Source organism: Actinoplanes sp. NPDC051475, from assembly GCF_040689425.1.
Taxonomy (GTDB): domain Bacteria; phylum Actinomycetota; class Actinomycetes; order Mycobacteriales; family Micromonosporaceae; genus Actinoplanes.
In genome coordinates this window covers 1-57,671 of sequence record NZ_JBFAZZ010000029.1, presented here as the reverse complement: position 1 = coordinate 57,671, position 57,671 = coordinate 1, and the positions used below count along the sequence as shown (strand labels likewise).

Annotated in this window: 48 protein-coding genes and 1 pseudogene (1 of these 49 running past the window's edge); 19 read left to right on the top strand and 30 right to left on the bottom strand. The window is 68.2% G+C overall.

Annotation, left to right across the window (positions count from 1 at the left end; all coding sequences use genetic code 11):
• From xylA to AB0368_RS36695, 7 genes are all read right to left on the bottom strand, one after another.
• Positions 1-418: the 5' portion of a xylose isomerase gene (gene xylA, locus AB0368_RS36725; RefSeq protein WP_366158661.1), read on the bottom strand. 776 nt of this gene lie to the left of the window's left edge; 418 of the gene's 1,194 nt are visible here — the first part of the coding sequence; the start codon lies at positions 416-418; the stop codon falls past the left edge of the window.
• 86 nt (positions 419-504) lie between these two features.
• Positions 505-2,472, bottom strand: coding sequence for a right-handed parallel beta-helix repeat-containing protein (locus AB0368_RS36720; RefSeq protein ID WP_366158660.1), 1,968 nt, complete (start codon positions 2,470-2,472; stop codon positions 505-507).
• Positions 2,473-2,492: 20 nt separating this feature from the next.
• A complete protein-coding gene (locus AB0368_RS36715; protein ID WP_366158659.1) occupies positions 2,493-3,365 on the bottom strand; it encodes a carbohydrate ABC transporter permease in 873 nt (290 codons plus the stop codon).
• Position 3,366: 1 nt separating this feature from the next.
• The gene (locus tag AB0368_RS36710; protein ID WP_366158658.1) at positions 3,367-4,290 is read right to left on the bottom strand and encodes a sugar ABC transporter permease; all 924 of its coding nucleotides are present in this window, start codon (positions 4,288-4,290) and stop codon (positions 3,367-3,369) included.
• Positions 4,287-5,618: an extracellular solute-binding protein gene (locus AB0368_RS36705; RefSeq protein WP_366158657.1), complete on the bottom strand. Its 1,332-nt coding sequence runs from the start codon at positions 5,616-5,618 to the stop codon at positions 4,287-4,289. The genes AB0368_RS36710 and AB0368_RS36705 overlap by 4 nt, the downstream gene beginning before the upstream one ends.
• Before the next feature lie 164 nt (positions 5,619-5,782).
• A complete protein-coding gene (locus AB0368_RS36700; RefSeq protein WP_366158656.1) occupies positions 5,783-6,802 on the bottom strand; it encodes a substrate-binding domain-containing protein in 1,020 nt (339 codons plus the stop codon).
• Between the two features lie 228 nt (positions 6,803-7,030).
• Positions 7,031-7,261, bottom strand: a complete 231-nt coding sequence (locus AB0368_RS36695) for a hypothetical protein (RefSeq protein ID WP_366158655.1) — start codon at positions 7,259-7,261, stop codon at positions 7,031-7,033.
• 184 nt (positions 7,262-7,445) lie between these two features.
• Between AB0368_RS36695 and AB0368_RS36690 the strand changes: the two genes are divergently transcribed.
• A complete protein-coding gene (locus tag AB0368_RS36690) occupies positions 7,446-8,639 on the top strand; it encodes a PQQ-binding-like beta-propeller repeat protein (RefSeq protein ID WP_366158654.1) in 1,194 nt (397 codons plus the stop codon).
• Between the two features lie 160 nt (positions 8,640-8,799).
• Here the strand turns inward: AB0368_RS36690 and AB0368_RS36685 are convergent, their stop codons facing one another.
• The 4 genes from AB0368_RS36685 to AB0368_RS36670 all read right to left on the bottom strand — a co-directional run bounded on the left by AB0368_RS36685 (position 8,800) and on the right by AB0368_RS36670 (position 13,603).
• The gene (locus AB0368_RS36685; protein ID WP_366158653.1) at positions 8,800-9,798 is read right to left on the bottom strand and encodes a LuxR C-terminal-related transcriptional regulator; all 999 of its coding nucleotides are present in this window, start codon (positions 9,796-9,798) and stop codon (positions 8,800-8,802) included.
• 442 nt (positions 9,799-10,240) lie between these two features.
• Positions 10,241-10,789, bottom strand: a complete 549-nt coding sequence (locus AB0368_RS36680) for a hypothetical protein (RefSeq protein WP_366158652.1) — start codon at positions 10,787-10,789, stop codon at positions 10,241-10,243.
• Positions 10,790-10,977: 188 nt separating this feature from the next.
• Complete coding sequence (locus tag AB0368_RS36675; protein WP_366158651.1) at positions 10,978-12,594, bottom strand: methyl-accepting chemotaxis protein; 1,617 nt, start codon at positions 12,592-12,594, stop codon at positions 10,978-10,980.
• 244 nt (positions 12,595-12,838) lie between these two features.
• Positions 12,839-13,603 carry a type 1 glutamine amidotransferase domain-containing protein gene (locus AB0368_RS36670; protein WP_366158650.1) on the bottom strand — a complete coding sequence of 255 codons (765 nt, stop codon included), beginning with the start codon at positions 13,601-13,603 and terminating at the stop codon, positions 12,839-12,841.
• Positions 13,604-13,632: 29 nt separating this feature from the next.
• On the opposite strand from AB0368_RS36670, the gene AB0368_RS36665 reads away from it, so the two are divergent.
• The gene (locus AB0368_RS36665; protein ID WP_366158649.1) at positions 13,633-14,391 is read left to right on the top strand and encodes a hypothetical protein; all 759 of its coding nucleotides are present in this window, start codon (positions 13,633-13,635) and stop codon (positions 14,389-14,391) included.
• A gap of 111 nt (positions 14,392-14,502) precedes the next feature.
• On the opposite strand, the pseudogene AB0368_RS36660 reads toward AB0368_RS36665, so the two are convergent.
• Positions 14,503-14,646, bottom strand: a pseudogene (locus tag AB0368_RS36660) (histidine kinase dimerization/phospho-acceptor domain-containing protein); the annotation flags it as partial.
• Positions 14,647-14,780: 134 nt separating this feature from the next.
• Here AB0368_RS36660 and AB0368_RS36655 point away from each other — a divergent pair.
• The 3 genes from AB0368_RS36655 to AB0368_RS36645 are packed head-to-tail and all read left to right on the top strand — an operon-like array spanning position 14,781 to position 17,852.
• A complete protein-coding gene (locus AB0368_RS36655; RefSeq protein ID WP_366158648.1) occupies positions 14,781-15,629 on the top strand; it encodes an alkaline phosphatase family protein in 849 nt (282 codons plus the stop codon).
• A gap of 7 nt (positions 15,630-15,636) precedes the next feature.
• Positions 15,637-16,869, top strand: a complete 1,233-nt coding sequence (locus AB0368_RS36650) for an MFS transporter (RefSeq protein WP_366158647.1) — start codon at positions 15,637-15,639, stop codon at positions 16,867-16,869.
• Positions 16,866-17,852, top strand: a complete 987-nt coding sequence (locus AB0368_RS36645) for a hypothetical protein (RefSeq protein WP_366158646.1) — start codon at positions 16,866-16,868, stop codon at positions 17,850-17,852. Before AB0368_RS36650 ends, AB0368_RS36645 begins: the two co-directional genes overlap by 4 nt.
• A gap of 438 nt (positions 17,853-18,290) precedes the next feature.
• Here AB0368_RS36645 and AB0368_RS36640 read toward each other — a convergent pair whose 3' ends face one another.
• Both AB0368_RS36640 and AB0368_RS36635 read right to left on the bottom strand, forming a co-directional pair.
• Entirely contained in the window at positions 18,291-18,566 is a 276-nt protein-coding gene (locus AB0368_RS36640) for a hypothetical protein (RefSeq protein WP_366158645.1), read from the bottom strand.
• Positions 18,567-18,798: 232 nt separating this feature from the next.
• Positions 18,799-22,053, bottom strand: a complete 3,255-nt coding sequence (locus AB0368_RS36635; protein WP_366158644.1) for a TIR domain-containing protein — start codon at positions 22,051-22,053, stop codon at positions 18,799-18,801.
• A 626-nt stretch (positions 22,054-22,679) separates the two neighbouring features.
• On the opposite strand from AB0368_RS36635, the gene AB0368_RS36630 reads away from it, so the two are divergent.
• From AB0368_RS36630 to AB0368_RS36615, 4 genes are all read left to right on the top strand, one after another.
• Positions 22,680-23,006 (top strand): hypothetical protein, encoded by a 327-nt coding sequence (locus AB0368_RS36630; protein ID WP_366158643.1) that lies wholly within the window; start codon positions 22,680-22,682, stop codon positions 23,004-23,006.
• Positions 23,006-24,148: a putative T7SS-secreted protein gene (locus AB0368_RS36625; protein WP_366158642.1), complete on the top strand. Its 1,143-nt coding sequence runs from the start codon at positions 23,006-23,008 to the stop codon at positions 24,146-24,148. Before AB0368_RS36630 ends, AB0368_RS36625 begins: the two co-directional genes overlap by 1 nt.
• Positions 24,139-24,354 carry a hypothetical protein gene (locus AB0368_RS36620; RefSeq protein WP_366158641.1) on the top strand — a complete coding sequence of 72 codons (216 nt, stop codon included), beginning with the start codon at positions 24,139-24,141 and terminating at the stop codon, positions 24,352-24,354. The genes AB0368_RS36625 and AB0368_RS36620 overlap by 10 nt, the downstream gene beginning before the upstream one ends.
• Positions 24,355-24,689: 335 nt before the next feature.
• Entirely contained in the window at positions 24,690-25,064 is a 375-nt protein-coding gene (locus AB0368_RS36615) for a hypothetical protein (protein ID WP_366158640.1), read from the top strand.
• A gap of 32 nt (positions 25,065-25,096) precedes the next feature.
• On the opposite strand, the gene AB0368_RS36610 is transcribed toward AB0368_RS36615, so the two are convergent.
• Positions 25,097-25,420, bottom strand: coding sequence for a hypothetical protein (locus tag AB0368_RS36610; protein ID WP_366158639.1), 324 nt, complete (start codon positions 25,418-25,420; stop codon positions 25,097-25,099).
• A 231-nt stretch (positions 25,421-25,651) separates the two neighbouring features.
• On the opposite strand from AB0368_RS36610, the gene AB0368_RS36605 reads away from it, so the two are divergent.
• Positions 25,652-26,338, top strand: coding sequence for a glycerophosphodiester phosphodiesterase (locus AB0368_RS36605; RefSeq protein WP_366158638.1), 687 nt, complete (start codon positions 25,652-25,654; stop codon positions 26,336-26,338).
• Positions 26,339-26,787: 449 nt separating this feature from the next.
• Here AB0368_RS36605 and AB0368_RS36600 read toward each other — a convergent pair whose 3' ends face one another.
• Entirely contained in the window at positions 26,788-27,288 is a 501-nt protein-coding gene (locus AB0368_RS36600) for a pyridoxamine 5'-phosphate oxidase family protein (protein WP_366158637.1), read from the bottom strand.
• A gap of 78 nt (positions 27,289-27,366) precedes the next feature.
• On the opposite strand from AB0368_RS36600, the gene AB0368_RS36595 reads away from it, so the two are divergent.
• The gene (locus tag AB0368_RS36595; protein WP_366158636.1) at positions 27,367-28,359 is read left to right on the top strand and encodes an RHS repeat-associated core domain-containing protein; all 993 of its coding nucleotides are present in this window, start codon (positions 27,367-27,369) and stop codon (positions 28,357-28,359) included.
• 121 nt (positions 28,360-28,480) lie between these two features.
• Here AB0368_RS36595 and AB0368_RS36590 read toward each other — a convergent pair whose 3' ends face one another.
• The 3 genes from AB0368_RS36590 to AB0368_RS36580 form a co-directional block, all read right to left on the bottom strand.
• Positions 28,481-29,143 (bottom strand): redoxin domain-containing protein, encoded by a 663-nt coding sequence (locus tag AB0368_RS36590; protein ID WP_366158635.1) that lies wholly within the window; start codon positions 29,141-29,143, stop codon positions 28,481-28,483.
• Between the two features lie 37 nt (positions 29,144-29,180).
• Positions 29,181-29,495 carry a hypothetical protein gene (locus tag AB0368_RS36585; protein ID WP_366158634.1) on the bottom strand — a complete coding sequence of 105 codons (315 nt, stop codon included), beginning with the start codon at positions 29,493-29,495 and terminating at the stop codon, positions 29,181-29,183.
• Positions 29,496-29,832: 337 nt separating this feature from the next.
• On the bottom strand, positions 29,833-30,423 hold the full coding sequence (locus tag AB0368_RS36580; RefSeq protein WP_366158633.1) for a MerR family transcriptional regulator: 591 nt from the start codon (positions 30,421-30,423) through the stop codon (positions 29,833-29,835).
• A gap of 206 nt (positions 30,424-30,629) precedes the next feature.
• Here AB0368_RS36580 and AB0368_RS36575 point away from each other — a divergent pair, with 206 nt between their 5' ends.
• The 4 genes from AB0368_RS36575 to AB0368_RS36560 all read left to right on the top strand — a co-directional run bounded on the left by AB0368_RS36575 (position 30,630) and on the right by AB0368_RS36560 (position 34,463).
• Positions 30,630-30,788: a hypothetical protein gene (locus AB0368_RS36575; RefSeq protein WP_366158632.1), complete on the top strand. Its 159-nt coding sequence runs from the start codon at positions 30,630-30,632 to the stop codon at positions 30,786-30,788.
• A 187-nt stretch (positions 30,789-30,975) separates the two neighbouring features.
• Positions 30,976-31,710: a GNAT family N-acetyltransferase gene (locus tag AB0368_RS36570; protein WP_366158631.1), complete on the top strand. Its 735-nt coding sequence runs from the start codon at positions 30,976-30,978 to the stop codon at positions 31,708-31,710.
• On the top strand, positions 31,710-31,934 hold the full coding sequence (gene infA, locus AB0368_RS36565; RefSeq protein ID WP_366158630.1) for a translation initiation factor IF-1: 225 nt from the start codon (positions 31,710-31,712) through the stop codon (positions 31,932-31,934). Before AB0368_RS36570 ends, infA begins: the two co-directional genes overlap by 1 nt.
• 519 nt (positions 31,935-32,453) lie before the next feature.
• A complete protein-coding gene (locus tag AB0368_RS36560) occupies positions 32,454-34,463 on the top strand; it encodes a SpoIIE family protein phosphatase (RefSeq protein WP_366158629.1) in 2,010 nt (669 codons plus the stop codon).
• A gap of 477 nt (positions 34,464-34,940) precedes the next feature.
• Here the strand turns inward: AB0368_RS36560 and AB0368_RS36555 are convergent, their stop codons facing one another.
• The 5 genes from AB0368_RS36555 to AB0368_RS36535 all read right to left on the bottom strand — a co-directional run bounded on the left by AB0368_RS36555 (position 34,941) and on the right by AB0368_RS36535 (position 39,286).
• A complete protein-coding gene (locus AB0368_RS36555) occupies positions 34,941-35,435 on the bottom strand; it encodes a response regulator (RefSeq protein ID WP_366158666.1) in 495 nt (164 codons plus the stop codon).
• Between the two features lie 70 nt (positions 35,436-35,505).
• Positions 35,506-36,375 carry an SAM-dependent methyltransferase gene (locus AB0368_RS36550; protein ID WP_366158628.1) on the bottom strand — a complete coding sequence of 290 codons (870 nt, stop codon included), beginning with the start codon at positions 36,373-36,375 and terminating at the stop codon, positions 35,506-35,508.
• Between the two features lie 33 nt (positions 36,376-36,408).
• Entirely contained in the window at positions 36,409-36,603 is a 195-nt protein-coding gene (locus AB0368_RS36545) for a hypothetical protein (protein WP_366158627.1), read from the bottom strand.
• The gene (locus tag AB0368_RS36540) at positions 36,600-37,562 is read right to left on the bottom strand and encodes a GNAT family N-acetyltransferase (protein ID WP_366158626.1); all 963 of its coding nucleotides are present in this window, start codon (positions 37,560-37,562) and stop codon (positions 36,600-36,602) included. The genes AB0368_RS36545 and AB0368_RS36540 overlap by 4 nt, the downstream gene beginning before the upstream one ends.
• The gene (locus AB0368_RS36535) at positions 37,559-39,286 is read right to left on the bottom strand and encodes an AMP-binding protein (RefSeq protein WP_366158625.1); all 1,728 of its coding nucleotides are present in this window, start codon (positions 39,284-39,286) and stop codon (positions 37,559-37,561) included. The genes AB0368_RS36540 and AB0368_RS36535 overlap by 4 nt, the downstream gene beginning before the upstream one ends.
• A gap of 397 nt (positions 39,287-39,683) precedes the next feature.
• Between AB0368_RS36535 and AB0368_RS36530 the strand changes: the two genes are divergently transcribed.
• Positions 39,684-43,508: a hypothetical protein gene (locus AB0368_RS36530; protein WP_366158624.1), complete on the top strand. Its 3,825-nt coding sequence runs from the start codon at positions 39,684-39,686 to the stop codon at positions 43,506-43,508.
• A gap of 93 nt (positions 43,509-43,601) precedes the next feature.
• Positions 43,602-44,963, top strand: a complete 1,362-nt coding sequence (locus tag AB0368_RS36525; protein WP_366158623.1) for a hypothetical protein — start codon at positions 43,602-43,604, stop codon at positions 44,961-44,963.
• Between the two features lie 156 nt (positions 44,964-45,119).
• On the opposite strand, the gene AB0368_RS36520 is transcribed toward AB0368_RS36525, so the two are convergent.
• Together AB0368_RS36520 and AB0368_RS36515 are read right to left on the bottom strand one after the other, a co-directional pair.
• Positions 45,120-45,677 (bottom strand): peptidase inhibitor family I36 protein, encoded by a 558-nt coding sequence (locus AB0368_RS36520; protein WP_366158622.1) that lies wholly within the window; start codon positions 45,675-45,677, stop codon positions 45,120-45,122.
• A gap of 267 nt (positions 45,678-45,944) precedes the next feature.
• Positions 45,945-46,664: a hypothetical protein gene (locus AB0368_RS36515; RefSeq protein WP_366158621.1), complete on the bottom strand. Its 720-nt coding sequence runs from the start codon at positions 46,662-46,664 to the stop codon at positions 45,945-45,947.
• 342 nt (positions 46,665-47,006) lie between these two features.
• On the opposite strand from AB0368_RS36515, the gene AB0368_RS36510 reads away from it, so the two are divergent.
• Positions 47,007-49,901, top strand: a complete 2,895-nt coding sequence (locus AB0368_RS36510) for a GH92 family glycosyl hydrolase (RefSeq protein ID WP_366158620.1) — start codon at positions 47,007-47,009, stop codon at positions 49,899-49,901.
• Complete coding sequence (locus AB0368_RS36505) at positions 49,898-52,153, top strand: glycoside hydrolase family 97 catalytic domain-containing protein (protein ID WP_366158619.1); 2,256 nt, start codon at positions 49,898-49,900, stop codon at positions 52,151-52,153. Before AB0368_RS36510 ends, AB0368_RS36505 begins: the two co-directional genes overlap by 4 nt.
• 137 nt (positions 52,154-52,290) lie before the next feature.
• On the opposite strand, the gene AB0368_RS36500 is transcribed toward AB0368_RS36505, so the two are convergent.
• The 4 genes from AB0368_RS36500 to AB0368_RS36485 form a co-directional block, all read right to left on the bottom strand.
• Entirely contained in the window at positions 52,291-52,830 is a 540-nt protein-coding gene (locus tag AB0368_RS36500; protein ID WP_366158618.1) for a helix-turn-helix transcriptional regulator, read from the bottom strand.
• Positions 52,796-53,647: a hypothetical protein gene (locus AB0368_RS36495; protein ID WP_366158617.1), complete on the bottom strand. Its 852-nt coding sequence runs from the start codon at positions 53,645-53,647 to the stop codon at positions 52,796-52,798. Before AB0368_RS36495 ends, AB0368_RS36500 begins: the two co-directional genes overlap by 35 nt.
• A 32-nt stretch (positions 53,648-53,679) precedes the next feature.
• On the bottom strand, positions 53,680-55,107 hold the full coding sequence (locus AB0368_RS36490) for a hypothetical protein (RefSeq protein WP_366158616.1): 1,428 nt from the start codon (positions 55,105-55,107) through the stop codon (positions 53,680-53,682).
• A gap of 1,225 nt (positions 55,108-56,332) precedes the next feature.
• On the bottom strand, positions 56,333-56,938 hold the full coding sequence (locus AB0368_RS36485; RefSeq protein ID WP_366158615.1) for a pyridoxamine 5'-phosphate oxidase family protein: 606 nt from the start codon (positions 56,936-56,938) through the stop codon (positions 56,333-56,335).
• Positions 56,939-57,671: the final 733 nt, after the last annotated feature.

Below are 57,671 nucleotides of genomic sequence, written 5' to 3'. Positions count from 1 at the left end.
CCCAGAACACGTAGATTTGCGCACCGAGCTCGGCGGCCAGGTCCATGTTCCGCATGACCTTCCGCACGGCGTACCGCCGGACCGACCGGTCATTGCTGGTGAAGCCGCCGTCCTTGAACACGGGGTCGCCGAACAGGTTCGTGGTGACCATGGGGACCTCGAGGCCGGTCTCGGCCAGCGCGGCCTTGAACTCCTCGATGATCCGCTGACGCTCGCTGCTGCTGCTGCTGCTGCCCGGCGGGATCAGGTCGTCGTCGTGGAAGGTGATGCCGTAGGCGCCGATCTCCGCCAGCTTGTGTACCGCTTCCACGGCGGCCAGTACTGGGCGGGTGGCCTCGCCGAACAGGTCACGGGCCTGCCATCCCACCGTCCAGAGTCCGAAGCTGAATTTGTCCTCGCGTGTCGGCCGAGGCGTCATGGGTGCCTCCCAGGTAAGCGGTTCAGTTCAGTTGAGTGCATGCCACTGCGGTGGCTCCTCAAACGGGTCGGCCACCGCCAACACTGTCACCAGATGCGGGCGCGGGCGCTTCCCGCGGCGAGGCCGGCGAGCGGACCCGCCGCATACGCCCGCCCCGGCTCCTTGCGGGTGCCGGTCAGGTCGGTGTCGATGACGGCGGGGCGGCCGTCGGGCTCCTCGAACTCGGCGTCGGCGAAGCGGACCCGCTCGAGATCCCGACCGCCGACCGCCCCGGGACCGGCGCCGTCTAAGCCCTCCGGCAGGTCGGTTACCAGGTACACCGCGCCGCCCTCCTCGACGACCGAAGCGGACGCGCCCTCCAGGGCGACCGGATCCCGCTCGCCGGCGAACGGCCGGGCACCGGCGGCATAGACGTTGTGCCGGGCATAGACCGCCTGCCTGACGTTGAGGAAGCGCTGGTGGTCACCCGGCGGCTGCTCGTCGATGCGCCGCAGGTACTCCTCGAACGAGGCCGGGTAGTCGTCGTAGCCGGCGGTGCCCGCGTGCGCCGGAGCGACGCCTTCCGGCTTGGCGGCGTACGCCGTCGCCGGATCTCCTCCGACGAAGAGGTTGCCGATCCACCGGTCGTCACCGCCGACGATGAACGCGTAGCCGGCGACCTGGGTGCTGTGCGGGCGGTGGTACGGGGTGGCCCGGTCCATCACCGGCTCGACCCGCACGGTACCGAGGATCAGGTTGTTGACGAAGGCGCCGCCCTGGCTCCACAGCTCCACCGAAGCCGGCGAGGCCAGCACGTTGTGGTCCACGAGGTACGGGCCGTGGCTGACCTCGATGAACAGGTCGCGCCGGTTGTCGTGGTAGAGGTTGCGGCTGATCCGCGTGCCCTGCGTCTGCCAGTCCAGCCACGTGCCGAGCGAGCAGTCGTGGATGCGGTTGTGCCGGATCACCACGTCGATCGCCGCGTGCAACTTGATGCCGCCGATCTCGTACCCGTAGAACTCCCGTTTCAGCGCGATGTTGAAGATGTGGTTGTCCTCGATGGTGGAGAACACGCAGCCGAGGTGGCCGACGATGCCGTTTTGCCCGCAGTCGGAAATGGTGTTGCGGCGAATGATGTGCGAGCCGATGTGCTCTTTGTCCCAGCCGATCTGCCGGGCCAGGAAGACCGACTCGAGCTGGTACTGGTAGCCGGGCTTGTCGCCGCGCTCGGTGGCGTAGTTGTGCCCGGTCGACGCCTCCTTGCCGATCGAGATCGCCGAGGTCTTGGCGTCGTGGATGACGTTGTCCTCGATGATCCAGCCCTTGGCCCAGTTCGGGCCGATCAGGCCGGGCTGGTCGGCGGTCGGCGGCGTCCAGGGCGTGGCGGCCTGGGCCAGCTCGAAGCCGCGCACGGTGATGTAGTCGAGGTGCGGCACGGCGGGGTAGAACACCGACCGGCGTACGTTGATCTCGACGAGCTCGGCGTTGGGGTCGGCTCCTTGGAAGTTGGCCCAGATCGTGGTCTCCTCGACGCCCACGTCCGCATACCAGACGAGCTGCGTCTGCTCCGGGTTGCGGACGCGGTCGGTGACGCCGGTCCAGTTGTCGACGATCTCGGTCCGCTTCTCCGGGTCGGAGACCTCGGCCCGCGAACCTGCCTCATAGAAGCTCAGGCCGTTGAGGTAGACGTCGCCCAGGTGCTTGCGAGGCGCCTTCTCGGCATAGACGACCCAGTCGCCGTCGACCTCCTCGGCGTACGGGTTGAAGTCGCCGAACAGCGCGTTGGGCACGCTCGCCCGCCAGACCGTCCCGCCGTCGGAGACCCAGCCGGTGATCCGTTCGGAGCCCTTGATCGTCACGTGCTCGCCCTCGGCGGCCGCGTAGGTGATGCGCCGGGCGTCGCTCAGCCCGCCGCGTTGCGGTTTCACCCATTCCCGGTACTCGCCGGCGTGTACGACCACGGTGTCTCCGGGTCGGGCGAGCGTCGCCGCCCGGTTGATCGTCCGCACGGGCCGCTGCGCCGAGCCGTCGGCGTCGTCGGATCCGGTGGTCGCCACGTGCAGCTGCGTCGTCATGTCCTCGGGCCCTTCCGTCGTTACTTGCCGAAGCCGGCGGTGAGTCCACTGAGCAGCTGGCGACGGCCGATCGCGTACATGAGCATGATGGGGAGGGTGGTGAGCGTGACCGAGGCCGCGATAGCCGGCACGTCCACGCCGAACTGCCCCTGGAATGTCCATAGCGCCAGCGGCATGGTGCGAGTGCCGGGGCTCTGGGTGAGGATCAGCGGCAGCAGGAACCCGTTCCAGATGCCCAGCGCGTTGTAGATCGTGACGGTGACTAGCGCGGGCCGGGTGAGGGGCAAAGCCAGCCGCCACAGCGTGGTCCATTCGGTCGCCCCGTCCACCCGCATGGACTCGAAGAGCTCGTTGGGTACGTCGCGGATGAAGTTGGAAAGCACGAGCACCGAGAGCGGGATGGCGAAGGCGATCGACGGCAGGATGATCGCCAGTAGCGTGTCGTACAGCTGGAGCCGGATGATGATCAGGTAGACCGGGATGATCACCGCTTGCAGAGGGATCGCGAGACCCAGCAGGAACAGCGAGTTGGTCATGCGCAGCAGACGGATTCCGGTGCCACGGACGATCGCGTAGGCCGCCATGAACGAGATCGCGACGGCGGGGACGATCGCGCCGACGGTGACGATGACGCTGTTGACGAAGTACTGGACGAATTGGTTCTCGAGCACCGTACGGTAGCTGGCCAGCGTCGGGTCGCTCGGCGGGGCGAAGGGGTTGGTGGTGAAGTAGTTCGCCTGGGTCTTGAGGCTGGTGACGACGATCCAGTAGATCGGGAGCATCACGATCAGCAGCCAGATCCAGCCGAAGGTGCCACCGATCCAGTTGAGCCGCAGGATCCGGCCGGCCGTGCCACCGCGCCGGGCGGGCGCCGCGTGCGAGACGGTTGCCATGTCAGGCTCCTTCCAGCTGGCTCTCGTCGCCCTTGCCTCCGAGGCGGCGCAGCACCTGGGCCAGCAGCAGGCCGACCAGGACGAGGATGACGGCGATGGCGCTGGCTGGGCCCATCAGGTTGGCTTGGAAGCCGACCTGGTACATCTCGAGCGCGAGGGCGCGGGTGGCGTCGCCGGGGCCGCCGGCGGTCAGCACGTAGATCAGGTCGAAGAAGGTCAGCGAGCCGACCACCATCAGCGTCGAGGACGTGATGATCGTGTACTTGAGCTGAGGCAGCGTGATGCTCCAGAACTGCCGGGCCCGGCCGGCGCCGTCGATCTGCGCGGCCTCGTACATGCTGACCGGGATCTGGCGGACGGCGCCCTGGTAGATCAGGGAGTGGAACGGGATGTACTGCCAGGAGATCACGAAGATCAGCACACCCATGGCGAGCGTCGGGTCACCGAGCCAGTCCTTGTTGAGCCACGGGACGTGCAGGCCGGTGCCGAGCCCGAAGTTCGGGTCGAGCAGCGCCTTGTAGGTGATCGAGATGGCGGCCGAGGACAGCAGCAGCGGGACGAAGTAGAGCACCGCCAGCACGGCACGGTACCGCTTGTGCGTGGCCGTGAACACGCCGATGAGGATGGACAGTGGCGTCTGCACCGCCCAGGACAGCACCATGATCACGAAGGTGACCCGCAACGCGTGCGGGAGCCCAGGATCGGTCAGCGTGGCACGCCAGCTGGTCAAGCCGGACGGCATGATCGCGCCGATGCCGTCCCAGGTCGTGAAGCTGAGGGCGAGCACGCCGAACAGTGGGAGGACGCCGAACACCAGGAAGATCAGCAGTGCGGGCAGCGCCATCCACAGGATGGAGCGGCGGTGTGCGCTCTGCGCGGTGGTCGGCTGCTTCACGGGGACGGCGGGAGGAGCGAGCGTGGTCATTTTCCGATGACCCCGTTCATGCTGTCCACCCACTGCTGCGGGGTGATCTGCATCTGGAACAGCTTGGCAATGTTGTCCAGCAGCGTCTCCGCGGCGGTCGGGCTCAACGCCTGGTCCCAGGATTGGGCGAACACTTTCGCCTTGCTCGACACGTCGTAGATGAACTTCAAGAACTGCGCGTCGGGCGAAGTGCCCAGCTGTGCGTCGCTGCCCTCGATGATCGGCACCCCACCCGACTTGACCCAGCCCGCGACCTCCTGGTTGTCCAGCAACGTGGTCGACATGAATTTCTTCGCGACATCTTTCGCCGCGGCGGTCGCCTTGGACGAGATCGACAAGTACTGGCCCGGGTTGCCGACCTGGTCGGACGGGTCACCCTTGCCACCCTCGACCGGTGGGAAGCTCGTCCAGCCCAGCCCGCCGCTCTTGACGAAGTCGCCGCCCTGCGCCTGCTGAATGCCGTACGACCACGAGCCGTGCAGCATCATCGCGGCCTTGCCGGTGTAGAGCAGGGCCTGATCGGCGTTCGAGTCGGCGGTGATCGACGAGAACCCCTTGACGAAGCCGTTGGCCTGGATGAGCTGCTGAACCTTGGTGAGCATGTCCAGCACGGCCGGGTCGGACCAGGCGTTCTTCTCGCCGACGAAGACCCGGTCGAAGACCTGGGAGCCGCCGATGCGGTCGAGCAGGAGCTCCAGCCACATCATGTTCGTCCAGCGCGACTGGCCACCCAGCGAGATCGGCGCAATTTTCGCGGCGTTGAATGTGGGCACCAGCGCCATGAGCTCGCCCCATGAACGCGGGGGCTGGGCGCCGACCTTCTCGAAGACCTGCTTGTTGTAGAACAGGACGATCGGCTGCACGGTCTCGACGGGCATTGCATAGATCTTGTCGTTGACCGTTGCCGCGCCGAAGGACCCCGGGAAGATCTTGTTCTTCACCGCCGGGTTCTGCGCTAACCAGCCGGTCAGGTCCTCCACTTGGCCGGCGGTCACGTACGTCTTCAGGCCCCCGCCGCCCCAGCCCCAGATCATCGTCGGGCCCTGACCCGCGCCGATCGCCGTCTTGATCTTCTGCTTGTACGCGTCGTTCTGGAAGAACGTGGCACTGATCTTGGTGGTCGGGTTCGTGCTGTTGAACCGGTCGATCGCAGCCCGGCGGATCGGTTCGCCGGGCGGCCCGGACAGCGACCAGTAGGAGGCGACGCCCGGGCCGCCGCCCGACTGGCTGCTCGGCCCCGAACTGCCGCAGGCGGCCAGGGCCGCGGTCCCGACCGCTCCGGCCGTCAGGCCGAGGAACTCTCTTCGGGACAGGTTCTTGGCGTTCATGGAGGTACTCCCTCGTCGTCAACGCGCACGCCGAATCACCGCTGCGAGCGCGCTCCCCGGGGCGTCGGCAGCGTCGGCTTCCGCAGGCCGCATACCACCGAAGCGAGGGCATTAACGCGAGTTCTCGAAAAAATCAAGATGAAGTTTCGAAAAGATCTCGACCTTCACCGGTACGGGGCAGTCGACTTACGCACCACGATCTCGGTCGCCAACTCAATACGCGGCGACGCGAGCTGCTCACCGGCGATGCGGCGCAGCAGGCGGCGCATCGCGACCCGTCCCATCTCGGCGAACGGCTGCCGCACCGTTGTCAGCGGGGGCGCGGACCAGCACGCCGTCGGCATATCGTCGAAGCCGACGACACTGAGGTCCTCCGGCACTCGCAGGCCCCTGGTGCGGGCCGCCTCGAGGGCCCCGAGCGCTTGCAGATCACTTGACGCCAGCAGGGCGGTCGGCGGTTCCTGCCGGCTCAAGATCTCCATGGCGGCGGCGACACCCGCATCGAAGGTGAACGCCGCGGCGCGGATCAGCTCGGGCTCGGCGGTCAGGCCGGCCCCCGCCAGGGCGGCGTGGTATCCGTGTGAGCGCGCGATGCTGACGATCGCCTCGGGCGGCCCCTCGATCAGGCCGATCCGCCGATGACCGAGGCCGATCAGGTGGGCAGTGGCCTCCATGCCCCCCGTGAAGTTGGTGGCGCCGACGCTCGGCACGTCCCGGCTCGGCACGTTGATCGGATCGATCGCGACGACCGGGATGCCACGCTCCACGAAGTGCTGCCACTGCTGTGCGCTCATGGCCGAGGTGACCAGGATGACGCCTTGATGCCGGGCGGCCGAGACGCGTCGCGTCCAGGCGGCACCGAGAGGATCATCCGGGACGATCCCGACCACCACATCGACATCCTCGGCGGCGGCGGCCTCGATGGCGCCCCGGGCGATCTCGAGGTTGTTCGGCGGCTGCAGGGCGTCGAACAACAACTCGACCGTACGCGTGGTCGGCTGCACGCCACCGGCGCCGCGAGCGACGTAGCCATGCCGGGTCAGAAGCTCACCGACGCGCGTTCGGGTCTCCGAAGCCACGTCCGTTCGCCCGTTGACGACCTTGGACACGGTCGCCACCGAGACGCCCGCCTCCCGCGCCACCGCGGCCAGCGTGACGCGACGCGCGGGCGCTTGCCGTTCCACCAGGCCTCCCCGATCTTCGAAAGGTATCGCAAGGCTAGATCGTTTCCGACGGGCGCGACGAGCACCCATTCGGATATTTCGGGAGGGCGCCGAGCCGCCCCATCCTTGCTCGAGCAGCGCGAACAGCCAATGGGACGGCGCAGCGGGGCGATCGGAGAAATGGTGACCCCCGCCGCGGCGAGATCCGGTGCCGGCGTGGCGACGCCATGTTGCCGGCCCGCGCGATAACTACGGGAAGGCGTACTTCTCGTAGGTGTTATGCAGTCCCACCGCCGTGATGTGCGACTGCCTGGTGTCGGGGCGGGCGGCCTGAGCCGCGGCGACCAGGGCCGGCAGGGTGGCTGCTGCGGCCAGGATGACGGTGGTGGCGCGGGTGACCGTGGTGGCGCGGGCGGGAAGCCCGACGAGACGCAGCCGGTCACACCTGGGGTAGTCAAGGCCACCGATGTCCGAGAACACGTCCGGAATCGGCTCGGCCCGAACGCCGGCAGGGCCCGGCAGCCGGGCGGTCGGCCGGACCGGCGAGCCTGATCGGGTGATTGTCCCGCTCCGGCGCGGCGCGTTGTCCGGAAAGGGTCCTTGGGGCGGCCAACACGTCAATAACGTCCGGCTTGATCTTTCCTCCTTCGCTGGGACGGTAATCATGCGGACCACAAGACATGTGCTGATGGCGGTCCTGGCGCTGCTGCTCACGGCATCCGGAACGGCACTATCCGGCATCGCGGGTGCCGCCACGCCGCGGGCTGCTTCGCCGTCCTGGGCGCAGGACGGCTACGGGCCCGGCAACACCGGCTACAACCCGGACGAGCCGGATCTGAACGCCGGCACCGTCGGGTCGCTGAGGTACCGCTGGTCGCTGACCGCGTACGGCGACGGCGAGACCGACGAGTACTGCCGGCCCGACATGCTCGGCCCGATCATCGCCGGCGGCCGCGCCTTCGTCAGCGACGGCGACGGCTACGGCGCGTTCGACGCCGACACGGGCGAGCACCTCTGGGGGTACGGCTACGAGCAGCCGTACGACGAGGTGGTTCTGCAGATCGGTGTCGTCGGTGGCCTGGCGGTCTTCGCGATCGCCCCCTGCCCGGGTCAGGGCGACCTCACCAAGCTGCTGGCGTACGACACCGCGACCGGCGAGGAGGTGTGGAACTCCCCGGTGGGCGTGCGGAGCACCAGCATGGTGATCGACAAGGGCACGGTCGTCGTGGCCGGCTACGACGGGCGCGGTGTCCCGCAGGTCGAGGCTGTACGCGCCAGGGACGGCAGTTACCTGTGGGGCCGCGCGGACTACCTGCTGTCGGCCGGCGCCTCCGCGACCGGCCGCGTGCTGCTGACGCGCGCGAAGGGTAAGGGCGCGCTTGCGGTCGCCGTCGCCTCGGGCGCCGAGCTGTGGAAGACGGGCAAGGCGTGGACGGCACAGGCCGCGAACCCGGCCGGTGACCGCTTCTACGTCACCGACCCGGCCGGCACGCTGCTGGCGGTGAAGGCGTCGACCGGCGCGACCACCTGGGCCGTGGCCAAGGCCGGCGGAAAGCTCAGCGCGGACGGCCGCCGCGTGTACGTGGCCAGAGCCAGAAGCCTGAGCGCCTACGACGCCGCCAGGGGCAGGAAGGTGTGGCGCAAGGCGCAGGCCTCGACCGCCGGCCGGCCCATCCGCGCCGGCGGGCTGCTCTACTGCGTGATCGCCGCGTCGAAGCCGATGGCCGTCCTGAACGCGGCGAACGGAGTGAAGGTGGTTTCCGGCGCCGCGTACCGCACGGCTGTCGGGCACCCGGTCGTCGCCGGCGGCAAGCTCTACATCAACTACGGCGGCAAGATCGTGGCGTACGGCCTCTGAGCCACCGTCACGCCGGCCCGGTCAGGTTAGTTGGCCACTCTGTGTACTGGCAGCGCCACGCTGGGCTACAGACACCGGATGCCGGGTCATCCCTGAGCTGGTCAACGACGTACACGTGCGGCAGCTGTTCTTCGGACCGCAAGGAGGTGCCGTCGCATCACTACCTGAGGATGAGGGTGTCGGCTGGGATGTAGAGGCCCGCTCGAACTGCACGTATGGCCGCCATGGTGCGCGACGTGGCGTCCAGCTTAACCATGACGTGTTCTATGTGAGCGGTGATGGTTCGTATCCTGACCGTCAGGGCGGCGGCGATGCGGGCGTTGGTCCAGCCTTCGATCAGCAGGCCTAGGACCTGCAGTTCGCGGCGGGTCAGGCCGTGCAGCGGCGGGGGTGGGGACAGCAGTACCACGGCGGTCAGGTGGCCGGGGGGTTGCGGGGGACAGGCCAGCGCGGTCACCCGCAGGAGTCCTGCGTCGGGGTCGGCGCAGTGCCTGGGGCACAGGAACACGGTATGCACCGGCCCGTCGACCAGCCGGGCTTGCGCGGCGGCGAGTGTCGCGGAGCCGGTGGTCAGCTGTGCATGGCCGGGTAGTCCTGGCAGCGGAATACTGTGGCCGGCCTGGGTGACCACTACCCCGGCGATGGCGTCGGTCACGATGCTGCCCACCACCGCGATGCTGCGCAGCGGGTCGACCGCGCGGGCGATCAGGGGCGAGATCCGGTACAGAAGCGCGCAGGTTTCATCGCTTACCGGTCGGGCGTCTGCGCTGTTGAAGCCCACAACGCCGAGGTAGCGGCCGTCGGGGCTGAAAAGGCCCATTCCCAGGCACTCGCGGAAGCCGGCCGGATACAGGTGCTCAGACCACGAGGGCAGCGTGTCCGGCGGTACCGGCATGTCTGTGAGCCTTACTGGTACGCCGTTGCGTTGCATGCCCACGCGTTCCAGGTCGTCGGTGAACTGGTCACTGTCAAGAAACCGTTGCACCGCAGAGGTGTAGCCTTGCCGCGCTGCCGGCACCTGCTGGCGGCGTTCCGGGTCGAACAGCGTGATGAAGCCCGCGTCGTACGGCGTGACCCATCGAAGTGGCTCCAGCAGCGCCTGTGCGCGCTCCTCCAGGTGACCGGGCGCCGACGCGATGCCGGCGATCTCCGCCGCCACGCGTTCACCGTGGGTCGGTGTCCTCACCATCAACTTTGCGCCTTCGGAGAAGGGCTACAGGGAAGCGCTCTACCCCATCATGCCGTCGTACGGGGGCCAAGAGGAACGGTCCCGGACCGGTTTCACCGGATTGCGGCGCTCGCTACTCCTCGGCGGCGCGAAGCGCGGCGACGGCGGCACAGGTCGTCATCGACGGCGACGACGACAATCGGCGGTAGGTACTCCAAGCGCCATGACGTCCCTGATCCACTCCGACTGCCACAAGGACCGTCCCGCTCACCGTGGGGTGTCATCGGCGCCGCCGCATACGCGTGCTCACCTACCGGTATCCCCAGGTTGAGCTGCCGCCACCGGACCTGGTACCACAAGACGGCACACGAACGCTGCATCGGCGCTGGTCCGAGCTCGCCGACTCGCTGGTCTGCGCTGCCTTGCAGGAGGGTTACGGAGGCGGTGTTTGATCTGCCATTGTGGTTGTCCAGGGGTGGCCCTGTGGATCCGCCACCATGGTCGCGCAGATGTCCGCGACGGCAGTGAGAAAGAGACGCTCAGAGCCGCAATGGTGGTGGACGGCAGTCTCATGGATGATCGCGATCGCGCCTACCGGGCAGTGGCGCAGCATCAAGGGGACGACAGCTATGGCCCGTCCCCAAAGGCCCCCCGCAGACGGATAGGCTGACCTGATCTCCGGCGGCGACGACAGCCAGATCGACCTTTCCTGCACGATCGCGTCGGTCAGCGGATACCGCGATCCCACCTGTAGGATCCCCATGTCGTGCGTGGCCCCACCGGCGCCGGACAACAGCGTGACGTCGAGGACCTCTCGGCGTCGAATACCGAGCATTGCGCAGTCGGCCCCTATCGCCGCGACCGCCTGCACCAATGCCAGCTCCAGCAAGGTCGTGTCACCCGGTGACAGGACCGTCGCCTGGACCAGCATGCCGAGCCGAGACAGCAGGCCTGCGGCGCCTACATTCTCCTTGGACGACACGTGCAGGTCTCCTTCGGTCACGGTAGAGCCCCACACGACGCAATCGTGAGCTGTTCGGCGTTGGCGGACGTCCACCAATTGATGCTGGTTCGGTGGCGACCGTACCGAGGTGTGGAGTTCGTGAGCATCGGAAAAAGTACCGATACGCGGGGGCGAGCTCACCCACCCTGTTGTCAGGCACGCCCGGGTTAGAGTTGGAAGTGTGCGACCAGATCGCGGAGCTCGCCCGACAGGGCAGCCAGTTCGGTCGCGGCGGAACGGGCCTGATCGACGTCCTTGTCTGTGGTCCGCGCCGCAGCCGCGACAGCCTGCACGGCCACCGCCGCCTCCGAGGTGCCGCCGACCGTCTCGGTCACGCCGCGGCTCATCTCCCGGCTGGTGGCGCTCTGTTCCTCCACTGCCACCGCGATTGTGGACTGGTAGGAGTCGATCTCTGTCACTACGTCCCGGATGCGTCCGATCGCACGTACCGCGGCCTCGCTCGAATTCTGGATGGTCTGCACCCGGACGATGATGTTCTGGGTGGCTCTGGCAGTTTCTTGAGCGAGATCCTTGACCTCGCCGGCGACCACTGCGAAGCCTTTTCCGGCCTCGCCGGCGCGGGCGGCCTCGATGGTGGCGTTGAGCGCGAGCAGGTTGGTCTGCTCGGCGATGGCGGTGATCGCCTTGACCACGTCCCCGATCTCCGCCGATGAGACGCCGAGCTCCGCCACGGTGGCCGAGCTGGCTTCGACGGCCTTGACCGCCTCGAGCCCGACCTGAGCTGCGGTCGCCGCACTGCGGGCGATCTCGGCGATCGCGGCGTCCATCTCCACCGCCCCGCCCGCGACGCTCTGGATGTGGTGCGCGATCTGATCCACCGCACCGGAAGCCCGGGTCGCCTCCGCGGCAGCCGCCGCCGATCCGCCGGCGAGCCGGCCGCTGGCCGTCGACAGGTTCGCCGAGGCCTGGGCCATCGTGTCCGCGCTCTCCGCCAGAGCCTCAACCGTGCGGCGCAGGTCCGCGGTCATGGCATCCACCGCACGGCCCAGCTGACCGGTCTCGTCCCCGGTCGTGAGCCCGGTCCGTGCGGTCAGGTCACCGGAGCCGACCCGGCCCAGGATCCGGATGCAGTGCCGCAACGGCCGGACCACCGAGCGGGTCACGAGGCGGCTGAGCAGCAAGGCGAGGAGAACGGCCAGCAGACCCGCCGCGATCACGGTGTTGATCACCAGACGACCGACCCGATCGACCTCGGTGGTCAGGTTCGCTACCCGCTTGGCGACGGAGGCCAGGATCTTCTCTGTGGAGTCCAGCAGGTCGCTCCAGGCGGTGTCGAGCGGCTCGTTCAGGATGTCGTACGCCTTGGCCAGCGTCGCATGCGTGCCCTGCGCGATGAGGCCGACCATCTGGTCGTCGAGCTTGAAGTAGGTGTCCCACAACCCTCGCTGCCGATCGAACTCGGTGCGTTCGTCCGTGGTCAGGGCGCCCCGGTCCAGTTTCGGCAACAACGCGTAGACGGCGGCCTTCGACTCCAGCAGCCCGGCCCGGTTGTACGCGTCGGGTTTGACCGCCTCGGCGCCGCCGCTCACCAGCGCCTCGGAGTAGACATACCCCTGCCACCCGCTGATGTCGGCGTCCAGATACCGCAACTCCTGGACCTGGTCGGCCAGCGCCTGCAGTCTCTTCAGATCTGCCTGCATTGCACGCTGCCGCTGTGCCCCCCAGACGCCGGCGGTCGCGACGGCGACGAGAAAGAGGCAAACGAGCAGGAAGGCCCCACCGAGTCGGGCGCCCACGGACATGTCGAGCACACGCTTGCGCACGTAGTACCCATCGGCCAGTGCAGCCCGGCGCCTGAGTACCAGTCGATCCACGTCCGTGCGGGGACGACCGGCTCATCCCTTGCCCAGGTCTACCACCGACCTCCGTATTGGCCGCCAGGACCGCCGCCTCGCGTCCGTGGACGAAAAACCGTTTCGGGACAGCCCTCGGCGCGGACAGCGAGGGCTGGTGACAGAGTGCCGCCGCCCTCGAATCTGTCACCACCCGGCTGCCAAGGACTGCGGATCACCGGTCGGTGGACCCTTCTCGGGACGCGGCCAGCATTGCCTCGAAACGCTTGGTGAACAGGTACGCGTCGCCCGGCCAGCGCGCCGACACGTAGTTGCGGTCCTCCACCACGAACGCGGGACGGTCGTCGCTCATCGTGCCGCGCGCGAAGGTGCGGCGCCCCCCGTGAAACTGCGCCGGATCGTCCAGCGCCGCGGTGACCTCGTCCTCGACATAGCGTGGATAGGTGCGGTAGTAGCGGCCCAGCCGCCACGCCGTCAGGTAGTAGGCGCCGCGCTCCATGTACTTCGGTAGGCAGGTCGTCTGCCGGTCGGCGATCACGCTGCGTCCGGATACCAGGTCCTGGGTCCGGGCCAGCACCAATACGCCGTGACAGATGGCCCCCACCGGCCGGCGCAGGGACCAGAACTGCGCGACCTTGGTGCGCAACAGCTCACTGCCCAGGTACTGTCGCATCCCTGGCGCGTGGCCACCGGCGAGGATCATCCCGTCGTACTCGTCGGGTCGCAGATCTGCCCACCCGATCGGCGACCGGAAAGCCGCAGCCTCGGTCAGGTCCCGGTAGAACCGCAGCGGTTCGGGTTCGGCGCCGAGGCGGCCGAAGAGGACGCCCGAGATCAGCCGGGGATCGGCTGCCAGGCCGGTGCCGGCCCGCTCACCGGCGAAGACGACCTCGTGACCGGCGTCGGTGAGTAGTCGCCACGGCACCGCGACCTCGGTGACGTCGAAGTCGCGGTCAGGCAACGGCATGAGGACCCGCATCAACGCAGACTACCGGTGCCGGTGAGGACTTGATCCTTCTCGACTTCTGCGGCCGCGGCCTCGCCGTCGTCCATGAGCTGGTCGCGCGTAAGGCCGCGGACTCTGACGACGACGTCCCGGCCGAGATCCGGCCATGCCGATTCCCGACAACGCAGCGGCGACTCTCGCGGCGTTCGACGCGGGCACCTCCAGCGACCGAGCCGCCGACCGAAAATCCGAGGAATTCTCTGAGCTTCGCATCGTCGCCGTCCATCAGCCCTTACGTTGATACGGTGCCCGTCACCGTATCCACGGCCCCTCCGAACGAAGCGCAGACGCTGCACGTCTGGGTGCTAGACGACGAGACACAGCTGCCGAACTTGAAGAGGTCACTGCTCGACGTCGTGGTCCGGCAACGGCCGTCAGAGAAATTCACCCTCGGCAGCGTCGCCGACAAGATCATCCTAATCGCCACCGAGCTGGCCACCAGTGCCCTGCGAAACGGGCTGCCACCCACCATCGTGCGTCTGCTCCGGAATGGGCCTTGTCTGATCGTCGACATCGCCGACCACGACACCCAAGTCCCCGCCGAATTCGCCGACGCGCAGCCGCCCGGAGCGGGCGGGCTCGGCCTGCGCCTGGCCAAGAGCCTTGACCTCACTGTCAACTGGTATGTCACCGACTCCACCAAGAACGTCTGGGTGGAGTTTCTGCCTGAGGGCGCCGGCGACACGTCGCCTCGCCACACCGGGCTGCTCACTAAGGCGCTGGGGAAGCTTCGGCACCCGCCTAACAGCGACGCCGGCTGAAACTACCGACCCGGCCTCGTCGACGGAGCCCGGGATCCGGTGCGGGTCCTGGCGGGTGATCGCGGCGAGATCGATCGGGCGGAGACTGATGTTCAGATGCCCTGATTCGAGGCCGGCGAGCTCGAGTAGGTCGTTGACGATGGCGCGCAGTTTGTCGATGGCGCGGGCGATCGCGTCGTGCAGCTGGCGGGTGTCGTCGGTGTCGGGCTCGTCCTCGGCGAGCAGGATGTCGATGGAAGCCGAGCTGACGGTCAGCGGGTGCGCATCTCGTGCCCGACCAGCGACAGGTCCGGTTCAGGCTCAGGCCGGAGCCCGGCATATCGACGTATCCCGAATATTAACTCGCGTCTATATTGCGTGCGTACCGGCCTACGTATCACGATGCTCGCATGTTCATTCGGCGTCTCACGGTCGCTACCGCGACTCTCGCTCTGGCCGGTGCCGGGCTCACCGCCGCAGCTCACACGGCTCAGGCCGCCACGAGCGTCCCCCGCTTCGACCACATTGTCCTGGTGATGTTCGAGAACAAGGCGAACTCGCAGATCACCTCCTCCAGCGCCCCCTACTTCCAGTCCCTGGCCATGCAGGGTGCGAGCTTCTCGCAGTCCTACGCGATCACCCACCCCAGCCAGCCCAACTACATCGCCCTGTTCTCCGGCTCTACGCAGGGCGTCACCAGCGACGCCTGCCCCAAGACGTTCAGCGGCAACAATCTCGGTGCCCAGCTGATCGGCGCGGGGCTGACGTTCAAGGGCTATTCGGAGTCCATGCCGTCCGACGGCTACACCGGCTGCTCCAGCGGCAGGTACCAACGCAAGCACAACAGCTGGGTGGATTTCAGCAACGTGCCGGCCGCCAGCAACCTCACCTACGCCAGCTTCCCGGACAGCAGCAACTATGCGTCGCTGCCAACGGTGGCGTTCGTGACCCCGAACATGTGCAACGACATGCACGACTGCTCGATCAGCACCGGCAACACCTGGTTGCGCAACAACCTCGACGCGTACGCGCAGTGGGCGAAGACGAACAACAGCCTGCTCATCGTGAACTTCGACGAGGACAACTCGTTGTCGCTCAACCACATCTACACGACGTTCGTGGGTGCCCACGTCAAGACGGGCACGTACTCATCCAAGATCACGCACTACACGGTGCTGCGAACCATCGAGTCCGCGTACGGCCTGAGCGCGCTGGGTAGCGCCGCCGGCGTCTCGCCCATCACCGACGTGTGGAACTGATCGCGCCGTGTATCTCGCCTCGGTGGACCGCCCGGCCGGGACCACGCGGACGAGGGCCACGAAGGTCACCGCCAACGTCCTCGCGCTGGGCACGGTCAGCCTGGTCACCGACGTCTCCAGCGAGATGGTGACCGCTGTTCTCCCGCTGTACCTGGTGGCGGGGCTGGGACTGGGCCCGGCGGTGTACGGCCTGGTCGACGGTCTGTACACCGGGGCTACCGCGCTGCTGCGCCTGGTCGGCGGCTACGTGGCCGACCGGGTGCGGCGGCGCAAACTCGTCGCCGGTCTCGGCTACGCCATCTCCGCCGTGGCCAAGGCAGGCCTTCTGGTGGCCGGCGGCTCGCCGGCCGGGATCGGCACCGCGATCGTGGCCGACCGGGCCGGCAAGGGACTGCGCACCGCACCCCGGGACGCCCTGATCACACTGGCCACGCCACCGGAGGCGCTGGGCCGGGCGTTCGGCGTGCACCGGGCGATGGACAGCGCCGGTGCGTTCGCCGGCCCGGTCGTCGCCCTCGCCGTGCTGGCCGCCTCCGGCCAGGCGTTCGACGCGGTCTTCGTGGTCAGCGGCTGCGTCGCCGCCGTCGGCGTCCTCGTTCTCGTGTTGTTCGTCCGCGACCACCGTGAGACCGGCACCCCGTCGAAAACGGTCAGCCTGCGCCAAGCCGCCGCGCTGCTGGAGCACCGCCCCGTGCGGCTGCTGCTGGGCGGTGCGGCGCTGCTCGGGCTCAGCACGATCGGCGACGGCTTCGTCTACCTGCTGCTGCAGCGCCGGGGGAACCTGGCCACCGGGTGGTTCCCCCTGCTCGCGGTCGGCACCAGCCTCGCGTACCTGTTGCTCGCGGTGCCCCTCGGCGCCGTGGCCGACCGCCTCGGCCGCACCGGCGTCTTCCTCGGCGGCTATGCCGCCCTGCTCGTCGTCTACCTGCTTCTCACGGCCTCTTGGGGCGGCCCTGCGGCGCTGGTCACGGTCCTTGTCCTGTACGGCCTGTTTTACGCGGCCACCGACGGCGTGCTGATCGCCGTGGCCGGGCCGGTGCTCCCCGCCGCGCTGCGCACCACCGGGATCGCGCTGATCCAGACCGGCCAGTCGCTCGCCTACCTGGTGTCGTCGGTGCTGTTCGGGATCGCCTGGCAGTGGTGGGGTGCCGCGGGAGCGGTCCGTGCCGCCGCGATCACCGCCGCGCTCACCCTGGGCGGGTCGGCCGTGCTGCTGCTGCGTGGCGGGCGCGCGGCATGACGGCGCGGGGGCGACTGCTGCTAGCCGTGGGGCTGTCCTTCGCGCTGCTCGCGGTGGCGGCGGGGTACGTGATCATGGCCGGTCGCCGGGACGCCGTGCCCGCGGTGGCGGCGAGCGGCGTGGACGCAAGCCCTGGAAATCGGCTGCTGTTCCGCAGCACGGCCGCCGGCAGCTACGGCAGGGCCGCGACCGTGGCCCGCGGGAACGCCGCCGGTCCGCGTACGGTGTCCGGGCTGGACTGTGACCGGCTCTACGCCGCCGCGGCCGCCGCTCTCTGCCTGCGCCCCGACGGACCGCTGGCCACGTACCAACTCGCGGTGCTCGACGCCCGCCTGACGGTGAAGGACACCTACCCGCTGGTCGGCGTGCCGAACCGGGCCCGGGTTTCCCCCAGTGGGCAGGTGTTGACCTGGACCGTCTTCGTCACCGGCGACAGCTACAACGGCGGCAAGTTCTCCACCCGGGTGGGCATGCTCAACACCGCCACCGGCGACACGGTGGACACCCTCGAAACGTACGCGGTGACGCGCGACGGCAAACCGTACCGGGCGGCCGACCTGAACTTCTGGGGCGTGACGTTCGTCGACAATCAGCACTTCTACGCCACCATGTCGACCGCGGGGCGCCGCTACCTGGTGTTCGGGGACGTGGCTGCCCGGACCGTGCGCACCCTGGCGGCGAACGTGGAGTGCCCGTCGCTGTCGCCGAACCAGCGGCTGATCGCCTACAAGGAGGCGATCCACGGCAACCCGGCCCGGGGCTGGCGGTTGTCCGTCCTGGATCTGGCGACCATGACCCGGACCGTCCTGGCCGAGACCCGCAGCGTTGACGACCAGGCGGCCTGGTACGACAACACCACTGTCATGTACGCGCTGCGCCGCGGCCCGAAGGCAGCCGACGTGTGGTCGGTCCCCGCCGACGGCACCGGCCATGCGGCGGTGCTGATCCCGGACGCGGAATCGCCGGCGGCCCTGTGGAACTAGAGGGTCGCCGACCAGCGCGACGCTCAGCAGTCGGGTTGAGCCGGGCGCCGGCGGGGAGCTCAGCCACCTCACCGCGTTCGTCTACCGTCGACATTGCGTCGAGATCGCCAACGGCCACCGAAGTACTAGTGTCGCGCGGCGTTGGACCGTTCGGACGACAACCGGCGGTCTTGTGACACTAGTTCTCGAGAACCTGCCTGCCGTCGGCTGATACTGCCGTGTGGCCAACGCAGTCGTGGTCGTCGTAGAACTGGAAGTCCCAGGCTGCTGCTGGGGGTTGTCGCCGGAGAGCGACGGCTACCAGGAGGAACTGGGTGGCGGTTGACGAAAAATCGGTCCTTGCTCGCGTGGGAGAGGAACACTTTCATCGGTCCACCCTGTCAGCAAGGCGCATCGCCCCGCGAAGAGTCGGAGAGCCTGCATCGGTTCGCAACCACCTTAGGGCAAGCGGGCGGACCAAACTTGACCGTCATGACTTGCAGCAGCGAGGACTGCCGCCTTCGGCGACCACTCCGCAGCCATCACGGGCCAGTCGAGGTTACGGATCACCATGCCAGCAAACGGGGCAGGGGGCGCCCGGTTCTGTATGGCGCGTTTGGCACAGCCCAGGTGCTCAGTCATCTCCTCGTTCAGCGCGGTCTCCAGGACCGTCTTGGTGAACTGCTTGAGCAGCCCATCCGGGCTGGTCAGCGACAGGCCCTGCTCCTTGGCCAAGCGCACCAGCTCCGCCGCGGCCGCGGCCTCCGCCGACGGCTCAGGCTTTTCTTCCGAGGGGTCACATCACCCAGTGTCATGGTCATCACGGCGCCTTCCTCGCCGGGCTACGCCCGGCGGGTCAGGCCGGAAGCACCGAAAGATCCACAGACCCGACCGGGCCCAGTGGGACACTCAGCTGACGAGTGGGATCGCCGGGCGAAACACCTGCCCATGACTGGTCGGGATGGCTTCACTCGTTGGGTACCTGCTCCATACTGACGACTTGGCCGTGCTTCACGACGAGCCAGTAGGGCGCGGTGGACAGTCGGCCGTCGGCGGCGTACGGATGAGCGGCCAGGAAGTTGATGAGTGCGGCGACCGGGACCTGGACGGGGGGTTTCGGGTCTTGCCTCGGGTCGAGCGTCGTTATCGTGACGGGGTCCGCGATCCGGAGCGTCCGGAGCCTCCTGTTGTTGTTGACGATCACATACTTGTCGAGCAGTTCGACTGGGACGCCCGGGTTCTGGGGTGCCTGAGCCTTGATGGCGGCCTCACCGGCGAGAACCACGATGAGGTCGAAAGTCAGGGTGTGATGGGCTGGGTCGGTTCCGAGGACGTACACCGGCTCGCGGCCTTCCACGTCCGTCGCCAACGTCGGTTGCGGGCCGGCAGCGGCCTTCTTCTGCAACGCGGCCAACTGTTTCGGTGCTGCCATGATGCTCCCGGCATCGCAGACTGCGCCCGGCCGCGCCACAGTGCCCGCGTAGGTCCGCCATTCCGCGTCCGACAAGTCGCGGGCGGCGGTCTGGCAGGCTGTCGCGGCCCATGCATCAGGGGACAGATTCCACCGGATGAACAGCCCGTCCGAGCCGCCTTCGGTCACGCTGATCAGATCCTTGGCACCGGGCAGGAATGCGAACGAGGTCTTGGATATCGCCGAGCCGGCGGGCAGTTCCAACGAGCCGACCTGCTGGCCCGAGCCGATGTCAGTGATGATGATGTTGCCGTCGGAGCGGCGCTGGGCGACCATCGATCCGCCGACCGCCGGGTGGGCCTGAGTCCGGTTGCCGGCCGGCATGAAACTGGCGTCCTGAGCAATGGTCTGGTACGGACTGTCAGCGCCGATTTTCCAGAGCTCCAGTTTCGCGTCTTCACGCTGCACTACGAGGTCGCTCCCACTCAACGCCATGTCATTGACGGATGCGCCGGGAATCGCTTGCGTCCGGCCACCAGCGACCACAAACACACCTGTGCGTTCGCCGACGAGCGCCCGATAGGCGACGGTGCGCTGGTCCGAACTGATGACGCTGGCCTCGACCGACACGTCGGAGGGGATTTTGGCCAGCGTACGGGTGGCACGGGCCGAGCCGGCGTCGTACATCTGCAGTTGGTTGCCAGTCTCGGCAACGAATTGCTTGCCGTCGGGGGACACGGATAGCACGCCCGCGTCGGTACTCAGCAGAATCGTGCGCTGCACTCGGGAAGGGTCGTCCGCCGCGCGCATCTCGATCGCTTTGCGACGCTGTACATAGACGGACTGTCCGTCTGCGGACCATCCGGCCAGTCGGAAGGTGCCGGTGTCGAGGTCGGCGGGCACCGTTGTGGACTCGCCTGTCGCGGTCTTCACGACAGTCAGGGCGTACCCGTCATTGCCGGCGATCGCGACTCTGCGGCCGTCCGGTGCGACCGAGATCTTGGGCGCGGTGCAGCCGCTGCAGGCGATCGGGACGTCGGCGCGTGCACCCGTGCCCACGCGGGTCAGCTGGTTGATGTCCCACAGCACGAGCGCGTTGCCCGTGATGGAGACCAGATGGGCGTTGTCGCCGAGGAATCGCAGTCCGTCCGACGGCACGGCGCCGCCGCCACTCAACGCGACCTGGGCAGCGGAAGGCACCGTGTCGGATGCCGGGCCGGTCTGGGAGACGTAGATCGTTCCGGCGTCTGCGGAAGCCGTCCGGGTGCCGTCCGCGCTGACCGCGAGCGCCTGCTCCTCGCTGCCGTGGGACAGCGCTTCCAGGTCGGGGCGATCCTGATCGCTGACCTGACCTGTGGACCAGACCGGTAGGTCACCGCCACTGTTGGTAAACGTGAACCAGTCGCCGCCGACGGACAAGGTTGGCTCGAACCCGTGGACGCCCATGAGTGAGTCGGCCGAGTGTACGGTGCTGGTCAGCGTCGGCACGGTCATCCGGTCCCAGCGGCCGTCCTCCGACAACGCCACGAGCTCGGCGTCGCTGCGAAACTCGATGCGGGCCGGAGCGAACTCGAGGTCACGCCTTGTCTTGCGCCCGTTTCGGGTGTCCAACACCGTGATCTGCGTAGCGTGGCCGTCTTTACTAGCAGCCCGGGGACTCCCGGCCAGCATCACGAAGCGGCCCGAGGGTGAAAGTGCGACGGCACCGTTGGTCTCGGTCGAAATCCCCAGCGGTCGAGTTCCGTCGGCAGCGGTCCAGCGCACCACCGATGACCGGCCATCGGCAACGATTGTGCTGCCGTCGGCGCTGGCAGCGACGCCGAATACCGGGCCGCCGAGCTCGGCCACCGTGGTCGGTGGGCCACCGGCAACCGACCAGCGCAGCACCCGGCCGGTGCTGGTGCCGGCAACCACGACCTGGCCGTCGCTCGAGCCGGCCAGGGTGAGCACCGGCGACCCGGCCGGGAGGTAGCGCACCAGCGCCGGGCTCGCCGTAACCGCCCCGAACAGGGCGGCTCGGGTCTGCTGGTCGTCGTGCATCCGATGGGCTTCGACGGCAAACAGCTGGGCGAGGTCCATCCGGCTGGACTCGAGACCGACCGCGGTCGCGGCGAGCTGACGGGCCGTGGCGATACGCGACTGAGTGATCGCTTCGTTGCGCTGTCGGACTGCGAACACCGTCGCGACCGAAACGGCCAGGAGTAGGACGCTCAGCGCGGCGATCGTGGCGCGGACGATCCGGCGAGTCCGGCGCTGCTGCACCACGTGCTCCCCGACCATCGCGTCCTTGTCCATGCCCCGGATCGGGGCGGCGAACGCGGACACCAGGTCACCGAGTCGAGGGCGGGTCTCCGGGGTGGGACCGCTTCGAGGCAACGCACGGAGGTCGACCCAAAGCGGTTCATGGCTGAACGCGCCACTCAGGTTGCGCGGCAATGCGTTGGTCTTTGGCCAGTCGAAGTCCCGGCCGCCCCAGACGATTGATCCGCTGACCAGCGCTACCAGCATCTTTTCCGGCTTACGGTTGGCCTTCCACCAATCAATCTCCCGAGCGACCCACCGCGAGCCGGCCGACTGGGGTGACGCCATGAGGATGAACCACTCGGAGGCGGCCAGGGCACGCTCGATGCTCGGCCACAGCTCGGGAGTAGCCGCCAGGCTGGTGGTGTCGCGGAAGACCCGAAGAGCCCGCGGCCGATACCACGGCCGCGCGAAGCGTTGCAGCTCCGATTGAAGCGCCTCGGCCATCAACCGGTCCTGCGCGTGGCTATAGGAGATGAATGCGTCGAAATGCTGGGGGTTCGCGCGCATCGTCCGCAACCACCTTCGTTGCCCTCTGCTCTCCGTCATCATGTCCTGACGGACAGCATGCTCCAATCCCCCCTGCGGGTGTTTGGTCATCGTTCGCGCAACAGCCGAGATGGAAACGATCGCGAACGCCGAGTCCGCAGACGTACGCCCTCCTTCATCACGAAGGATGGCTTTTCCATCAGGTCCGCAGGCTCAACCGCCACGCAAACTCGGGCTCTGGCTGGCCCGACACGCCGCGGTGCTGCGGACGAGCAGCGGCAATATCTACTCAGCAATTAAGCACACGGCTGAGATCGTCAGTGACGAGTTCGGCCTTCAGCGTCTTTGCGCCCGGTATGTAGGTCATTCCCAGGCCGATGGGCTGTACAGCTTCGCCTTGTACGCGGGTCTGCGCCGCGTATGACGGCGACCGCTGCGAGTTGGCGAGTGTCGATGTAGTTCCGGGGCGAGGGGCGGGTCTTCGACAGACCCGGCTTGGTAACGCTGAGGTATCGTGCGGCCAGAGACCTGCGCGGCGATGCGGCTGGCGGGGCGAGAAGTGGCCCGTCTCGGGCGGGAGGCTCGTCGTCTTGCCTGGCAGGCCGCCGGCGAAGCGACCTGAGTTCCTGGGCGAAGACGGAGGCACGATGTCGGACGGTTTCCGGGTCGATCTTCCTGCGTTGGAGAAGGCCTCCGCGGGGATCAACATGACGCTCGAAGATCTCTCTCGCGCCAAGATCGACACGCTCCAGGGAGAGTCTTCCGCATACGGACATGACGGTCTCGCCTCCGCCGTCCGGGACTTTTGTGACCGCTGGGAGATTGGCGTCGAGCATCTCGCCACCGACGGCCAGGAGGTCGCCGAGCGGCTTTCGCAGAGCGTCCAGGACTATCGGAGAGCCGATACGGGCGCGGCCGATCGGCTCAACGGCATCCTGCAGCGCACCACGGGTCTCGATCCGGCCGCGCACTAATGGCCGAGCTAGGACAAACCGATGATCCCAGGCAACTCGTGCCCGGCGACGCGGGCGCTCTCCTTGGCATCGCGGCGTCGCTGCGCTCGCGCGGCGACGAACTGACGCTGGCAGGCAAGGGCCTGCAGCGCATCGACACGAGCGACGGCTGGAGCGGCGCGGCTGCGGACGCGTTCCGGCAGAAGTTCCAGGGGCAGCCGGGCAAGTGGATGGAGGCGGGCGACTGCTTCCACAGCGCGGCGTCGGCAATTGATACGTACGCCAAGACCGTGACCTGGGCTCAGTCGCAGGCATACGAGGCGATCCAGCAGTGGAGCGCCGGTCAGGCCACGACCAACGAAGCGCAGACCCGATATCAGCAATACCGGGCATCGGGCGGCACTGATCCGTTCCAGGATCCCGGTGAGGCCAGCCGCACGTCGGCTCAGCAGATGCTGAACCAGGCCCGTCAGCGACTCGAGGCAGACGGCGACTCCGCGGCGGCGACGGTGGGGCACGCCCTGGACAAAGCACCTCAGAAGCCCGGCTTCTGGAGCAAGGCGGGTGACTTTTTCTCCGATGTCGGCGCGGGCCTCGAGAACGCCGGCGCACATGCCGTCAACGGCGTGGCGTCTTTCGGTAACGCGGTGGCGCACCACCCTGGCGATGTCGCGCTGGCAGCGGCCGGCGCCGGGTTGATGTTGGTCAGCGGCACAGCGGATGCTGGCGGCGCGGTGCTCGATGCGACCGGTGTGGGCGCCATCGCCGGCGTGCCGATCAACGTGGTGTCGACGGCTGGGGTCGTGGCCGGCGGCGGCATGCTGGCCGCCGGCGTCGGCGACCTCATGATGAACGCGCAGGGTGACGATCATGTCTCTCCGGCCCGCACCGACCACACGGGCTCCGGTGGCACGAACTTCCGTGACGTTCACGGCGGCGACCGCACCGCCATGCGAGGCGTGGACGTCGACCACGTCTGGGACAACGGCGAGATGTATATCCAGGACGACGGCCAGATCGTCAAGATCCTGGACAACGGCAATGGCACGTACGATGTCGTCGTGCGCGACATGGGCAACCCGACAGGGAAGCCGACCACGGTGATCAAGGACGCCACCGACAAGTACGTGCGGAACAAGATCGATAGTGAGAAGTGGGGCTGAGTGTGGAGAGCGCCGACTGGACCGGACCGGTCAGTGAACGCCTGCGCTGCTGCATCTGCGGCGACGCGACGGACGGCGCCGAGGACTACGTCGTGCTTCAGGTGACCGCTGCGCCGAGCAGTGCAGTGCAGTACCTCGGCGCACATGCCGCCCACCTCAACAACGTCCTGGCACCAAGCTTCAGTGTCGAGGTCCACCTGATGTGAAGCGGCCCGAACTTGTCCGGCGTAGCGGGTGGCCAGGGCGTCGGTGTACCAGCCGGTCCATGTTTGGTGCTGGGCTTCGAGGTCGTGGACGCGTGCAGCGGCGACTCGTCGTCGGGTCCGGGAAGGTGGACGAACTTGTCGCCGCTGCGCCGGTACCGGCCCTTGCCAGTAGCCGACGCGGTGACGTACTCGTCAGTCGCCTTCCCGTCCGGGCCGACGAACCGGGTCAGGAAAAGCAGGTCGACCTCGCCGGGCTCGAGGAGCGGATCGTCGGCGTTGAGCTCCGTGGCGCTGCCCGTCTGCCGGACCTTGACGGTGGGTCCCGGCGAAGCACCGTGCAGCAGCTCGTCACGGTCATCGTGGTCGAGGTGAAAGCCAGATCACTGACCTGCTCGACGGTCTCCGCACCGGTCGCCTCCGCGACCACCACGAGGTCGCTGGACCTGCGCAGGTCGCTCAGCTGGGAGAAGCTCTGGACGGCCTTCGCCTGCCCGACGGAGACCGGGGCGAGTGCCGCGTCCGTGTGCCCCGACGAGGCGCACCCCGCTAATCCCCGGCGCCGAGGAGGCGTGCCGCCACTTCCTAGGGCTACGGGCATGACATTCAACTCCCCGCTGAGCCGTGCCGACCGCACCGCCGGATCCGTCAGTCCGACTATTGATTCGCCACCTCGAGCTCTTGATGGTGACGGGCTCGGCGCCCGCGCCTGAGAAGTGGCGCTCGGTCGCGGCGGGGGAGATGTTCAGGGTGCCGGGGTTGGTGCCTTCTGCTTGCGCCGCCTGGCGCGTACGACCCGAACCGGGGTGGAAGAATGCAGGTAGAGGCTGCGGCGTCGCTCGCTGTGGGCCAAGTGCACCTGGACGACGTCGCGTACGGACGCGTCAACGCTGGCGACTCGGTAGCGTTCCGCGCCGGAGATGATCAGATCGCCGGGGCGCACATGCGAAGGCGACTGCACGATGCTCTCGCGGCCTACGACGGCGCCGGTGCTGACCCGGGGAAGGGTGGCGACCCACGTCGCAAAGGTGTCTGCGCTTGCCGGACGACCGGTTCGGATGCCCCGCATGGCCGGCCCCCACGGTGTGTCGACGCTGCCCCTTCTCTGGATTCGGTATCGGCGGGCGCCAGCCCCAGTTGAGCCAAATGACTAGCTCGGCTTGGCGACCCAACTCGGCGCAGAGAAACGTTGACAGGAGGCGGCAACCGTGCCACACCTCCGTCGCCGAACTCCCGGCCGCCGGGTCGAGACCGCCCGGGGGCCGCGCGACGGGCACGTGATCACGGATAGCCTGCGAGCGTGGCTGATCACCGGATGCTCGCCGTCGCCCACCGAGCCGGCAACACCGTGGCTGGCCTGCGGGCCGCGTTCAAGTCCGGGGCAGACCTCGTCGAGGCGGACGTGCACCTTTACCGTGACGCCCTCGAGATGCGGCACAGCCGCGCGCTCGGGCGCCACCTGTATTGGGACAGATCAAGCGGCATCACCCGGCGGCGCAACGTCATTGTGCCGGAGCTCGACGAGATCCTCACAGTCGCGGCCGGAGACCCGCGGCTTTTGCTCGACCTCAAAGGTCGGTCCCGTACGGTCGCGGTTCGCGTCGCTGAGACACTGCGGACCCGGTGTCCCGGCGTACCGGTTGCGGTGTGCACGAAAGAGTGGGCGATGCTCGAGGCCTTCCCACCGGAGATGAACGTGCGGCGAATCATGTCCGTCGCCAGCTCAATCCAACTCGCCCGGCTGCGCGTCCGGCTCCGCCGCGAACGGGTGGGCGGCGTCTCGATCCGGCTGCGGCTGCTGACTGCCCCTGTGGTGGCCGAGCTCCGTCAAGCCACCGACCTGGTCTTGGCCTGGCCCGTCGAGTCCGAGGCCGAACTTGCGCACGCCGCACGGCTCGGCGTGACGGGAGTGATCAGTAAGAACATGATGATGGTGAGCCGGTTGGCGCAGCATCGCGGTACCACTGCGGAACCACCCATGCCGTGAGGGTGCAGGCGGTTAGGCGATCCCAGCATTCGCGGCGATTCGCCAGGTCGTCGCAGCCAGCAGGTTTGCCGCCGTGCCCCCGCCGCCGTGAAGTCGTATTCGGGTCGCTTCAAGGCAGGCCAAGTGCCGAGCCGGGCCGATGCCGGCCGGCATCGGATCTCCGGATCTCGGGGAGCTCGGATGCCCGTCACCCCTGCACGCCACGCCCGCGCTGAGGCCGGATCCGCTGCGCCAGAGGCGCCGGCCTGCGCCGGTTACCGTCCCGCGAGTTCGCCATAACCAGGCCTGGTGCGTCGCCGCCACGATCGCCGCTGACCTCATCGCCTGGCTGCAAATCCACGCCCTCGACGGTGCTCTTGGCCATGCAGGTAGGCGGACCGCCCTTGCCTGGCTCCGGGTGGGCCGCTTGACTGGGTCAGGCGATCACAGATATCCCATGACATCAGGACTCAAGATTCCAAACTGTGAGTGGCGGATGTCTCTTTCGGGTTCCAGATACGAACCCTGGGATCACGTTTCAATCGACTTATCTGGTGCGCCGCCCTCGCCTCGGCCTCCTCGGTAAATAGCGCCCAAGTTGGCGTAACCATGTATATGTAGTCGGCGGGCCCGGGTGTTGTGTTCGGGAAGCGAGAATCGTCGGCATCAACGTATTTCGCCGAGAAGGCCGCGACTATTTCGGGAAGCTCGGTCGGCCTGCCAACGGGCTTAGCCGTACCCCGGACAAGAACGGGATTCTCGCCATCTTCAAGATTGATAGCTATTCGCGGGTCGCGCCACAAGTCCAGAGCAGCCCCCGTCGCTCCATCAACGTAAAAGTATAGTGCACCGTTCAGAACGACGCCCCATCTCGGGAATGTCCGCGGCGCGCCCCTCCGGTCAAGGACGGCAAGCCAGTAGATTCGTGCACCGTCGAGCCGTGCCGCCACGGCAGCCCAATCGATTGGCATCCATCAACTCCTGCATTGCACTTTGCCCAAGGCTTACACCCAAGGGGAACATAGCGGCCAGGTCACAAGGTACGTCGGTTGTTGCCGGGCAAACCCGCCACCACCGCTGACGCCACCAGCTACACCCACGGACCCAACGGCGACCGGCTCATTCGCCGCGACCCCACCGGCGCCATCCTCTACCTGCCCGGCGGCCTGGAGATCCGCAAGCCCGAGACCGGCAACGCGGTAGGCATCCGCTACTACAGCCACGGCGGCTCCACCAACGCGGTCCGTACCCCGACGGCCCTTACGTGGCTGGTCAACGACCACCAAGGAACCGCCACCGCCACAGCCACCGTCTCCAGCGACGCGAGCCTGAAAGCGACCAGGCGACGCACGTTGCCGTTCGGCGAGGACCGCGGCACCAAGCCCACCAGCTGGGCCGGCGACAAAGGCTTCGACAGAGGCGCCTGCGACAACACCGGCCTGACCCACCTCGGCGCCCGCGAATACGATCCATCTTTGGGCCGGTTCATCTCCGTCGACCCGATCATGGATTTGACCGACCCGCAGCAGTGGAATCCGTACTCCTACGCGGACAACACGCCGATCAGCTTCACCGACCCGTCTGGCCTCACCCTCGGTTCGGCCGCATGTGCGGAAGGCGGCGGCGTCGCCTGTGCGGGCAACGAAAGCAGTGGCAGCGGAACCAACTCCGGCGGTATGGGGCAACAACGGCAAGGGCAACGGCAGTGGCAACAGCGGCGGGAACAACGGCGCCCGCTCACCCAGCGGGAACGTCGTCTCTTTAGGTCGGTCTCACCGCTGGCGGCTACTGGGAGCGGACGCCGTCCGGTGGGATCCATGTCATCTACCGCGTGGCTGGCGCGCCGGTGTCATCGCTATCCCGCCTCATGTGATGCGCGCCTGGGTGTCGGCGTTCGTGAGGGCCACTGTCCTACCTGCAACAGCCGACGTCCACCGGCATACTGTGACTTGATGCCGAAAACCCGCCAACCTTCTCTAGGGCTCCCAGCCGCGGGACATTCCCACTGGTGCTGGCCGGCTGGAGCACGGCTACCACATTGAACCCCACATCCACGCCGCCGGCCGCCAGGGCGACGAGGAACGCGGCTCCTGAAGTTTGGTTGCTCTATGGGATTTGTCGCATCTGGTACCGAACCGCGCCCCGGCCCATCGGGCCCACCGCTCAAGCGGCCGCTTCTCTGTCACGCCGAAGCTTTTCCCGGCCGAGGTCGAGCACCGGTGCTGCGTAACCCCGCGGCTCCTTTCTGTGCGGCTTGTCGAGCGACGCGACCGCGGACACGATGCGGCCGGCCTCCGGGGGAGTGGCCCAGCTGGCGCGGACGTCGACGAAGCGCACCGTGCCGGCCCGATCCGCGACGACCACTGACGCGAGGGGCAGTACCGAGCGGTTCGTTCCGAGGATCGCGTCCGCGCCGGGACTGGCGAACCCGATGTTGAGGGCATCGATCAGCGCGCACCGCGGATCGGCGGCGACGAAGAACTGCAGGTCGTGTCGCCGCTTGAGAGCGGCCAGCCGCTGGGGTGCCTGCGGGCTGACCGCGACGAGGTGTGCGTCGAGGTCGCTCAGCGCGGGCGCCAGGTTGGTCCGGAAGTCGACCATCGCCGCATTGCAGGCCGCCGACCCGGCGTGCCGCACGAAGACGAGCACCACCGGGCCGGTTCCCATCATCCGATCAAGGTGGATCGGGCCCAGGTCGACCTCGATGAGCGGTCGGATCGGCAGCCGGGCGCCGGCGCCGATCATCCGCTCCCAGAAGTCGTGACGATTCATCAGCCGGCGGAACGCCACGTCATCGACGCGTTTCGCTTCATGCATCACGGTCATGCCGCTCAGCCTAATACCTACTGTATCTGTAGGAAAACTAGGTTTGCACACTGTGATGAGACAGGTTTCGACCGTTGATGTTCGTCAGGGGTGCAGCCGCTACGTACTGATCCGCGACGGCGGGGAGGTCGCTCAATTCGCATCCGGTCGCGGTGAGGCCGAAGTCGACGACGTCGGCACCGAGGTCGCCGAGCAGACCGGCCAGGCGGATCTCCGCGATGTCGGCCTTCGACTGGACATCCGCGGTCACGACCGGAACCCCCAGGACGCCGGCCAGGGCATTGGGCGGCAGCTGGTCGAGGAGCGCCTTCAGGGCGCCGGCGTAGGTGCCCTTGCACGCTGGGGATGCCACGATCAACGACGTTGCATCCTGTACATCCAGAAGGGCCTCCCCGGTGGCCCTGTCGCCCGGCGTGAGCACGCCGGGGCCGAGCGCGGCGACATCGACGAGAACGACGGCTGTGTGACTCCCGATCGGGGGTTTCCCGAGGTCACGACGACGTCAGGCACGCAGCGTTTCCTTCCTTCACGGACAGGAAAAAAAGCATTGGACCCGGCCTACCGGGCAAAGTCGTCGCAGGCCACGTCGGAGCGCGCCGCGCGGGCGAACTGCCGGTCGGCAGCGCGAACTCGCAGCGGAGCGGTCCCAGCCGAAGACGCTGTGGGACGCCTCCGGCCAGGGATCGGTGTCAGCCGGCCGGAGGCAGGCAACGGGCGCGATGTGCCTGCATCGTCGCTACCTGCTCCGGGTTCATCGCCGCGAAGGCTTCCGAACGACGCCGACCCATCGCGGCCAGCTCTTCCGGCGTCAGTGACGCCGCGTATTCGGCACGTTTGCGTTGCATCTCGGCGAGCTGTTCCGGGGTAAGTGGCTGGTTCATGGTGACCATCTCCTCGATCAACTGAAGAAATTCCGGCGTGGAGAGCTCGGCCATTCGGTCGAGCGCGCCGAGTACTCCGAGCAGGCGGCTGCGCAGGCTGATCCCGCGGCGGATCCGTTCCTCGGTCTCGGCGAGTTGGCGACGCAGCAGCCCGGCTGGGTCACCGACCGCCTCGCCCAGCGTGTCGCGGATCTGCGCCAGGCTCAGCCCGAAGCTGCGTAACGCCAAGATGACGTGCAACCGGCGGACATCGTCTCCGGTGTAGCAGCGGTGGCCGGCGGCAGTGCGGGCCGATGGCACAAGCAGACCAAGCCGGTCGTAGTGGTGCAGCGCGCGGACAGTCACGCCGGTCGCCCTGGCCAGCTCGCCGACACGCCACTCACGTTGGGACTTCTGCACGCAACCTCCAGGTCCGGGGTACGCGTCCGACGCTAGAACCTGACGCAACGTCGGGTGCAAGGCCTGCGATCGCGGCTATCGGTCGACGGTCGAGTTGATCTATTGGCGTCGGGGTGTCGGCTTACCGGTATCGATTGCTTCTTGTAGGCCGGTTGGATACCAGGCGTAGGTCCAGCCGGATCCGGTAGTTCAGTGTCACGCTCGGGGTGCTGAACGGCACTTTCACGGTGCTGGCACCCGAAGCCGAGCGCTGGTCGGACGAGCCGCGGGTGCTGCTGCCGTGCCATTCCACCTTGTGCAGGCCACCCCTGCCCACCGCGGTCGAAGAGTTCGTCCGGCAACGCGCCGAACGCCGGGCCGCCTGAGATCGCTTAATCGCTGGACGGACGGGGGGCGGTGGCGGTAGCGTGCCACCGACCGTGGTCCGGCCTGAGGGGGTGAGCACCGTGAACGTTGTAGCGATGTGGGTGCTCCCCATCCCCGTCACGGTCGGGCGACTGCAGTAGGCGCCGCCGGGAGCGTCCCTTTGGGATCTCTCGAAAGGTGACACCGATGAATACACTCGTCATCACGCGCGTCGCCGAGCGGCATTGGCATGCCCTCGACGACGACCTCGTGGTCGGCCGCGGCGACGCCTCGCCCCGCCCGGACGGCCGCCTCTTCCTCAGCATCGACGCCTGGCACGACGACGTCTTCCTCTACCTCGCCGAGGTCATGCTGGCCGCCCTGCCGCGGCCGCTGTACACCGTCGTGGACGAGGCCGACCTCAACTTGCGAACCCGGTGGGTGCAGGCCGGCCTGACCACCCGCCGCCGCGAATGGGAGTACGTCATGTCGAGCGGCGGCGATGGTGCAGAACCACCGCCGGGCCTGAGACTCTTGCCCATCGGCACCGCCGAGCTGGACCCGCTGCGTCACCTGGACCGCACGATCCGCGCCGAGGTCGAGGCCACGATCGGCTGGGCTCAGATGCCCCCGGCGGTACTGTCCCGACCGCTCGACCCCACCTATTACGCGGTCGCCGCCGAGCTCGACGCCTACGTGGGCCTGGCCCGTCTGGCGCTGCTGCCGAGGCATACGAGGATCGGCCTCATCGCGGTCCGGTCCGACCACCGTCGCCGCGGCATCGCCCGCGCCCTGCTCGCGGAGATCCTGACGGCCACCCACGTCCGCGGCGTCGCGACGGTCTCCGCGGACGTGCACGAGGCCAACACCGCGGCTATCGCCCTCTTTGAGGCCGCCGGCGCGCGTTGCACCGGCAGCAACCTCGAGCTGGTGATCCACTGATGCCCAAGGCAACCGACGGCATCCAGCTCGAGGGCACCGTGCTGGAGTGCCTGCGTGACGCCAAGTTCCGCGTCGAACTTGCCAACGGCCACGTCGTCCTGGCCCACATCAGCGGCAAGATCCGCAAGAACTACATCAAGATTCTGCCGTTTGACCGCGTGCTGGTCGAACTCAGCCAGTACGACCTGACGAGGGGCCGGATCCTCTTCCGGTACCGCAACTAGACGGAGGACGGCGCCGGTCTCCCGGCGCCGGTCTCGTCAGTGCTCCGCGTCTTCGATCGGCGCCGGTGGCGGAGTTGAACGCTGGCAGTCACAAAACGACGCGGTCGGGCCGAGCCGTTTGAGCCATGCCGGGTCGGCTGCCTGACCGCGGCCGGGCCGGCTGGCGCCGTCGCGGCCGGCACCCTCCAGCAGGCCATCGACCTGCGCGGACGTCTGCTGCGCGCCTTCGAGGCCGCTGCCGTCACCAACGACCCGAAGACCCGCCGTCAATAGCTGACCTGCGCCATCATCGGCGGCGGCCCCACCGGCGTCGACGACGTAGCGACGCCCCTACACGGCTCGAGGGACGAGATCAGCGCCACGCAACCAGGTACGCTCGCAGAGCGCGGATCGATTCCGACGGGTTCTGGGGTGCACACCGAGCGCACAGGCCGACGACCAACCTGTCGGGGCGGTGAGCGGGCTGCACGGTTACGCTGGTGCGGGCTACGCGGGCAGCGCCGATGGGGTGAGGATGCCATGAGCGCACAGCCGTCGGCGGATCTCGTGATGCTGCTGGAAGGTGATCCGCACGGATGCGCGCTGGCGACAGCGGTCCGTGCCGAGAATGGCGACATCGTGGATTTCACGCTCGCCTACCTCAACGATGCCGGTAGCCGGTTCCTCGGACGACTTCGGGATGAACTCACCGGCCGTACATATCGGGAACTGTGGCCCGAAACGGTCACCGACGGGACGCTGCCGTTGTACCGGCAGGTCGTGCAGGACCGGGAACCGGCAGTGCGCACCGTCTACTACGACCGCGATACCGTGACCGGTCACTTCGAAATCCGCGTCATACCGTTCGGTGACGGTTTCGTGGCCCGGTTCGTCGATCTCTCCAAGCTCACGATGGGATCCGAGAGCGAGGGCGGCGCCCGGCTCTATGACGCGCTCGATGCGGCCTTCGACGGGTTCGCGCTGCTGCGCGCGGTCCGCGACGATGACGGCGCCATCGTGAACTTCACCCGCGAGTACGTCAACCAGGTCGGCGCGAAACTCGCCGGCCGCAGCGTCGAGGATCTCATCGGTCAGCGGATCGTCGAGCAGCCGTCCGGCGCCGCCGACGTCGACCTGCTGCCACACCTGCGCACAGTCGCCGAGACCGGCGACTCTTGGCATCACCAGATGTCCTCGCCGAACACATCGCAGGTGTGGGAACTCAAGGCCGTCCGTGTCGACACCGGGTTCGTCGCCCTCTCCTACCGCGACGTCACGGAGCAGGCCGATCACCAACGGCAGCTCGAGCACAGTGCCCAGCGGGCCCACGCCGCGGCGCAACGGACCACAGCACTGCAGACCGTCACGGCGGCGCTGGTCGCCGCCAATACCCCTGACGAGGTCTACCTAGCCATGGGCGCCGTGGTACGACCCTCCGCAGGCGGGCACGGACTCGCCGTGCTTCTCACGGAGCAGGGCCGGCTGGCGTTGCGGTACTCCGCCGGCTACGAGGATCACGTCGTCGAGCAGCTGAGGCAGGTGCCGATGTCGCACCCGTACCCGGCAGCCGGCGTCGCCCTCACCGGGCAAGCCCGCTACCTCAGCTCACCGCAGGAGTTTGTGGCCGCCCAACCCGACCCCGGCAGCGCCATCTCCGGTGGCGGGCGGAAGGCGTGGGCCTTCCTACCGCTGACCACGGCCGGACAGGTCATCGGCACCCTCGTGGTCGGCTATCGGCGGCCCCGCCACTTCGACGACGACGAACGCGCCAACCTGACAGCCTTCAGTCGGCTGGCCGCCCAGGCGCTGCAACGGGCCCTGCTCTACCAAGCCCAACGGTCCATCGCCGCGGACCTGCAACGAGCGCTGCTGCCCGCGGCCCTACCCAGCGTTTCCGGCGCCCGGCACGCGGTGCGCTACCTACCGTGGACGCACGGCGCCGACGTCGGTGGCGACTGGTACGACGTCATTCACATCGACGCCGACCGGGCCGCCCTCGTCATCGGCGACGTCGCCGGCCACAGCGCCCAGGCCGCGGCGACCATGGGACAGATACGCAGCGCAGTACGCGCCTACGCCGCCGACGACTGCTCGCCGTCGGAGGTGATGCGCCGAGCGAACGAACACCTCTTGCGTTATGAACCGCAGGCCATGGCCACCTGCTGCTACCTCGAAGTCAATCTCCGCGAGCACACAGCGACGGCCGTACTCGCCGGGCACCCACCACCCATCCTCCGCGCCGACCGCCACGCTGCACCGCTGCACGCGAAACCTGGGCCGCCGCTGGGCACCCGCAAGGCGACCTACCGCGATCAGGTCTTCCCCCTGCCGACTGGATGCAGCCTCGTTCTCTACACGGACGGGCTCATCGAAGACCGCCGCTACACCTTGCACCGCGGGCTGACCGAACTCTGCCGAGCGATCCGGTCCGCACCCACCACCGATCCAGAGCAGCTGGTCGAACACATCCTCACCGCCAACGTCGGCCCGAACCCCCGCAGCGACGACGTCGCCATTCTCGCCCTCACCCTGCACACCATGAATCGCTGACGAGCCGATCGGATCTGTACTTCCAACGACCGGCGACCTATCGGAAAGCCACGCGCCTCGTCGAATAGGTACAGCGATTTGAGGTTGGGCAGATCGCTCAACACCATTGCCGCCGCGGGTCCTCGTCTCATGTCGACGGCGGCTGCCCGTAAGTGCGACAAGTCCCAGCATCCAGGCCCGATGGGCTCGCCTCGCAGCCGGTAACAGTGCCCATCCGGTGGAACGCCTAGGAGTGTCGAGTCCAGCCTTGGGGCTGGGCGGCGCGCGTAGGCTCGCCCACTGACCGATTTGGTGTCCCAGAAATACCGCCGAGCATCACATCGAGCTCGAGGGGTGGTGGCCGTGGATCCTCATGGGGCACACGAACCACAACGCCGTGCCCGGCTTCCCCGGCGTGCATTCAAGGCTTTCGGAACGGCGAGGTGGCTGGCATGTTGCTTGGCGATATTGAGCTACTGAGGTGGATGGCCGACTATTTCACCGGGCCGCGGCGGAACTTGAGCGCCGTTCAGGGACCGGCTGACGGGATTGATGCGGGCTCGTCATGTTGCGAACTGGCAGCCGAGGCTCAGCGCTTGCGGGGGTGCAGCTGACCGCCTCGAGGCCCTCACAGGCGAAACCGTCAGACGAATGACCATGGACGGTCCGAGAGGCGGTGTCCGGTAGAGGCAACGGCCGCCCGATTCCGGCCTGAAGGCGCTCAAGCGGCCTGGTTCGGGCAGGTGGAAGGGTCGTCGTTGTGCTGGTGGTGGCCGTCTCGACGAGGTGTTGCACACCGCACACCTGCCCTTGGGCGAAGCGGGAATCGCCAGGCTGGATACCTCCGCTGAGAATGGCCACCGGGATGTCGCGCAAGGCCGGATCCTGACGGATCGCTTGGCACAGCTGCAGCCCATCGAGGTGCGGCATGTTCAGGTCGGTCAAGTCGACGTCAGGCGGTTGCCGGCGGGTGGCGAACGTCCGGGTGGGCATCGCGACGTCGGCCACGCTGGTGCCAGCAGCGTCGGCAGTGCAGCCTGGGACAGGGTGGCGTGCGGGAGGGTTATCCGAGGGGTGGTTTGTGTGCGACCAGGCACCAGCCGGCGGTGTCCTCACGATCCGGAAGCGGTTGGTCTCCGGGATCCGGTCGCCATTCAGCAGTGGAGACGATCCCAGGCTCGATCAGCTGCAGGCCGCTGGGGAACGAAGCGATCTGCTCGCGGGTGCGGAACGCGAAGTCGACTCGGGTGGCTCGATCAGCCGCGGCGATGCCGTCCACGGCCTCGGGCGGCATGAAGTCGTTGGTGGCGTGCGAGAGCACCAGGTAGCTACCAGGCGGCACGGCGTCGAGCAGGGTGCTGACCGCTTCATTCGCGAGAGTGTCGTCGGTGACGAAGTGCAGCACCGATACCAGCATCAGCGCGACTGGCTGGGTGAGGTTGAGGGTGTCGTGCAGCACCGGATCGGCCAGGATGGCGCCCGCGTCTCTCAGGTCCGCATCAAGGTAGGCGGTTTTTCCTTCGGGGGTGCTGGTCAGCAGCGCGCGGGCGTGCGCGAGCACCAGCGGGTCGTTGTCAACGTAGACGACGCGCGACTCAGGGGCGATGTGCTGTGCGACCTGATGGACGTTCTCGGCGGTGGGCAGGCCCGTACCGATGTCGAGGAACTGTCGTATGCCCTGCTCGGCGAGGTAGGTGACGGCGCGGCGCAGGAACTTGCGGTTCTCCACGACGGCGATGCGGATGGCGGGGAACTGCGCGGCGACCAGATCACCGGACTGTCGGTCGGCGGCGAAGTTGTCCTTGCCGCCGAGCCAGTAGTCATAGCGCCGGGCGGGATGTGCGCGCGTGGTGTCCAACCGCTGATCGGCCACGGCAGCCTCCCCTTCTCGATGGGCGGGTCTGCATCCGCTCCTCAAGCGCGCGTCATCCATTCTTCTTCCCGGCCACTCTACGACCATTGCCTGTCAGGCCCGGGCGACGGACACCCGATCGGGGCCATCAGTCACGGGGTTCGCGACCAGAACCCGAGACTCACGAACAACCACGAGGCGGGCGGCTGGGTCTTCGCGCCCCGCGTCCGGTCGTCCGGGGAAGGTGCCGCCGGTACGGCCGGCTGCCGCCGCGGCGACGGCCATCGGGTACAGAACGCGCATGGTCATGTGCTGCTCCTTTCGGAGGGGATGGATGGGCGGGCGACGGACGGGCCGGCCGCGCTGTGCGAGTCGGCGTCGGTCGGGTAGATGGCGCAGAGGTATTTGTTCCAGAATCGTCCGGCGTAGAAGTCGTGGTCGCGCAGCACTCCCTCGACCTGGAACTGGCGGCCGGCGCCGCTGCGCAGCTGCGGCCAGTTGAAGCCGGGAATCTCCAGGTAGAGCTTGCGCAGTCGGAAGGTGTGGAACAGGTACCGCACGAACAGGGCCGTGATGTCGGCGGCCAGTCCGGTGCCGGCGTGCTCTGGCAGGAAGACGGCGGCGACCGAGGCGTATCCCTGGGCGAGGTCGGCGCTGTAGGCGACGACCAGCCCGACCGGCTCGCCGGTGGCACGGGTGCGGACGACGTACTGGACCAGGACCTGGCCCCAAAGCTCTGCGGCGAACCGGTCGGGCGATGGAGGAACACCCCGGTAGCGCCAGCGGTAGCCGTTTGCCGGATGTACCGCGAGTGCGTACAGGAAGTCCACATCGCCGCTGCTGAGCGGGGTCAGCCGGTACGTTTGGTTGCCCAGCACGGGCGCGAGTGGGAAGTTTCCCGCTTCGGATGTCGGCGGTTGCGCAGAACGGAATTCGTCCGGCCGCCAGGGAGCGCTCGGGTCCGGTGCGGTACCCGCTCCGCGGATGACGATGGAGACCCCGCCGCCGGCGGGCAGGTGTTCGAGCAGGGCGAGGATGTCGCCGATCCGCCGCAGCGCGTCTTGGCCGGCCGCGCGGATTCCTCGGCTGTCCAGCCAGCCCAGCAGGCTCATCATCGCGAGGCTGTCCAGGGCGAGGTCGTCGATGAGGCGGGCATCGTCGCCCAGCGCGGCCACCGGCACGTCGAGCACCTGAGCGATCTCGCGCCGCCACGCGTCGCGCCGGCCGGTGACCGCGCCGTCGGAGTTCGCGGTCGTCCCGGCCGTCATCGCGACGCCTCCGTCCCGGCAGCGGCGAGCCCGCCGGTCACGCCCGCGGCTGCGACGAGTCCTCCGGCCAGGTATTGCAGCCGGGTGTCAGCGCGGCGCAGCTTGCCCGAGGACGTCTTGAGCAGCCGGCCCGGCGCGAGCACCACCACGACCCGGCGCGTGAGCCCGACCTCGTCGGCGACCACCGTGGCCACCGCCTGCCGGATTGCCGTAGCAGCGGCTTCATCCGCCCAGGCCCGCGACTCGACTGCTACCGCGAGCCGGTCACCGCCGTTCCCGGGGATGCCGAACGCCGCCACGTTGCCCGCGTGGACCCCAGGCACGCCGCCGGCGGCGATCTCCACGTCCTGGGGGAACACGTTGCGGCCCGCGGCGAACAGCAGGTCCTTCTCGCGGCCGCACACCACGAGCTCGCCATCCGTGACATACCCCAGATCGCCGGTGCGAAGCCACCGGTCGGGCGCCGCCGGCGGGCCGCCTCCGTGGCTGTCGCACACGCCTGGTCCGCTCACCTCGATGTGTCCGACCAGCCGTTCGCCCAGCTCATGGCCGCCGAGCCGGTCCATGATCCGGATGCGGGTATTGGGCACCGGCCTGCCGAGGCGAGCCAGTGCCCGGCCCGGTCGGCCGCCGGCCACCGCTCGCGCGGTACCGTGCCGCTCCAACGCGTCGGGTTCGACGACGTCGAGGCGCAATCCCCGTCCGGGCGTACTCACGGTGACCGCGAGGGTTGCCTCGGCCAGCCCGTACGCGCAGGTGAAGACGTCCGGATCCAGGCCGTGCCGCGCCGCGGCGGCAAGGAACCGTCGCATCGCCCGGGGATCGACCGGCTCCCCGCCGGTCAGCGCCAGTCGCAGCGAGCCGAGCTCGATCGCCGGTTCCGCGGCGGCACGGTCGCGCAACAGGCGCTCCATGAGGGACCAGGCGAAGTTGGGCGCCACGGTGGCGGTGGCACGGTACCGGGTGATCGCTTCAAGCCAGCTGATCGGGTGGCGTGTGAACGCCGCCGGGGACTGCAGTACCAGTGCGCAACCGCATGACATCGGCAGAGCCATGCAGCCGATGAGCCCCATGTCGTGGTACAGCGGCAGCCAGCTGAACGCGCAGCCGTGCACTCGATCATGCTGCGTCGCCGCCGCGATCGACGCGAGGTTCGCGGCGAGCCGGCCGTGGGTCACCCGCACACCGCGGGGCTCCCGTGTCGATCCACTGGTGTATTGCAGGATGGCGAGGTCCGACGGGTTCGGCGCCACCGGCGTCGCCGGCTCGGTCGTTCGAGCGTTCTCCGTCAGCGAGCTCAGCGCCGCGGTCGGAACCCACGTGGTGAAGAACCGCCGCAGGTGCTGCGCGGGGTGGCCGATCACGACCAGATCCAGCCCGGCGTCGTCGACCATGCCCCGGATGCGGCGCAGGTACCCGTCCCCGGGTCCTGCGGGGCCGGCCGGTGCGGGTTCGTCGCGTCGTGGCAGCGGCAGCATGGTAATCGCGGAGCCGGTGAGCCACGCCGCTTGCAGGGTAGTGACGAGGTCGATGCCGGTGTCCGCGAGCAGACCCACGCGCGACCCCTGTCCCACGCCGTGGCCCCGCAGCCGGGTGGCGACTCTCCGGGCCTGGTCGTGGACGGCCGCCCAGCCCACCGTACGCGCTGAGCCGTCCGCCCCGAGCACCGTGAGCGTGCCCGGACCACCACGGTGCCCAACGATGGCGTCGACGATGGTTCGCATGTGTGACTCCCTTTCGGCTCGGCAGGCAGATGGCGCACGGGTACTGACGACCTCGCGGGCCGTGGGTCTACGGTGGTTCGGTCCTCAGTGGGCAGTGGGGCGCTCACCGACAGGGTCATTCCTTTAAGGGCGCCGCCGGCCCGTCGGCCTCGGGTCCCGGAGATGGGCCAGCACAGATCGGATCAGCTCATGATCAGTTCCGTTCTCTTCTCCGCTCCGGCCGGATGGGACCGCGTCCGGCGTCGGTGGCACGGCGGTGCCGGAACGGCGTTCTGCGGTGAGCAGACCAGCAGCGGGAGTTGTCTGGTAGGGGGCTTTCCTGCCGGACAACTGCCACCAGGCGCGCCGACGGAGCGGGAGGTGCGACTTCTCGGCAGCGCGGACGCCGGGAGGTCGCATGCCACGCCCTGAGCGGGTCCTGGACGCCGGCGACGGTCCGGTCGCGTCGTTCGCCGCGCGGCTGCGGGAATTGCGGCGCCGGGCGGGAACCCCCGGGTACCGGCAGCTGGCTGAGTCGGCCGGCTACTCCGCCGCCACCTTGGCCCATGCGGCGGACGGGCGGCAGTTGCCCAGCCTGGCGGTGACCTTGGCGTTCGTGCGCGCATGCGACAGCGATCCGGTGCAGTGGGAGCGCACGTGGCGGGTGGTCGCGGCGCAGGTCGCCGCGTCGGGCCGGGACGGGTACGGCGATGCCGAAGCGCCATACCTGGGACTAGCCGCCTACCAGGAGCGCGATGCCGGTCTGTTCTTCGGGCGCGGCGGTCTTGTCGCCCAGATCGTCCGGCTGCTGGAACAGCACCGGTTCGTGGCGGTTTTCGGGGTTTCCGGAGCGGGCAAGTCCTCGCTGTTGCGCGCCGGGGTACTGCCCGCGCTGACGGGCGCGGCAGCCTCGGATGGATCTTTCGATCACTGTGGTGCCGTGCCGGTCGTGCTGACCCCTGGCGCCCGGCCCGTCGTCACCCTGCGCGAACGGCTCGCCGCGGTGCCGGCAGGGATGACTGCGCTGGTCGTGGTGGACCAGTTCGAGGAGGTGTTCACCCTCTGCACCGACCCGGCCGAGCGTACGGAGTTCGTGGACGAGCTGGCGTCGCTGATCGACGGGTCCGGCGGCCGGGCCCGGGTGGTGCTGGGAGTGCGAGCAGATTTCTACGCCAGGTGCGCCGCGTTGCCAGGACTGGCGCCGCTGCTGGCCGGGGCCAACGTGCCGGTCGGGCCGCTCGACGCCGATGAGCTACGGGAGGTCGTCACGGGTCCGGCGCGCCGGACGGGGGTGACCGTGGAGCGGGCGCTGGTCGCCAAGATCCTCGCTGATGCGGCCGGACAGCCGGGTGCCCTGCCGCTGGTGTCCCACGCCATGCTGGAGACCTGGCGGCAACGCCGCGGCAGCGTCCTGACCGCGGCCGGATACGACGCCGCAGGCGGCGTTGCCGGGGCGATCGCGCAGACCGCGGAGAGCGTGTACGCCCGTTTCGACGCCGGGCAGCGGGAGGCTGCCCGGCAGGTGCTGGTACGGCTGGTCGCCCTCGCCGACGGCGTGGACGACGTCCGCCGTCGGGTGAGCCGCGCCGAACTGGACTTTCCGAACGTCGAGGTGGTACTCGACCGGCTCGCCGCGGCCCGGTTGGTCGTGCTGGGCGAGGACACCGTCGAGCTCGCCCACGAGGCACTGATCCGCGCCTGGCCACGGCTGTCCGGCTGGCTGATCGCCGACCGGGAGACGTTGATGCTCCACCGTCAACTCACCGAGGCCGCCCATCTGTGGCGCGATCTGCACCGCGACCCCGGCGCGTTGTACCGGGGTGCCCGGCTGTTCGCCTGGGACGACCGCGACCTCGGACACCTCAGCGGGCTGGAACGGGCGTTCCTGATCGCCGGCCGCGGCCAGCGTGCCCACGAACGAGCCACCCGCCGTCGCCGCGCCCGACTGGCCGTCATCGCCCTGTCCGCCGCTGTGGTGGCGCTGAGCCTGCTTGCCGGCGTGGCGCGCGTCCAAGCGGGCCGTGCCGAGAACGAACGCGATCTCGCGATGTCCCGTCAACTGGTGGCCGAGGCGTCCATCGACGACGATCCGCGTACCGCGCTCACGCTGGCCATCGCCGCCGAGCGCGTGCGCCCCGACCGGGAAACCCGGAGCAGCCTGACCCGCCTGCTGACCGGCACCCACTATGCCGGAACCGTGCCGGGCCATCATCGCGCGGTGCGATCCGTGGCGTTCAGTCCGGACGGCCGGACGTTGGCCGCCGGTGGTGAGGATCGGACGGTGTTGCTGTGGGACGTCACCGACCGTCAACGGCCGGTGCGGGTGGGCGTGCCGTTGACCGGGCACCGGGACAAGGTCAGCGCGGTTTCCTTCAGTCCGGACGGGCGAACGCTGATCACGGGTGGTGAGGATCGGACGGTGTTGCTGTGGGACGTCACCGACCGCCAGCGGCCGGTGCGGTTGGGCGCCCCGCTGACCGGCCACCGGGACAAGGTCAGCACGGTCGCGATCAGTCCGGACGGCCGGACGCTGGCCGCCGGTGGTGAGGATCGGACGGTGTTGCTGTGGGACGTCACCGACCGCCAACGGCCGGTGCGGGTGGGCGTGCCGTTGACCGGGCACCGGGACAAGGTCGGCACGGTCGCGTTCAGCCCGGACGGGCGGACACTCGCCACGGGTGCTCAGGACCGGACTGTGCTGCTCTGGGACGTCACGGACCCCCACCGGCCGATGCGTCTGGGCGCCCCGTTGATCGGCCACGACGGCTTCGTCGTCACCCTGGCGTTCACCGCGGACAGCCGGACGCTGGCCTCCGGTAGCTGGGACCGCACGGTGGTGTTGTGGAACGTGGTGGACCGGGCCCGGCCGGTCCGGATCGGCGCCCCGCTGACCGGGCACAGCTTCCCCGTTGCCTCGGTGGCATTCAGCCCGGACGGCCGGACTCTGGCCACCGGTAGCTGGGACCGCACGGTTGTGCTGTGGGACGTGACGGATCCAGTCCGGCCGGTGCGGCTCGGCACGCCCCTGACCGGTCACCACGACGGGATCGACGCGGTGGCGTTCAGCCCGGACGGCCGGACGCTGGCCTCCGGTAGCTGGGACCACACGGTGATGTTGTGGACCGTAGCGGCCCGGGGCCACCCGGTGCGGCTCGGGGTTCCGCTGACCGGCCATCCGGACCTGCTCACCACGCTGAGGTTCGGCCCGGATTCCCACACGCTGGCCACCGGCAGCGTGGACGGCACAGTGCTGTGGTGGAACACCACCGACCGCAGCCGCCCGGTCCGGCAGGGCATGCTGCCGCCCCGCCGCCAGGGCGCGGTGACCGCCGTGGCCATCGGCCCGGACACCCGTGCGCTGGCCACCGGCGGCAAGGACGGCACGGTGCTGGTGGGGGATGTCACCGAGCCGGGCCGCCCCAGCCGGATCGACACATCCCTGACAGGGCACCACGGTACGGTCGCCTCGGCGGCGTTCAGCCCCGACGGGCGAACCCTCGCCACCGGCGGCGAGGACCGGTCGGTGCAGCTCTGGGACGTCACCGACCGGCGCCGGCCGGTCCGGCTGGGCGTCTCGCCGGCCGGCCACCACAGCAAGGTCACCGCCGCTGAGTTCCGCCCGGACAGCCGGATCCTGGCCACCGGCAGTGAGGACGGCACGGTGCTTCTCTGGGACACCACCGACCGCGGCGGCCCGATCCCCACGGGCACACCGCTGACTGGGCACGACAGTACGGTCAGGTCGGTGGCGTTCAGCCCGGACGGCCGGATTCTGGCCTCCGGTAGCTGGGACCGGACGGTGCAGTTGTGGGACATCTCCGACCCGCGCCGGCCGGTGCGGCTGGGGGCTCCGCTGACCGGCCACCGCGACAAGGTCACCACCGTCGCCATCAGCCCCGACGGCCGGATCCTGGCCTCCGGCGGCTGGGACCGGACGGTGCAGTTGTGGGACATCTCCGACCCGCGCCGGCCGGTGCGGCTGGGGGCTCCGCTGACCGGCCACGACAGCTTCATCAGCGCGATGGCCTTCAGCCGCGACGGCCGGACGCTGGCCACCGGCAGCTGGGACCGGACGGTCATGTTGTGGGACCTGGCGGACCTCGACGATCTCCTCGATGATCCGGCCGGATACGCCTGCGCCGTCGCCGGCCGCGGCCTGGATCGCGACGAATGGGCGCACCACCTTCCCGGGCTGCCCTATCGAAGCACCTGCTCCGGCCACGAGGCCGGCCACCCGTTGTAATCCGCAGTTCCGCACTGGAGGGTCCGCATGCGCAAGATCAGGAGAGAGACACACCGGGCCACCTCTGGGGCTGGGCGCCCCCGATGGCGCACGTTGCTCGCCATCGGCGCGGTTGTCGTCGCCGGCCTGCTGCCCGCCGGATGCTCCCCGGTGTACGCGGTGGACGTGCAAGGCGTGGAAACCCGCGACCTGGACAGTCCCGGCACCGTCTACTACAGCAACCGAGACTGCGGCTTCAGCGCTCGCATCACCGGAGTGGACAGTCGTACGGCCGGTTCCGTGACCCGCGACCTCTGGGTCTTCTGCGACAGTGGCGGCTTCGACTCAGCCGGAACGCCTTTCGGGGGGCCCGGGTTCCCCACCAACACCGCTTCGCTCGTCGCACCGGTACCGGGCACGCTGCCACCGTTGCCGAGCAAGGTGGTCAAGGACTCCACGGGACGGCCGCTCGCGTTCGCCCGTTTCATCATCGGCGGAAACGCCTACCCCACCTGTGGCCAGGGCGAGTACGCGGCAGAGTGGGTCAAGGGCGTCATCCGGCTGCCGGACGGCGACCCGCGCCGCGAGACCGTGCTCGTTTTTTACCAGAACATGTGTGTGAGCCTCAGCCCGCAGTCGTACCGCTTCTTCGACGGCGGCGTTGCGCGCATGAACTGGGACGCCGAGACGCCGGACATCGCCCCGACAGCGACCGTGCTCAACGATCGGCTGTTCGTGCCGGGAAGGTTCGTCAACCAATGGTGGCCGGCCGGCCTGACGCGGAGCGGCGTCTATGGCAGCGCGCCGTACTTCGTCCCGGGCACCGGCGAGCTGAGGGTCGCACAGTGCGGGTCAGCCTCGGACTGCACGTCGGCGCGTTGGTTCTACGACGCACGGCAACCGGTGCAAGCGAACCTGACCAGCGTCGCGCTGCGGGCGAACTGGAGCTACCGAGCCGACGGCCCATCCGGGTCTCATGCCGACGATGTATGGACGGCATTGCCACCGGCCGACGCCAAGCCCGATGACGACTGCACCCCGACCTCCTTCGAGGGGTGCGGCACGGCATACCCGCCCGCCACTGCGGTCCTCAAGGCAGATACTGATCCGCTGTCGCAGGTCTGGGCGGTCCCCTCGGCGGTGAACGTCGGCTCGCACGTGATCATCGCCTATCGACCCGGTCCCGAGCCCGGGACCGGCACGGTGAATGTCGACCACGCAGCCGTACGCACGGACGACGGCAATGGAATCTTCGGTGTTCCGAATCGTGCAGTCCTGCCGGCGGAACACTGTGCGCCCGTCGAGCGGAAAGGCTGCTATGCGGTCGTGCTGCATCCCGAACTCGACCACGACCAGTGGATGTACTTCAGCTATCGCCCGCAGAACGACCTGACCCTGCCGAACGGGACGGTCATCGGATCCATCCGGATCGGCCGGGCCTGCGCGGCCGACTTCACCGGCGGTACGTGTTCGTGACGTCCTGACCACTCTGGCAGACGCGACCGAGTCACGCGCACAAACGACAGCCGGGCCGCTCCTGCGGGCCCGGCTGCACGTCACGATGCAGAACCTTCGATCAATCAGTGCGCACCCCTCATCGTGTCACGATGGCAGATGCGACACGACCGGATGTCAGGGGCCGACGTCGACCGCCCGGTTGTCCCAGTCGCCCAACTCACTTGCCCGTGCGCCACAACCTGAGATGTAGATGGCGCCGCCGACGCCGTCACCGAGGCCACCGAGGTCGTCGCAGGCCTGGTTGTTGATCCATGAGGAGGTCTTGTACTGGAAGCCGTAACCGGCCAGAGATTGCCAGCCCTCGTCCTGGAAGATCAGCCGACGCCCACCGAAGTTCGGCAGGTCGAACAGGCACAGCCAGCCATTGGCGCACTGGTCGTCGAACGTCTCGCCCGTGACGTTGCTGGTGAGCCCCGCCGCGGCCAGGGCGGCGTCGGCCTGCTCATTCGACACGTAGCAGCGCACGTCCTCGGGTGACACGACGGCGCACGATCGTGCGCCATCCCAGTCCCGGCTCAGATCGATCCGGCGACCCTCGAAGGACGCCAGGACACCCGCCGACGCCCCCGGCGACCGGTCGGCCAAGGTGGGGGTCGCCGCCTCGGTGGTGGAGCCGGACGCGGCTGCAGCGGGGGCGAGGGCCGCCGCGACACTGCCGACGGCGAGCGTCACCCCCAGAACGTTGGTACGGAGCCGTGCATTACTCGTCATGGGACTTCCCTTCGAGCGCATCGTTCCCGGCTGATCTATGGACTGCCCAGCGCGGGCTATGCCGTCAGCAGACCAGGGGCAGAAGTTGTCTGGAAGCGGGTACTTCTTCCAGACAACACTCGCTGCAACGCCGTGCGTCGCTCTCGGGCGGGCCGCCGGAGTTCGAGACCGGGCGGTCGACGCCGGGTTCCCAGCAGGTCCTCCGCATGGGCGCCGACGCCGGGCCGGTCAGCCGTAGGCCGGGCGTGGCGGTCGCGAGACGGTGGTCTCGCTCTGCGGCCGGTCGGGCGGGGGTTGCGTCACCGACGCCGCCGTGATCTGCCCGTCACCCATGTGCAGGGTAACGGTGCCGCAGGACGACGAGAGGGTGGTCGTCACCACCGTGTCCGACGAGGTTCCGGGGGAGCGGACCACCGCCGTCGCGGTGACCTCGACCGTGACGGTCCCGTCGCGGCCGCCCGGTACCCGCAGAGCGACGACCGGCTCGACCCGGCCGCCGGCGTCGGGCACCGCGGTCGTGTTCGACCGGTTGACGGGGGCCCGACCGAGCGGGTACGCCGAGTTGGCGGCGACGATGTGCCGCGTCGCGTCGATGCCGGTGACGGGTGCAGGGGCGGCGGCGAGGTCGACGGCCACGGCGACGGCGATGAGGTCGGAGTTGGGCCCGGCGGTTGTAGCGGTGGACGGGCGGATCGATGGCATGGTCGTCTCGGTAGACGGGATGGCCGGCACTTGCCGAGCACCGCCTACTGTGCATCCGCGGATCAGGGCTGAGGCCGCCCGTTCGCGGGCGTCGCGGTGCCGGTCCGGCCAGTCCCTGTCGTCGCAGGACTTCATGCCGAACCCGGCGCAAAGCGCGAGAATCAGCAGCATGCCGATCAGGGACCAGCCGAGCACCGGCACGGGGGCGGGTGTGCCTGGCTCGGTGCGGCGGTGCGTCGCGGTCATCCGCCTACCGCTGCGGTGGCCGTGACGCCGGCGCAGCCTCGTGCGAGGGCTACGCCGACACGCGGCGTGCCCGCCAGACCAGAGCCGTTCGCAGAAGCACCGCCGAGGGTTGCTTTGTCGGTCATGGCTCCAGCGAAGACGATGCCGGTCGGCGGTGTCCAAGACCGATTGCCTACTGGACCATAAGCGCCGCTTATGGCGATGGCCTGGCCGGGTTTGCGCTTGATCTCGCAGCTGATGGTCGAGAGGCGGCGGCCCTGCTCACCCGCGATACCGCTCCAGAACGCCGCTCAAATAAATAATTGATAATAATGAATGTAAGCTTTACATAGAGTCGAGTCGATGCCTACGGTGACAACGCTGTCAGCACCCCGCATCCTCCTCGTCCCCACGGCGGTGACCATGGCACGACGTCCCCTCCTCCTGTCCTGCGCGCTGGCCGTCGCGGTCGTCGGCTCGGCGGTGCCCACTGCTGCGGCCTCGGCCGCCGTGGCCCCGCGTGCGGTCGCCGACCCGGCCGCCGCCGTCAACACCCTCATCGGCACGAACAACAACGGCGAGACGTGGCCCGGCGCCGACACGCCGTTCGGCATGGTCCAATGGAGCCCCGAGAACACGGCGGGCAACCAGACGCGGACCGTCGAGCCCGGCGGTTACGGCTACAACAACACGAAGATCCGCGGCTTCGCGCTCACCCACCTCTCCGGCACCGGCTGCGCCGGCGCCTCCGGCGACATCCCGTTCCTGCCGTACCCCGGCTCGGTCTCCGGCTCGCCCAGTGCGGACAGCTCCGACGCCACGTACGCCAGCACGTTCTCGCACAGCAACGAGACGGGCACCGCAGGCTATTACCGGGTGGGCCTGGACTCCGGCGTCAACGTGGAGCTCAGCGCCACCACCCGCACTGGTGCCGGCCGGTTCACGTACCCATCCGGCAAGCCGGCGACCCTGCTCGTGCGCACGTCCAACTCGGAGGTGGGCAGCACTGCGGCGAGCACCATGATCAACACCTCCGCCCGTACGATCAGCGGCTCGGTGACCAGCGGTAACTTCTGCGGCTACATCAACCAGATCGGCCGGCGCAGCTACTACACGCTGTACTTCGTCGCCGCGTTCGACCACGCCTTCACCAGCACTGGCACCTGGACGAACAGCACGGTCAACGCCGGCAGCACCAGCGCCGGCGGCGGTACCGGCTTGGACTCCGGCGGCTGGCCGGTCGCCAAGCAGGGCTCCGGCGGCTACGTCACGTTCGACACCAGCGGCGGCAGCGCCGTCGGCGTGCGCGTCGGCATCTCGTACGTCAGCCTGGCCAACGCCCAGGCGAACCTCGACGTCGAGAACCCGGCCGGCACCAGCTTCGACACGGTGAAGCAGAAGGCTCACGACGCCTGGAACACCGCGCTGAACCGGATCAGCACCAGCGGCGGCACGAGCGCCCAGCAGGGCACCTTCTACACCGCGCTCTACCACTCGCTGCTGCACCCCAACGTGTTCAGTGACAGCAACGGCCAGTACAAGGGAATGGACCAGAACACCTACACCGTCAGTGGCAGCCAGAAGGCGCAGTACGCCAACTTCTCCGGCTGGGACGTGTACCGCGACCAGGTCCAGCTCATCACGCTGCTGCAACCCGACGTCGGCGCCGACATCTCCCAGTCGCTGTACAACCAGGCGAAGCAGAACAACGGCGTCTGGGACCGCTGGACGCACAACCAGGGCGGCACTCACGTGATGGCCGGCGACCCCGGGCACGCGGCGGTGTCCAGCATCTACGCGTTCGGCGGCACCGGGTTCGACGCCCAGGGCGCGCTGGCCTCCATGGTGCACGCCGCCACCACGGTCACCGCGGACGACCTCAGCCGCGACGGCTGGAACGTCATGGTGGTCGGCGAACGGCCCTCGCTGGACCAGTACCTGCGACTGGGCTACGTCCCCGCCGAAGGCAACGCGTGGGGCGGCGCGGGGGAGACGCTGGAGGACGGCGCGGCCGACTTCGGCATCTCCACGCTGGCCGGTCGGCTGGGCGACAGCTCTAACCAGGCCACGTTCCTGGGCCGGGCGCAGGGCTGGAAGAAGGTCTTCAACCCCGGCAACGGCGGCTACATCCAGGAACGCAACACCAACGGCAGCTGGCCGTCCTTCGACCCGCGGAGCGACGACGGCTTCGCCGAGGGCAGCGCCGCCCAGTACACGTGGATGGTCCCGTACAACGCCAAAGGGCTGTTCACCGCGATGGGTGGCAACGCCACCGCGGCGTCGCGGCTGGACCGGTTCTTCCACGACGCGAACGGCAACTGGGCGCTGTCCGGCGGCGACGGCAGCACCGCCGACGTCAGCAACGAGCCGTCCATCGGTTCGCCGTGGCTGTACAACTTCGCGGGACAGCCGTACAAGACGCAGGCGACCGTGCGGCAGACCGTGAACACGCTGTGGTCGAACACCCCCGGCGGCATCCCGGGCCAGGACGACCTCGGCGCCATGTCCGCCTGGTACGTCTGGGCCGCCGTGGGCCTGTACCCGCTGGCCCCGGGCCGGGCCGAGCTGTTGCTTGCGTCCCCGCTCTTCACCCAGGTGGTCATCCACCGCAGTAACGGCGCGATCCTCACGATCAACGCGCCCGCGGCGGCCACCAACACCCCGTACATCCAGAGCCTGAACGTCAACGGGACCGCCTCGACGAAGCCGTGGCTGCCCGAGTCGTTCGTCTCGTCCGGCGGCACGCTGGACGTCGTGCTCGGGACCAGCGCCAACACGTCCTGGGGGTCGGCCGCGGCCGACGCGCCACCGTCGTTCGACACCGGCTCGGCTCCACCGCCGACCGACCTGGCGCTGAACAAGCCCGCCACCGCGGACTCCAGCTGCGCCAGCAGCGAAACACCGGACAAGGTCGTGAACGGCAGCGTCTCCGGCGGCCTCAGCGACAAGTGGTGCTCCGGCGGGGCGACCAAGTGGTGGCAGGTGGACCTCGGGGCGGCCGTACCGATAAAGACCGTCAAGATCTCGCACGCGGGAGCCGGCGGTGAGTCGACGGCGTGGAACACGCGCGACTACGACATCCAGGTCTCCACGAACGGCAGCTCCTGGCAGACGGTGGTGCAGCAGCGCGGCAACACCGCGACCGTGAGCACCCACGCCGTGTCGGCCACCGCGCGGTACGTCCGGCTGAACGTCCTTGCCGCCGAGCAGTCCGGCGGCGGCGCAGCCCGAGTCTACGAAGTCGAGGTGTACCGATGAGACGTTGCCTGCAGGCCGGCGGCGTCATCGGCACCCTGGTCGCAACGGCGATCGCCGTCCCGGCAGCGTTCGCCGCCACCAGCGGCACCTGGACGGTCAGCGCGCCGTCCGGGGGCAACGCGGCCGTCATCACGCTGACGAACGGCAGGCTCACGTTCGCGGCCACGCGCGGCGACGCCACGGTGCTCTCCCCGGCGCCGATCGGCATCAGCACCAGCGTCGGCGACTTCACGAGCGGGCTCAACTCGGGCACGCGCTCGGACACGGTCGTGACGCAGACGTACACGATGACGACGGGCAAGCAGCGCAGCCGCTCAGTCACCTACAACCAGGCCACGATCCCCTTCACCGGCTCGAACGGGCAGGCCATGAACCTGATCGTGCGGGCCGGCACGGACGGCGTCGCCTTCCGCTACGTCCTGCCGGAGACCGGCACGATCCGGGTCACCGGCGAGACGTCGTCGTTCAGCGTGCCGACGAATGCGCCGGCATGGCTCAACGACGCGACCTCCGACCAGCAGGGCCAGTGGCGGACCACGACCGCCGGCGGCGCGGCTGCCCGGGACTACGACTACCCGGCGCTGTTCAACGTCGGCGGTACATACGTAAGCATCGCCGAGACGGACATCGACGGCCGGTACACCGCCAGCACGCTCAGCCACGGCAGCGGTTCGGGCAGCTACTCGGTGAGCCTCGAGAGCCAGGTGTCCTCCAGCGGCCCGCTTTCGACGGCGTGGCGCACAGCAGCCATCGGCGACCTCGCCGCGGTCACCGTGAGCCGGATCGTCGACGATATGGCGGCGCCGTCGAAGATCTCCGACACCTCGTGGATCAAGCCGGGCCAGGTGGCCTGGTCCTGGATGACCGAGGGCACCGGCGACGAAAACATGGGCAAGAAGTACGTCGACTTCGCCCAGCAGAACGGCTGGCCGTACGTGCTCATCGACGCCGGCTGGTCCCCGAGCTGGATCCCCGACCTGGTCAACTACGCCAAGGCTTACGGCGTCGGCGTCATCATCTGGTACGACTCCAGCGACCTGCAGTCGGACAGCCAGCTGCAACAGCTGAACACGGCCAAGAGCTGGGGCGTCGCCGGCGTCAAGATCGACTACGTGTGGGAGCACACCCAGTCGACAATGCAGTGGTACGACAAGGTGCTGAACCTGACGGCGAACCTGCACCTCATGGTCAACTTTCACGGCACCGAGATGACCCGCGGCATGCAGCGCACCTGGCCGCACGTGATGAGCTCAGAGGCGGTGTTCGGCGCCGAACAGAAGCAGGACAATGCGGCGTTCGACACGATCCTGCCGTATACCCGTAACCAAGTTTCCAGCATGGACTTCACCCCGGTGGACTTCAGCACGGCCATGGGCAACACCACCAAGGGCCACCAGGTCGGCATGGCGGTGGCGTTCGAGTCCGGCTGGCAGCACTACTCGGACAACCCGCAGACATACCGCAGCCAGCCGCTCGCCCTGGCCATCCTCAACAAGACGCCCACGGCCTGGGACGAGACCCTGCTGCTCGGCGGTACCCCCGGCCACGAGGTTTATCTGGCCCGGCGGTACGGCGACACGTGGTTCATCGGCGGCCTGTCGGCCGTCGGCGCCAAAACGTTCACCACGGCGCTGAACTTCCTCGGTTCGAAGCAGTACTTCGCCGAGACGGTGCGCGACAGCGGCAGCTCCCTGACCCGGGACACGGCGACAGTCACGTCCGGCAGCACCCTGTCGGTGTCCGAGGCGGCGAACGGCGGGTTCGTGTCGGTGATCTGCCCGGCGACCCCAGGCATCACCACCTGCCCGAAGCCGGACGGCGGCACCCAACCGCCACCGACCGACAAGGCGCTGAACAAGCCGGCCACCGCCGACTCCAGCTGCAACAGCAATGAGACGGCGGGCAAGGCGGTCAACGGCAGCGTCTCCGGCGGCCCGAGCGACAAGTGGTGCTCCGGCGCGGCCAACAAGTGGTGGCAGGTCGACCTCGGATCGGCGACAGCCATCAACACGATCACGATCAAACACGCTGGAGCCGGCGGCGAGTCGGCGTCGTGGGATACCCGCGACTACGACATCCAGGTCTCCAGCGACGGCAGCACCTGGCAAACCCTGGTGCAGCAACGCGGCAACACCTCCGACCTGACCACTCACCAAGTGTCAGCCACCGCCCGGTACGTCAAGCTCACCGTCCTGGCGGCCGAGCAGTCCGGCGGCGGCGCGGCCCGCATCTACGAGGTGGAGGTGTATTAACGCCTCGGTGATCTTCGGTGCGGCCTGTTGCCCCTCGGCGCCGGCGTCGGCCGTGCCGATGGCGCGTCGGCCGGGCGGCGCCCTCGACGCCCGGGCCGGCCGACGTTCGTCATCACATGATGTGCTTCGGCCGTTGCTCAACTGGTCGGGTACGACGAGTCGGGCTGTGCCGCCACCCAGGTCGCGATGGCGACACGTCGACGCACACCCAACTTCCTCATGATGTTGCGGACGTGGACGTCCACGGTGCGGTGCCCGATGCGTAGCTGCGCGCCGATTTCGGCGCTGGTGAGTCCTTCGGCGACGAGCCGGGCGACCTCGCGTTCACGGTCGGTGAGGCCTTCGGGGCCTGCGGCGGTGACCCGGCGGGTGGTGGGCTCACCCAGGGCGATCCGTACCGCTTGGCCGTGGCCGCGTGAGCCGGCCTCCATCTGCGCGGAAATCTGCTCGTCACTCAGCCACGCTGCGATCAGGGTGTGGGCGTGGGCGTGCCGATCGGCGAGGGGTCGCATCCCGCCAAGGGAGACACCGACTTTGCGTTGGCGGGCGCGGGCCGCGCCGAGCAGCCACGCGGCGCGCTGCGCCTCCTGCTGGGCGTTGTCCGCGCTGTTGAGCCGCGCAGCGATGATCCATGCGCATAGCTCAAGGCTCCACGTCTGACCCCATTGGTCGTCCATGTCGCGTTGCAGGCGCAGCGCCTGGTTGATGAAGTCGGCGGCGCGCGGATGGTCGTGGTTGCGCAGCGCGGCCAGGGCGGCGACCCACAGTGCCCAGCTGATCGCCCAGGGCGCCCCGGACTCGTTGGCCTTGCGCAGAACTCCTCACCGGCAGCGACGGCGGCGGCCGGTTCGGCAGCGAAGGCACACGCCATCGCCCACATACGCCGCCGAGTGCCGGAGCGGTGATCACAGCCATGTTCTTCAACATCGTCTTCTTCGCGTTGAAGTTCACTCGATTAGCGTCGTTCAGATACTCGGCATCCAGCACCATTTTGGCGCTGACGGATGACTGGTGCGCCAGACCCTGCAACGCGGCCGCGATGAACAGTACGACCGATTCGTCAGCCAGCGGAATCGCGACCAGGAAGACCAGAGCCCGCATACTCATGAACCACCGAATCGCACCCAGGGGTGAGAGGAAGCGCGTGTACGTGCCGGCGAAGAGGAGAACCAGGAGGCTAGGGCCTACCGTGGCCAAGCTGATGAACCCGATGCTGGATGCTTTTCCCGTGACGGTGTAGATACCTGCGATGAAGATCGTGAAGCAGGCGATGCCGATGAATCGAAGAATAAAGTCCGACACCAGCAATAGGATGTGATCTCGACTCAAGTGCTGGCGATCCGGAACATCCGGCCATAGGGATGACAATGTGGATTCCGACCCGGTGATTGACACTTTGCTGTCCCGATTCTGAGTTGGCAGATAGGCGGTCTTACGGCGCGACGCTCCTGCTGCTCTGCACGCACTGTGCATCATGCAGAGCAGCAGAAGCACCAGAGATCCGGGGCAGCCTCAGGCCTTCAGGCTCAGGAGGACTCCGTGGGGTTCACGATGAGGACGGGAGATTCCTTTCCGCCGTTGCCCACATTGAAAACCTGGTTGGTGTGCGACCTGCTCACCAGCCCCGCGAACTGCGAGCCGAAGAAGAAGGCGTCCACTCCGAAGTACTCGGAGGCCTCAGCGCCAGTGGAATCGAGCACTCCCAGGGCCGGACGGGTCGGCAGGTCACACTTCACCTGAAGTACGCCATGCTTTGCCCGCGTGTCCTCCACGGCCTTTGCCCAGTCGTACTTGCTCGTGCCGTCGCCGATGTAGACGCCACTGCCCCTCGTCAGCAGGTCAGCCTTCAGAACCATGGAGTTCTGGGCCCCTGTCAATAGAGAAGTGTGTCCCTCACCTGCGGCGGCGGCGTCCTCGATGAGACGCGTGTACGGGACCGATTCCTGGATGATCGCAATCTCTTCGTCCGTGAGTTCCAGGAACGTGTTCCACCCAGGATCCGAAACCAGAGCCAAGGCTCGCTTCGCCTCGGTGAGGAAGGTGGCACCCCACGAGTTGAGGAACTCCGTCCTGCTGCACAGCGACGCTTCGATCCAGCCGCGGAGATCCGGGTTGCTGGGATCAATCAGGCGAGCCGGTAGCTTGTTGTAGATCAGCGCAATAGGCTTCCCCCGGAGGTAGCCGCGATCACCCTCGACCGAGATGTCGCGGATATCGCCGAGGAACAACTCTCCTGCCGGGAGCACACCCTGATCACGTAGCTCCGCATGGCGCCGGCGCAGGGACTCCAGCTCGTTCGTGTGCACACCATGGGAGTTCAGGATGGCGATATTTGGGTTATCGCAGTCGATCTCAGTTGCCTTGGCCGCCAGGAACGTGACGAATCCCTCCGGTCGGTCGACAGCGAACTCCGCGATGTCCTCGCCGGCGCACACTTCTTCGCCGAAGGGCGTGGCCATCCATGCGTCCCGGATCCTGGCGCAGTGGATCACGCCGCCAGGGCATCCGGTATTGGTCTCCATGAAGCTCCACTTGCCCTGCGCGCCGGAGACAGCGTCGTAGCGCATCAGCTGAATGTGATCCAACTGGCGCCGTTCCGAAGCTATCAGGTCCCAGAACTTGTAGTAGGGCGTGAAGAATCGGTGCATCGGACCGTCGAGCTTGCCCTTCCGGTGCTCCGCAACGAAGAGGTCGAGGGCGCGGTTGAGGACGTTGCGGACGCACGCCCCGGACCGTTCGAGGTTTGCCGCATCCTCAGCGAGCACCACTGTAGGCATCAGTGAGACGGGAAGGTCTTTCCCCTCGAAGGTGATCCCGTGCCCCTCAAGATTCTCCGCAATCAGCCGAGCTGCCTTCTGGAGGCTCTCCTCGTCGCCGTGAATCTGGATCCTGCGCTTGATCCGCTCGATCTGGGGTGACACGTCCTGTGCGAGATGTTCGATGGCGGTCGTCATGATGAACTCCTCGATGGCGGAAGTTTCTCAGCTTGCGGGCCGAACCGGCCAGATTGGCCCTAGCAAATATCCCGGACCCAAAAGCAATGTGGTTACGCGTATGCCAAGCACTCCGGAGAAGGAGGGGCGGCATGCCGACTGCGGTGACCCCTACCTCTCAGTCAGGGTTGGGGATCAGTTCGGTTGACGCGAAGGCGTTCCCAATACCGACTATGACGATGCTTGCCATCCTTTCCAGTGCCTTAGGCGCGGGTGAGTACCGCGTAAGTATCGATTGCATTCTCCGGGACATCGATCATGATGACGGATCGTGGTATCAACGCCCTACTTTCCGCCTACTCGTGCGGAAGGCTGGGCTGCCGCACGCACGACGACGCACCGCTGGCATCGTGCCTGCAGCGCGGGGTGGGGGACCAGGTGCCGGCACGGGTTCTTCGCGTCTGCCATCCCGACAGGAAGAGGCAGCTCCTGTGAGGTCGTGGATCTGGCCTCGGACGGTTTTGCACTCTTGATGTGATGTCGGATGCGACCCGCGGCAGTGTGCCTAGTTGACGGCAGCGTCGGTCTGCATCACCGTCCCGGTCGCTGCTGCTGGCCACCCTGGACTCATCTCCTGGCGCCGCGCGCGTCGGTCGCGGTGGCAAGTTCATCACGACGGGTGTCATCGCAATCACGCCGAACCGAGCTGTGAACCAAGCGGTGCCAAGCCTGGACGTGGCGGCTATCACGTCGGCGAGCCGATGCAAGCGACCGAAGGGATGCCAGGCAGGCCTCAATTAGAAACGAGCATCGGCAATGGCCCTTCCGCAATCACCGGAGTTCTTGCACGTTCTTGAGGGCGGCCAGGTCGCCTACCTTCGCCGGGCAGCCCGCTGAGTTCTGGGCCGTCATGAAGCGCGGCGGCCAGGGCCTGATCTGCCGCATTGAGCCCTTGAGGGTGCTGGTGTCGGCGAGGTCGGCGACGCGGGACCCGGAGAATCGGCGAACAGCCTGAAGCCTCACGGGCGGCCATGGGCTGGGCCGCTTCAGCGGCGCCGCTCGCGACCACGGCGATGTGGCTGTTTGCTATCCCCAAGCCGTCCGGGTCAAGGGGAGGACTCGTGTTGGGATCGCCCATTGCACGTGGGAGCCGCTGATCTGCTTCCGCGCTGCTCTTGTAGGGTTCGGTCGCATCGTCCCTGTACTGATGTAGCGGCGGATAGCGACCCGTCCCGTTTCTGCCGTATCACTCGTTCCGCCCCCGGCCGGCGCGGGCAGGAGGCATGGGACCGGCCCGGTTCACCGGTGCGGTGCCGAAGTAGTCGCTCTTCTTCGGTTGCTCCACCGGGGATCGAGGCCCGCGCTGGCGCGGAATCTCGACCATGCGCGGGATGTTCTTCGCGCAGTGGATGTAGGCCTCCTGAACCCTGGCGACGATCCAGAGCCGGGCGCGTTGTCCCGGCGGGGTGTCCGCCTGGTGCCCGGGATCCTGGATGATCTCCGCCGTACCGTTGACGTGCAATCCGATGACCTCGTCGAAGTCGACGAACAACAGGCCGACGCGGGGGCTCTCGGTGATGTTGCCGAGGCTCGCCATGACTCCGTTGCCGCGGTATTCCGGCCAGCTGAGGTGTTCCTCGTCGAGCACCCGGACGAACCCGGGCGGCCCGGCCCGGAACGAGTTGTCGCAGCTGCCGCTCAGATCGGCCGTGGCGAGGAACATCATCGTCTGCCGTCCGATGAAGGACTGCATCCTGTTGTTGAGGTGGGGCAGGACCTGGCGCGTCTGAAAGGCGTCGGCCTGCTGCCGGGTGCCGAGGGTGTGCTGCAGTTGTCGCTCACCGCGGTTCATGAGGACCCTCCTGGTGGCGGATACTTCCTGCCCCGCAGTGTCGTACCGTAGTCACCCAGTTGCAGTGCGTTGCAACTTGCATTGATCGTTAGTTTCGGGTCCCGGTCCCAGGGGCGCGTGACCTGCCCCGGCGGCGCAAACGGGCTGGTAGGAGTTTCTCCAGGTTTCCAGAGCCGGTCCGGCGCAGGCGCCGACCCCGCGGCCGGCCTGCTACTTCTCACTTGTCCGGCAGATCACGCCATTCGGCGGGGTAGCGGAGCTTTATCACCCGCTGCGCGAACGGCGCGAATCCGAACAGGTCGCAGATCTCCGCCGCCCGGTCCCGCCCCCGGATCACCGAGCAGCAGAGTACGCCCGCCGCGGTACGGCGACGCCGGACCGGGCATGGTGGTCCCCGCCCACGGCACGATCACCCATCCACGCAGTCGTCCGCGCCGAGGCTGGGAAAGCTGATCGGGTCCCACTGCACGCACGCTGACCGTGGGCGAACCTCGTCACCACGGTGTCGGTGGACAGTATTGCCCGAGCCATTCAGTCCACGTGACCTGCATCGTGAACCTATGGGAGTCCTCAAGTGGGGCGTCGGGCGACCGATTCAAGCGCACACCGAGGCGGGCCGGTCTGTCGTACAACCGGGTGGCACCCGGGTGGGCACTGGTGGTGCACCGTGCGCCCTGGAATCTCTTTCACATGCCCGGCCGACAACGAGCCGGACAACGTGGGGGAGATCAGA

Coding starts and splice junctions, on each gene's coding strand:
- AB0368_RS36720 (WP_366158660.1), bottom strand. CDS start 2,472: ATGACGACGCAGCTGCACGTGGCGACCACCGGATCCGACGACGCCGAC.
- AB0368_RS36715 (WP_366158659.1), bottom strand. CDS start 3,365: ATGGCAACCGTCTCGCACGCGGCGCCCGCCCGGCGCGGTGGCACGGCC.
- AB0368_RS36710 (WP_366158658.1), bottom strand. CDS start 4,290: ATGACCACGCTCGCTCCTCCCGCCGTCCCCGTGAAGCAGCCGACCACC.
- AB0368_RS36705 (WP_366158657.1), bottom strand. CDS start 5,618: ATGAACGCCAAGAACCTGTCCCGAAGAGAGTTCCTCGGCCTGACGGCC.
- AB0368_RS36690 (WP_366158654.1), top strand. CDS start 7,446: ATGCGGACCACAAGACATGTGCTGATGGCGGTCCTGGCGCTGCTGCTC.
- AB0368_RS36670 (WP_366158650.1), bottom strand. CDS start 13,603: ATGCGGGTCCTCATGCCGTTGCCTGACCGCGACTTCGACGTCACCGAG.
- AB0368_RS36655 (WP_366158648.1), top strand. CDS start 14,781: ATGTTCATTCGGCGTCTCACGGTCGCTACCGCGACTCTCGCTCTGGCC.
- AB0368_RS36645 (WP_366158646.1), top strand. CDS start 16,866: ATGACGGCGCGGGGGCGACTGCTGCTAGCCGTGGGGCTGTCCTTCGCG.
- AB0368_RS36635 (WP_366158644.1), bottom strand. CDS start 22,053: ATGCGCGCGAACCCCCAGCATTTCGACGCATTCATCTCCTATAGCCAC.
- AB0368_RS36630 (WP_366158643.1), top strand. CDS start 22,680: ATGTCGGACGGTTTCCGGGTCGATCTTCCTGCGTTGGAGAAGGCCTCC.
- AB0368_RS36625 (WP_366158642.1), top strand. CDS start 23,006: ATGGCCGAGCTAGGACAAACCGATGATCCCAGGCAACTCGTGCCCGGC.
- AB0368_RS36610 (WP_366158639.1), bottom strand. CDS start 25,420: ATGCGGGGCATCCGAACCGGTCGTCCGGCAAGCGCAGACACCTTTGCG.
- AB0368_RS36600 (WP_366158637.1), bottom strand. CDS start 27,288: ATGCCAATCGATTGGGCTGCCGTGGCGGCACGGCTCGACGGTGCACGA.
- AB0368_RS36590 (WP_366158635.1), bottom strand. CDS start 29,143: ATGACCGTGATGCATGAAGCGAAACGCGTCGATGACGTGGCGTTCCGC.
- AB0368_RS36570 (WP_366158631.1), top strand. CDS start 30,976: ATGAATACACTCGTCATCACGCGCGTCGCCGAGCGGCATTGGCATGCC.
- infA (WP_366158630.1), top strand. CDS start 31,710: ATGCCCAAGGCAACCGACGGCATCCAGCTCGAGGGCACCGTGCTGGAG.
- AB0368_RS36560 (WP_366158629.1), top strand. CDS start 32,454: ATGAGCGCACAGCCGTCGGCGGATCTCGTGATGCTGCTGGAAGGTGAT.
- AB0368_RS36555 (WP_366158666.1), bottom strand. CDS start 35,435: ATGCCCACCCGGACGTTCGCCACCCGCCGGCAACCGCCTGACGTCGAC.
- AB0368_RS36550 (WP_366158628.1), bottom strand. CDS start 36,375: ATGGATGACGCGCGCTTGAGGAGCGGATGCAGACCCGCCCATCGAGAA.
- AB0368_RS36545 (WP_366158627.1), bottom strand. CDS start 36,603: ATGACCATGCGCGTTCTGTACCCGATGGCCGTCGCCGCGGCGGCAGCC.
- AB0368_RS36540 (WP_366158626.1), bottom strand. CDS start 37,562: ATGACGGCCGGGACGACCGCGAACTCCGACGGCGCGGTCACCGGCCGG.
- AB0368_RS36535 (WP_366158625.1), bottom strand. CDS start 39,286: ATGCGAACCATCGTCGACGCCATCGTTGGGCACCGTGGTGGTCCGGGC.
- AB0368_RS36530 (WP_366158624.1), top strand. CDS start 39,684: ATGCCACGCCCTGAGCGGGTCCTGGACGCCGGCGACGGTCCGGTCGCG.
- AB0368_RS36515 (WP_366158621.1), bottom strand. CDS start 46,664: ATGACCGCGACGCACCGCCGCACCGAGCCAGGCACACCCGCCCCCGTG.
- AB0368_RS36510 (WP_366158620.1), top strand. CDS start 47,007: ATGCCTACGGTGACAACGCTGTCAGCACCCCGCATCCTCCTCGTCCCC.
- AB0368_RS36505 (WP_366158619.1), top strand. CDS start 49,898: ATGAGACGTTGCCTGCAGGCCGGCGGCGTCATCGGCACCCTGGTCGCA.
- AB0368_RS36500 (WP_366158618.1), bottom strand. CDS start 52,830: ATGGACGACCAATGGGGTCAGACGTGGAGCCTTGAGCTATGCGCATGG.
- AB0368_RS36490 (WP_366158616.1), bottom strand. CDS start 55,107: ATGACGACCGCCATCGAACATCTCGCACAGGACGTGTCACCCCAGATC.
- AB0368_RS36485 (WP_366158615.1), bottom strand. CDS start 56,938: ATGAACCGCGGTGAGCGACAACTGCAGCACACCCTCGGCACCCGGCAG.